Annotated in this window: 41 protein-coding genes and 1 pseudogene (1 of these 42 running past the window's edge); 25 read left to right on the top strand and 17 right to left on the bottom strand. The window is 73.0% G+C overall.

The window, feature by feature from the left end; genetic code table 11:
• On the top strand, window positions 1-228 hold the final stretch of the coding sequence (locus ABZ172_RS07865; RefSeq protein ID WP_356881291.1) for a SpoIIE family protein phosphatase. The gene continues 1,011 nt to the left of window position 1, outside the view; the window shows 228 of its 1,239 coding nt (coding positions 1,012-1,239); its start codon lies beyond the left edge, outside the window; its stop codon occupies window positions 226-228.
• A gap of 84 nt (window positions 229-312) precedes the next feature.
• On the opposite strand, the gene ABZ172_RS07860 is transcribed toward ABZ172_RS07865, so the two are convergent.
• From ABZ172_RS07860 to ABZ172_RS07845, 4 genes are all read right to left on the bottom strand, one after another.
• Window positions 313-1,035 carry a DedA family protein gene (locus ABZ172_RS07860; RefSeq protein WP_356881289.1) on the bottom strand — a complete coding sequence of 241 codons (723 nt, stop codon included), beginning with the start codon at window positions 1,033-1,035 and terminating at the stop codon, window positions 313-315.
• 177 nt (window positions 1,036-1,212) lie between these two features.
• Window positions 1,213-2,718, bottom strand: coding sequence for a glycine betaine/L-proline transporter ProP (gene proP, locus ABZ172_RS07855; RefSeq protein ID WP_356881287.1), 1,506 nt, complete (start codon window positions 2,716-2,718; stop codon window positions 1,213-1,215).
• A gap of 360 nt (window positions 2,719-3,078) precedes the next feature.
• Window positions 3,079-3,987 (bottom strand): acetylglutamate kinase, encoded by a 909-nt coding sequence (argB, locus tag ABZ172_RS07850; protein ID WP_356881285.1) that lies wholly within the window; start codon window positions 3,985-3,987, stop codon window positions 3,079-3,081.
• Between the two features lie 314 nt (window positions 3,988-4,301).
• Window positions 4,302-5,039, bottom strand: a complete 738-nt coding sequence (locus ABZ172_RS07845) for a translation initiation factor IF-2 (protein WP_356881283.1) — start codon at window positions 5,037-5,039, stop codon at window positions 4,302-4,304.
• Window positions 5,040-5,397: 358 nt separating this feature from the next.
• On the opposite strand from ABZ172_RS07845, the gene ABZ172_RS07840 reads away from it, so the two are divergent.
• Window positions 5,398-6,036, top strand: coding sequence for a class I SAM-dependent methyltransferase (locus ABZ172_RS07840; protein ID WP_356881281.1), 639 nt, complete (start codon window positions 5,398-5,400; stop codon window positions 6,034-6,036).
• A gap of 131 nt (window positions 6,037-6,167) precedes the next feature.
• On the opposite strand, the gene ABZ172_RS07835 is transcribed toward ABZ172_RS07840, so the two are convergent.
• Window positions 6,168-6,692 carry an O-acetyl-ADP-ribose deacetylase gene (locus ABZ172_RS07835; protein WP_356881279.1) on the bottom strand — a complete coding sequence of 175 codons (525 nt, stop codon included), beginning with the start codon at window positions 6,690-6,692 and terminating at the stop codon, window positions 6,168-6,170.
• Between the two features lie 349 nt (window positions 6,693-7,041).
• Here ABZ172_RS07835 and ABZ172_RS07830 point away from each other — a divergent pair, with 349 nt between their 5' ends.
• Complete coding sequence (locus tag ABZ172_RS07830; RefSeq protein WP_356881277.1) at window positions 7,042-8,175, top strand: FUSC family protein; 1,134 nt, start codon at window positions 7,042-7,044, stop codon at window positions 8,173-8,175.
• Window positions 8,176-8,365: 190 nt separating this feature from the next.
• On the opposite strand, the gene ABZ172_RS07825 is transcribed toward ABZ172_RS07830, so the two are convergent.
• Together ABZ172_RS07825 and ABZ172_RS07820 are read right to left on the bottom strand one after the other, a co-directional pair.
• On the bottom strand, window positions 8,366-10,960 hold the full coding sequence (locus tag ABZ172_RS07825; protein ID WP_356881275.1) for a glycoside hydrolase family 9 protein: 2,595 nt from the start codon (window positions 10,958-10,960) through the stop codon (window positions 8,366-8,368).
• A 317-nt stretch (window positions 10,961-11,277) separates the two neighbouring features.
• Window positions 11,278-11,649, bottom strand: coding sequence for a MerR family transcriptional regulator (locus ABZ172_RS07820; RefSeq protein ID WP_356881273.1), 372 nt, complete (start codon window positions 11,647-11,649; stop codon window positions 11,278-11,280).
• A 391-nt stretch (window positions 11,650-12,040) separates the two neighbouring features.
• On the opposite strand from ABZ172_RS07820, the gene arr reads away from it, so the two are divergent.
• From arr to ABZ172_RS07795, 5 genes are all read left to right on the top strand, one after another.
• The gene (arr, locus tag ABZ172_RS07815) at window positions 12,041-12,451 is read left to right on the top strand and encodes an NAD(+)--rifampin ADP-ribosyltransferase (RefSeq protein ID WP_356881271.1); all 411 of its coding nucleotides are present in this window, start codon (window positions 12,041-12,043) and stop codon (window positions 12,449-12,451) included.
• Between the two features lie 189 nt (window positions 12,452-12,640).
• The gene (locus ABZ172_RS07810; RefSeq protein ID WP_356881269.1) at window positions 12,641-13,228 is read left to right on the top strand and encodes a hypothetical protein; all 588 of its coding nucleotides are present in this window, start codon (window positions 12,641-12,643) and stop codon (window positions 13,226-13,228) included.
• 428 nt (window positions 13,229-13,656) lie between these two features.
• Window positions 13,657-13,977: an SMR family transporter gene (locus tag ABZ172_RS07805; protein WP_356881267.1), complete on the top strand. Its 321-nt coding sequence runs from the start codon at window positions 13,657-13,659 to the stop codon at window positions 13,975-13,977.
• Window positions 13,974-14,408: a multidrug efflux SMR transporter gene (locus tag ABZ172_RS07800; protein ID WP_356881265.1), complete on the top strand. Its 435-nt coding sequence runs from the start codon at window positions 13,974-13,976 to the stop codon at window positions 14,406-14,408. Before ABZ172_RS07805 ends, ABZ172_RS07800 begins: the two co-directional genes overlap by 4 nt.
• Window positions 14,329-14,868 carry a TetR family transcriptional regulator gene (locus ABZ172_RS07795; RefSeq protein WP_356881263.1) on the top strand — a complete coding sequence of 180 codons (540 nt, stop codon included), beginning with the start codon at window positions 14,329-14,331 and terminating at the stop codon, window positions 14,866-14,868. Before ABZ172_RS07800 ends, ABZ172_RS07795 begins: the two co-directional genes overlap by 80 nt.
• 642 nt (window positions 14,869-15,510) lie before the next feature.
• Here the strand turns inward: ABZ172_RS07795 and ABZ172_RS07790 are convergent.
• A complete protein-coding gene (locus ABZ172_RS07790) occupies window positions 15,511-16,260 on the bottom strand; it encodes a VWA domain-containing protein (protein ID WP_356881537.1) in 750 nt (249 codons plus the stop codon).
• Window positions 16,261-16,401: 141 nt separating this feature from the next.
• Window positions 16,402-16,590: pseudogene (locus ABZ172_RS07785) on the bottom strand (LLM class flavin-dependent oxidoreductase); the annotation flags it as partial.
• Window positions 16,591-16,754: 164 nt separating this feature from the next.
• Between ABZ172_RS07785 and ABZ172_RS07780 the strand changes: the two are divergent.
• The 3 genes from ABZ172_RS07780 to ABZ172_RS07770 all read left to right on the top strand — a co-directional run bounded on the left by ABZ172_RS07780 (window position 16,755) and on the right by ABZ172_RS07770 (window position 19,863).
• Window positions 16,755-18,335 carry a helix-turn-helix domain-containing protein gene (locus ABZ172_RS07780; RefSeq protein WP_356881261.1) on the top strand — a complete coding sequence of 527 codons (1,581 nt, stop codon included), beginning with the start codon at window positions 16,755-16,757 and terminating at the stop codon, window positions 18,333-18,335.
• Complete coding sequence (locus ABZ172_RS07775; protein WP_356881259.1) at window positions 18,335-18,910, top strand: transcriptional regulator; 576 nt, start codon at window positions 18,335-18,337, stop codon at window positions 18,908-18,910. Before ABZ172_RS07780 ends, ABZ172_RS07775 begins: the two co-directional genes overlap by 1 nt.
• Before the next feature lie 164 nt (window positions 18,911-19,074).
• A complete protein-coding gene (locus tag ABZ172_RS07770) occupies window positions 19,075-19,863 on the top strand; it encodes an alpha/beta fold hydrolase (protein WP_356881257.1) in 789 nt (262 codons plus the stop codon).
• A gap of 364 nt (window positions 19,864-20,227) precedes the next feature.
• Here the strand turns inward: ABZ172_RS07770 and ABZ172_RS07765 are convergent, their stop codons facing one another.
• The 3 genes from ABZ172_RS07765 to ABZ172_RS07755 form a co-directional block, all read right to left on the bottom strand.
• Entirely contained in the window at window positions 20,228-20,668 is a 441-nt protein-coding gene (locus ABZ172_RS07765) for a VOC family protein (protein WP_356881255.1), read from the bottom strand.
• A 505-nt stretch (window positions 20,669-21,173) separates the two neighbouring features.
• Window positions 21,174-22,847: a protein kinase gene (locus ABZ172_RS07760; protein ID WP_356881253.1), complete on the bottom strand. Its 1,674-nt coding sequence runs from the start codon at window positions 22,845-22,847 to the stop codon at window positions 21,174-21,176.
• A 494-nt stretch (window positions 22,848-23,341) separates the two neighbouring features.
• A complete protein-coding gene (locus ABZ172_RS07755; protein ID WP_356881535.1) occupies window positions 23,342-25,207 on the bottom strand; it encodes an ABC transporter ATP-binding protein in 1,866 nt (621 codons plus the stop codon).
• A gap of 870 nt (window positions 25,208-26,077) precedes the next feature.
• On the opposite strand from ABZ172_RS07755, the gene ABZ172_RS07750 reads away from it, so the two are divergent.
• The gene (locus ABZ172_RS07750) at window positions 26,078-26,635 is read left to right on the top strand and encodes a DUF3291 domain-containing protein (RefSeq protein WP_356881251.1); all 558 of its coding nucleotides are present in this window, start codon (window positions 26,078-26,080) and stop codon (window positions 26,633-26,635) included.
• Between the two features lie 141 nt (window positions 26,636-26,776).
• Here ABZ172_RS07750 and ABZ172_RS07745 read toward each other — a convergent pair whose 3' ends face one another.
• Entirely contained in the window at window positions 26,777-28,690 is a 1,914-nt protein-coding gene (locus tag ABZ172_RS07745; protein ID WP_356881249.1) for a potassium transporter TrkA, read from the bottom strand.
• A 1,647-nt stretch (window positions 28,691-30,337) separates the two neighbouring features.
• Between ABZ172_RS07745 and ABZ172_RS07740 the strand changes: the two genes are divergently transcribed.
• The 9 genes from ABZ172_RS07740 (at window position 30,338) to ABZ172_RS07700 (ending at window position 45,440) form a co-directional block, all read left to right on the top strand.
• Entirely contained in the window at window positions 30,338-31,891 is a 1,554-nt protein-coding gene (locus ABZ172_RS07740) for an acyltransferase domain-containing protein (protein WP_356881247.1), read from the top strand.
• The gene (locus ABZ172_RS07735; protein ID WP_356881245.1) at window positions 31,888-38,154 is read left to right on the top strand and encodes an SDR family oxidoreductase; all 6,267 of its coding nucleotides are present in this window, start codon (window positions 31,888-31,890) and stop codon (window positions 38,152-38,154) included. The genes ABZ172_RS07740 and ABZ172_RS07735 overlap by 4 nt, the downstream gene beginning before the upstream one ends.
• A gap of 17 nt (window positions 38,155-38,171) precedes the next feature.
• Window positions 38,172-39,185, top strand: a complete 1,014-nt coding sequence (locus tag ABZ172_RS07730) for a 3-oxoacyl-[acyl-carrier-protein] synthase III C-terminal domain-containing protein (RefSeq protein WP_356881243.1) — start codon at window positions 38,172-38,174, stop codon at window positions 39,183-39,185.
• Between the two features lie 8 nt (window positions 39,186-39,193).
• Window positions 39,194-40,654 carry a cytochrome P450 gene (locus ABZ172_RS07725; RefSeq protein WP_356881241.1) on the top strand — a complete coding sequence of 487 codons (1,461 nt, stop codon included), beginning with the start codon at window positions 39,194-39,196 and terminating at the stop codon, window positions 40,652-40,654.
• A gap of 4 nt (window positions 40,655-40,658) precedes the next feature.
• Window positions 40,659-41,771, top strand: coding sequence for a Rieske 2Fe-2S domain-containing protein (locus tag ABZ172_RS07720; protein WP_356881239.1), 1,113 nt, complete (start codon window positions 40,659-40,661; stop codon window positions 41,769-41,771).
• Between the two features lie 154 nt (window positions 41,772-41,925).
• Entirely contained in the window at window positions 41,926-42,819 is an 894-nt protein-coding gene (locus tag ABZ172_RS07715) for a 3-hydroxyacyl-CoA dehydrogenase family protein (protein ID WP_356881237.1), read from the top strand.
• Window positions 42,816-43,118, top strand: coding sequence for an acyl carrier protein (locus tag ABZ172_RS07710; RefSeq protein WP_356881235.1), 303 nt, complete (start codon window positions 42,816-42,818; stop codon window positions 43,116-43,118). The genes ABZ172_RS07715 and ABZ172_RS07710 overlap by 4 nt, the downstream gene beginning before the upstream one ends.
• The gene (locus ABZ172_RS07705) at window positions 43,111-44,217 is read left to right on the top strand and encodes an acyl-CoA dehydrogenase family protein (protein WP_356881233.1); all 1,107 of its coding nucleotides are present in this window, start codon (window positions 43,111-43,113) and stop codon (window positions 44,215-44,217) included. Before ABZ172_RS07710 ends, ABZ172_RS07705 begins: the two co-directional genes overlap by 8 nt.
• A gap of 86 nt (window positions 44,218-44,303) precedes the next feature.
• Window positions 44,304-45,440: an HAD-IIIC family phosphatase gene (locus ABZ172_RS07700; RefSeq protein WP_356881231.1), complete on the top strand. Its 1,137-nt coding sequence runs from the start codon at window positions 44,304-44,306 to the stop codon at window positions 45,438-45,440.
• Window positions 45,441-45,449: 9 nt separating this feature from the next.
• Here the strand turns inward: ABZ172_RS07700 and ABZ172_RS07695 are convergent, their stop codons facing one another.
• Both ABZ172_RS07695 and ABZ172_RS07690 read right to left on the bottom strand, forming a co-directional pair.
• Complete coding sequence (locus tag ABZ172_RS07695; RefSeq protein WP_356881229.1) at window positions 45,450-46,112, bottom strand: class I SAM-dependent methyltransferase; 663 nt, start codon at window positions 46,110-46,112, stop codon at window positions 45,450-45,452.
• A 311-nt stretch (window positions 46,113-46,423) separates the two neighbouring features.
• Window positions 46,424-47,560 carry a PQQ-dependent sugar dehydrogenase gene (locus tag ABZ172_RS07690; RefSeq protein ID WP_356881227.1) on the bottom strand — a complete coding sequence of 379 codons (1,137 nt, stop codon included), beginning with the start codon at window positions 47,558-47,560 and terminating at the stop codon, window positions 46,424-46,426.
• Window positions 47,561-48,093: 533 nt separating this feature from the next.
• Here ABZ172_RS07690 and ABZ172_RS07685 point away from each other — a divergent pair.
• The gene (locus ABZ172_RS07685; RefSeq protein ID WP_356881225.1) at window positions 48,094-48,660 is read left to right on the top strand and encodes a type 1 glutamine amidotransferase domain-containing protein; all 567 of its coding nucleotides are present in this window, start codon (window positions 48,094-48,096) and stop codon (window positions 48,658-48,660) included.
• A gap of 285 nt (window positions 48,661-48,945) precedes the next feature.
• Entirely contained in the window at window positions 48,946-49,728 is a 783-nt protein-coding gene (locus ABZ172_RS07680; protein WP_356881223.1) for an alpha/beta fold hydrolase, read from the top strand.
• Window positions 49,729-49,815: 87 nt separating this feature from the next.
• On the opposite strand, the gene ABZ172_RS07675 is transcribed toward ABZ172_RS07680, so the two are convergent.
• Window positions 49,816-50,019: a ferredoxin gene (locus ABZ172_RS07675; RefSeq protein ID WP_356881533.1), complete on the bottom strand. Its 204-nt coding sequence runs from the start codon at window positions 50,017-50,019 to the stop codon at window positions 49,816-49,818.
• A 2-nt stretch (window positions 50,020-50,021) separates the two neighbouring features.
• Window positions 50,022-51,227, bottom strand: coding sequence for a cytochrome P450 (locus tag ABZ172_RS07670; RefSeq protein WP_356881221.1), 1,206 nt, complete (start codon window positions 51,225-51,227; stop codon window positions 50,022-50,024).
• A gap of 302 nt (window positions 51,228-51,529) precedes the next feature.
• Here ABZ172_RS07670 and ABZ172_RS07665 point away from each other — a divergent pair, with 302 nt between their 5' ends.
• Window positions 51,530-52,681: a glycine amidinotransferase gene (locus ABZ172_RS07665; protein WP_356881219.1), complete on the top strand. Its 1,152-nt coding sequence runs from the start codon at window positions 51,530-51,532 to the stop codon at window positions 52,679-52,681.
• 330 nt (window positions 52,682-53,011) lie between these two features.
• On the top strand, window positions 53,012-57,671 hold a 4,660-nt coding region (locus ABZ172_RS07660), incomplete at its 3' end, for a beta-ketoacyl synthase N-terminal-like domain-containing protein (RefSeq protein ID WP_356881217.1).

The raw sequence follows: 57,671 nt of genomic DNA, 5'->3' as shown, positions 1-57,671 counted from the left end.
CCGCAGGCGGGTCTGTCCTACACCCCCGGCGACACGCTCGTGATGTACACCGACGGCCTCATCGAGCGCCGTGACGAGGACATCGACGTCAGCCTGGCCCGGCTGACCCGCGCCCTCGCCCAGGAGGGCGGCCGCGCCCCCGACCGACTCGCCGACGTGCTGCTGGACCGCCTCGGCGTCGAAGGAGGCGCCGACGACGACATCGCGCTCGTCGTCATCCGGCTCTGAGCAGGCGGCCCCGGAGGCGGGAGAGGGCCCGGCGACGGCCCGGAGCGCTCAGGGCCGGCCCGGGGGACCCCGGGCGCGGGCTCCTCAGCCCCGGTCCTGGCCGGCCGGTGATTCCTCCTGCGCGGGCGGATGTCCGTACGCCGGGCGTTCCTCCGCCGTCCGGGTCGCGGCCGATGCCTGTTCGTCCGTCCCCCGTGTGCCGGACCTCCGGGAGATCCGCACCCCGAGGAACACGAGGAGGGCGAGGGCCGCCGCCGTGACGACGACCGTGGAGTAGGTGGAGACGTATCCGGAGACGACCTCCCACCGGTCGCCCAGGAAGTACCCGGCCAGGACGAACGCCGTGTTCCACAGTGCGCTGCCCAGGGTGGTCAGCGCGAGGAAGACCGGAAGGGGCATGCGCTCGACGCCGGCCGGGACGGAGATCAGGCTCCGGAACACCGGGATCATCCGCCCGAAGAAGACCGCCTTGGTGCCGTGGCGTTCGAACCACGCCTCCGTCCTCTCGATGTCCGTGACCTTGACCAGCGGGACCTTGGACGCGAGCCGGACGGTGCGGTCGCGGCCCAGGGCGGCGCCGATCCCGTACAGCGCGAGTGCCCCGACGACCGATCCGGCGGTCGTCCACACCAGGGCGGCCCAGAGGCTCATCCCACCGGTCCCCGCGGTGAAGCCGGCCAGCGGGAGGATCACCTCACTGGGCAGCGGCGGGAAGATGTTCTCCAGCGCGATGGCCAGCCCCGCACCCGGCGCCCCCAGTGCGCTCATCAGGTCGGTCGCCCATCGCGTCACGCCGCTGTCGATCATGCGATCCACGCTAACGATCCCACCTGAAGCCAACCTGAAGAGAGACGGCTCCCGGTCCCCCCGGCCCTTCCGGTCCGCCCCCGGCCCTTCCGGTCCGCCCCCGGCCCTTCCGGTCCGCCCCCGGCCCTTCCGGTCCGCCCCCGGCCCTTCCGGTCCGCCCCCGGCCCTTCCGGTCCGTCAGCGCCTGTTCCCGTCACGGCTCCACGGATGCCGCATCCGGATCCACACGTCCCGCGCCTGCCGTCCCGCCCGGGTCCTGCTGCGCGCGACGAGCACCCGGGCCTGCTCCGCGGTCTCCACCATGGGCCCCGACCCGCGCAGTGGCTTGCCCGCCGTCTCGTGCAGGAAGAGGGAGGAGACGAGCCCGATCGCACCGGCGACCATCAGGTAGTAGGCCGGGATCATGTCGTCGCCCGTCGTCTCGACGAGCGCGGAGGTGACCAGCGGGGTGGTGCCGCCGAAGAGCGACACGGAGATGTTGAAGGCGATCGACAGGGCTCCGTAGCGGATGCGTGTCGGGAACAGCGCCGGGAGCGTCGAGGCCGACGTCCCGGCGAAGCAGACCAGCAGCAGCCCGAGGACGGCGCACCCGATCGCCGGCAGCAGGATGCCGCCCTCCCGGATCAGCAGGAAGGCGGGGATCGCGCACACGACGAGCGCCACGCTCCCGGCCATGAAGACCGGGCGGCGGCCCCACCGGTCCGACGACCTGCCGACCGTGGTGATGGTCAGCACCACGAGCAGCATCGTCCCGAGGACCAGGAGCTGCGACGTCGTCTCCGGTTCGCCGAGGGTGTCGGACATGTACGTCGGCAGATAGGACGTCACCATGTAGTTGGTGACGTTGTAGAGCAGCACCAGGCCCATGCAGATGAGCACGGCCTGCCAGTGCCGGGTGAAGATCTCCTTGAGCCGGCCCTTGCCGGACTGGCGCGCCTGCTCGACCGGGTCCCCTTCGGACAGGGCTTCGGCCTGGGCCTCCTCCTCGCGCTGGAAGACGGGGGTCTCCTCCAGCTTCAGCCGCATGTAGAGGCCGATCAGCCCCAGTGGCCCCGCGACGAAGAACGGGATCCGCCAGCCCCAGTCCGTCAGGCCGTCCGTACCGATCACGGCGGTCAGCACGGTGACCAGGCCGGAGCCCAGTGAATAGCCGACGAAGGTCCCGAAGTCCAGCCAGCTCCCCAGGAAGCCGCGGCGCGTGTCCGGCGCGTACTCCGCGATGTAGGTCGTGGCGCCCGCGTACTCGCCACCGGTGGAGAAGCCCTGCACCAGACGGCACACCAGCAGAAGCAGCGGGGCGGCGAAGCCGATCGTGGCGTACGAGGGGAGGAACCCGACCGCGAACGTGCTCGCCGCCATCATGATCATGGTGACGGCCAGCACCTTCTGACGCCCCACCCGGTCACCGAGCGGGCCGAAGACCAACCCGCCGAGGGGACGGACGAGGAAGGCCGCGGCGAAGGTCGCGAAGGTCGAGACCACCTGCGCGCCCGGCGAACTCGACGGGAAGAAGACCTTGCCGAGGGTGCCCGCGAGATAGGCGTAGACACCGAAGTCGAACCATTCCATGGTGTTGCCGAGCGCCGCCGCCGTCACCGCGCGGCGCACCTTCGGCGGATCGGTGACCGTCACGTCCTCGGCGGCCAGGGCCTTCTTGCGACGCCGCAGCAGCGTCCGCACCATCTGGTCCGTCGCTCCCCGGTCACCCCGGCGCCGGTTGACGCGCGACGGTCGTTTCGGTCCCGGCATGAACGCCCTGCCCTCCGCTTCGGCACTGATCGTCTGCCGCACCGCACGGCGCCGTGCTCCCGTCCTCACCGGCACGGCCCAGCCTCTCCGCCCCGCCGCCGGAACGCCGTGTGACTGTGCCGAAGGGGTGAGTCCGCCCACCCGTACGGGCGAGGGAGGGCGCGGCCGGAGTGCGCCCGCCCGGACACCCGGGCCCGCCCGCCGTAGAGCCTGCGGGATCCGATGCCTCGCGCGCCCCGCCCGCTCCCCGTCGGGAGACGCACCGGTGCCGTGCCGCGACCGTGCCGGAGGGGGTCAGGCGGGTCGGACCGCCGGGTCCCGGACCACGGTGGTTCCCACGGTGCCGTCGGAAACGATCCCGCGCAGCGCGGAGTGGGGGACACGGCCGTCCAGGATGTGCGCGCTGCGGACCCCGGCACGGACGGCCCGCAGACACCCGTCCATCTTGGGGAGCATGCCGCTCGTCAGCTCCGGCAGCAGCCTCTCGGTCTCTTCGACCGTGATCCGCCGGATCACCTCGGTGCTGTGCGGCCAGTCCGCGTACAGCCCCTCCACGTCCGTCAGCACCACCAGCTTCTCCGCGTCGAGCGCGATCGCCAGGGCCGACGCCGCCAGATCGGCGTTGATGTTGTAGACCTGCCCGTCCGTCCCGCGCGCCACCGGGGAGACGACGGGAACGCGGCCCTGCTCCAGAAGCGTGCGGACGGTGTCCGTCCGCACGTCGACGACATCGCCGACCAGTCCGATGTCCACGGGCCGGCCGTCCACCCGGGCCGTTCGCCGGACGGCCGTCATGGTGTGCGCGTCCTCACCCGAGAGGCCCACCGCGTAGGGTCCGTGCGCGTTGATCGCACCCACCAGGTCGCGCTGGACCCGCCCGGTCAGCACCATCCGCACGACATCCATCACCTCCGGGGTCGTCACCCGCAGGCCCGCCTCGAAGCGCACCTCCAGGCCGAGCCGTTCGAGCATCGTGCTGATCTGCGGACCGCCGCCGTGCACGACCACCGGGTGGAGACCGGCACGCCGCAGCGCCACGACGTCCTGTGCGAAGGACCGCTCCAGCCGCTCGTCCACCATGGCGTTTCCGCCGAACTTGATCACGACGACCGTGCCCCGGAGCCGCTCCAGCCGGTCCCCCGGAAGCGGACCCCGGACGGCTGCGCTCGGGGCCTCCGCCCGCACGGCACTGAGTGACTGCATCCCTGCCCCTGTTCCGCTCATCACGCGCTCGCCCGGTGCGAGGCTCCCCGTGAGGGCGGAACTCCGACGGCCCCGGCGTGTTGTGCGGCCGGGGCCGAAGCGGAGGGCTCCCCGTCGGATCCGCGGTGCACCGGCCGCCGTGCGGCGTGGAGAACCCCACTCATCGTTACTTAGGTCAGGCTAACCTTAACTGATGGTTCGTGGGTGACGTTCGCACGAACACCGTACGGCGGCCGCACGGACGGACCGGGAGCGGTCGCTCGGCTGCCCACCGGACGGGGCGGGCAGGCCGGCATCCCGCGGCGGAGAGCCGGTCAGTGCGGTACGGCCGCGGGGTCGAGGGCGTTGCCGACGGTGCATCCGCCCTCTCCGGGCATCCGCTGCACGGTGGGCGGCACCCACACCACCGTGTCACCGGGCCCGACCCGGGCGAGCACGCAGTCCTGCGGGTCGAAGCCGTTGCCCTGCACCGACAGGATCACTCCGATCCGCCCGTCGTCCGTCTTCACCTCGGTACGGACCGACGGAGGCAGGTCCAGGCCGGCGAGGGCGCCGCGCACCTCGGCCTCGTCGGCCTCGCCGTCTTCCGGCACCTGGGGGAGCGCGGCGCGCAGTTCCTCCGCCGGCAGCCGGGGAGGCGCGGACGGCCGGGCGAAGGTCAGGGCGGGGCCGTCCGGACAGTCCACGTCGACGGGGTCCTCGTCCCACTCCGCCGCGGGGGACACCCGCAGGGTGAAACAGCGCTGCGCGTCGACCTCCTGAGGGTCGAGCCAGCCGTTGTACGCCGTGCCGGACGTGCGGACGACCACGTCGACGCCGTCCCCCTCGTGCGTCGAGGTCCCCGTCACCCGCAGCACCTCCACCCCGTCGAGACCGGCGGCGGAACGCCCGACCTCCTCCGCCGTGCGCGGACGCTGACCGTAGAGCCGCTCGCCCGCCTTCCGCGCCACCTCCCGCGCGGAGTCCGTCGCCTCGTCCGCGGACGACCGCACGACCGTTCCGCAGCCGACGGTGAGCAGCAACAGCGGTGCGAGCAGCAGTATTCGGCGCATGGATCCACCCTCTCGGCGCCGCACGCGGCGGACAACCCCTCTGGTACTCGGACCGGCGTAGGCGATCGTACTCAGGCGGTACGACGATCCGGCATGCGCCTCCATCGAGGGCCGGTGGTCACCCATGCGCCTCCACCGAGGGCCGGTGGTCACCGGCGGTGCCCCGCGCCGTGCCCGCCGTCCACGGGAGCGGGGGCCGTGCACGGTAGAGGGCACCCGTCCACGGGAGTGGGGCCGCTGCTTGCCTTCGACGGCCCCGCACGGTTCACTGTGCCGCGCGGCGGCGGCCGGTACCGCCGAACTGCGAAGACACCTTCTCGCTCCCGTGGGGTGAGGCCGACCGGAGGGCACGCTGAACATGACGGGACACCAGGACCGCTGGGCGGAACTGACCGGCGGCCGGGCGGGGGAGGAGTACGCTCAGCGCTTCGCGCGGCTCGCCGCATCGGGGCAGGACGTCCACGGCGAGGCCACGTTCTGCGCCGCGCTGCTGCCGCCCGCGGCCCGGGTCCTCGACGCCGGCTGCGGCACCGGCCGGATCGCGATCCGGCTCGCCGAACTGGGCCACCACTGCACCGGCGTGGACATTGACTCCTCCATGCTCGACGTCGCGCGCCGGGACGCCCCCGGACAGCGGTGGCTCCACGGCGACCTGGCCCGACTGGACGCCCTCGGCCTGGAGTCGGCGTTCGACCTGGTGCTCGCCGCCGGGAACGTCGTCCCCCTGCTGGCCGCCGGCACCGAACCGACGGTCGTCCGCCACCTCGCCGCCGCCCTGCGGCCCGGCGGTCTGCTGGTCACCGGCATGGGGCTGGACGCCGCACACCTGCCACTGCCCGAACCGCCCCTGACGCTCGCCGACTTCGACCGCTGGTGCGCCGACGCCGGCCTGACCCTGCGGCAACGCCACGCCACGTGGGGCGGGGATCCCTACGAGGACGGATGCGGCTACGCCGTGAGCGTGCACTCCCGCCCGGCGGAGGCCGGCCGGCCGTGAGCGCGGCGGCCCGCCCCGTGAGCCGCGTACCGGCCCCGCGACGCCGGCGCCCGTACGGCCGTCCTGTACCACCGGCGACCTTACGGCGGGTGAAGCCCCGCCCCGCCGCGGACGGGCCCGAGGCGCCCGGCCTACGCCGCCAGCGCCTCGTCGAACCGTGCGTACGCCTCCTCGTCGAAGAGCACGAACCGGACTTCGGTGACCGGAGGACGCGCGGCCGCACGCACGCTCCGCACGGCGATCCGGGCCCCGTCGTCGAGCGGCCAGCCGTAGACGCCCGTGGAGAGCGCCGGGAAGGCGACCGTCCGGGCGCCCAGCTCCGCCGCCACCCGCAGCGACTCCTCGTAGCAGGAGGCCAGCAACGCGGAACGGTCCTGCGTGGGTGACCAGACCGGCCCCACCGTGTGCACCACGTGCCGTGCGTGCAGCCGTCCGGCCGTCGTCGCCACGGCCTGTCCGGTCGGAAGTCCCTTGCCGTAGTGCGAGGCCCGCAGGTCACGGCAGGCGGAGAGGATCTCGGGGCCGCCGCGCCGGTGGATCGCGCCGTCCACGCCTCCGCCGCCGAGGAGCGAGGAGTTGGCGGCGTTGACCAGGACATCGGCGTGCTGCTCGGTGATGTCCCCGCGTACGAGGACGATCGTCGGTCGTGTCGTCATACGGCCATCCTCCCGCCCGGCACGGGACGGAACCCGGTGGGACACCGTCGCCCGGACACGGGGGACCATCGAGGACGCGGCCTGCGCCCGTCCGACGCGTCACCTCCTGCGCCGCTGATCCGCGCCGTCCCGCCGACGCGGTCTCCGGGCGGGACACCGGACAGCGGTCCACGGACCGTTCGGAGGTGCGGGGAGTCCGATGATGTGCGACATGCCGCCTTCGGCGCAATGAGGTGTTCCGGTCGGTGCGGTCGCCACCCTGAGCGTGTCGGCACGGCTGATCGGGCACGGCTGCCGATCACGGTTCGGGGAGCGGCGTACCTCATGACGGAGACGGGCGAGGGTGGCCATGGCCGGTGAGCGCACACGGGGGCGGAGCACGCGCACAGCGAGGGCCCTCGGCCGGCTGGCGAAGGTGTTCGAGCTCGACGCCACGGGGATCAACTGGCCCCGGGCGGTCATGTTCGCGGACGCCGCGTTGGTGGTGCTGGTCGTCTTCTGGACGATCGGACACGAGCAGTACCTGATCAGCGCCCTGTTCGGCTTGCTGTTCGCGGCACTGGCCGATCCGGGAGGCGGCTACGGCCACCGCGCTTCGCACATCGCCGTGTTCGGGCTGGCCGGCGCGGGCGTGACCGCCCTGGGCTTCGGTATCGGCGGAGCCGCCTGGGGCTGGCTGGTCCTCGCCGCCTTCGCGGTCACCCTGGCCACCGGCCTGACGATCGTGTTCGGCGTACACAGGTTCGTGGCCGCCCTGCTGCTCAACATCTGGCTGATCGTCACCCTCGGAGTGGCGTCCGGCCTCCACCGCCATCCCCTGCTGACGAGCGAGACCTGGGCCCAGGTGCTCGCCTGGACCGGAGGATCGGCGCTGTGGATCGCGCTGGTCCTCGCCGGCCGCCTGATCCGTGGCCGCCAGGAACGGCCCCGGCCGGTCGCGGAGATCCCCGGTGACACCGGGCACCGGAAGCTGACCCGGCCGGTGATCGTGTTCGTGCTGATCCGCGCCCTGGTCATGGCCGGCACCACCGCAGCGGCCTTCGGGCTGGACCTCTCGCACGGCTACTGGCTGCCGGTTGCGGCCGTCGTCGCGATGAAGCCGAGTCTGGAGCAGAGCACACGCGTGGCCGCACAGCGTCTTGCCGGAGCACTGATCGGCGCCGTCGCCGCTGCGCTGCTGCTGCTCCTGCCCTCCGGCGAACACGGGCTCAGGCTGCTCTCGGTGGACCGCGCACTCGGCGTGGTCGCGCTCTTCCTGCTGATGCACGCCGTGGCGATCCGCTTCTGGAACTACGCGCTCTGCAGCGCGGCCGTGGCCGCCGGAGTGCTCGTCCTGGTGGACCTCCCGCAGCCCTCCCACCATGCAGCCGAGGGCTACCGGGTGCTGTGGACCCTGTGCGGCGTGGGGGCCGGGGTGCTCGTGATGCTGCTCGCCCAGCTGCTCGCCGAGCACACCGCCCGGGCCCCGTCGCAGTCGGCCTGACCGGTTCGCCGATCCCCTGGGCGCTGAGCGACGACCGGGCCGTCGCCCGCTTCCCTTTCCGCGGTCCCGCCCTGCCCGTCGGACGTTCCCCGTCGCGCCACGGAAGGGCCCGCCCCGGCGGACCCGCGTGGGTCCACCGAGGGGTCCGGCGGCGCCCCGGTGCCGGCCGCACCCGGGCCCGCCCCGGCGGTCACCGGCAGGCGCGGCCGTTCAGCTTGAACGCTCCCGGATCCGGCGCAGGGCCCGCGGAGGTGGTGTTGAAACCGAAGTCGACGGCCGTCCCCGGGGCCAGGGTCCGGTTCCAGGACAGCGGCTCGGCGCTGACCGTACGGCCGGACTGCAAGAACTCCGCGCTCCAGGTGTGGCTCAGCCGCTGGTCGCCGGAGAGCAGCCAGGTCAGCGACCACGGCGAGACCGGCTCCGTGCCGGTGTTCTCGACGCGGACCGTCACCGTCGAACCGCTGCTCCACGGGTGTGAGGTGTAGGTGACCCTGCACGAACGCGCCGGGCCCGCCGGTTCACCCGCGCCCGCGTCGTCCAGGTAGGAGGCGATGAAGGCCAGGGGAGCGTTCCAGTTGACGGTGATCTCGTTGGTCGCCCAGGAGCCGATGTCGTCGACGTAGCACATGGCCGGGGCGCAGCCGCTCAGCTTCTCCGCCGCGACCGGGTCGCCCGAGGCCGCCGCTGTACGGTTGGGCCCGCCCGCCAGCGAGCCGGGAGCCGGGTTCGGCAGGGCGGCGTCGTACTGACGGGCCCAGAAGCGGTGGTGCTGGTTGCGGGAGTCCCGCTCGCCGTAGCCGGTGACGTACGACTGATTGAGCGGATTGCGGCCGAGCAGGTAGTCGATGCCGCTCAGCACCGCGTCCTGGTAGGCGGCCCCGCCCGTCAGGTCGTGGGCCGTGGCCAGCACGATCATGTTGTTGAGCACCTGGCTGTTGGAACCCCAGACGTAGTCCTCGCCCCCGGGCGCGTAGGGGAGTCCGTACACCTGCGCGCGGGACTGTGCGGCATAGCGGTCGGCGCCCGCGGTGACGACGGAACGCACCTCGCCGAGCTGCGCCGGGGTCAGACCGTTCGGCACGGTGGCCAGGGTGAGCACACCCAGTCCTCCGGTGGAGCCCCACGCGATGCCACCCCCCGCCGGGAAGACCGCGTCGGTGTCACCGTGCAGCGCGGAGGAGAGCACGGCCCGGTGGTAGGTGTCCTTGCCCGTCGTGGTGAACAGCTCGGCGGCCGCCCAGTAGAACTCGTCCCTGACGTCGTCGTCGCCGTACGCGCCGCCGCCCGTGCCGTCGCCCGGATCGGCGTACACGTCCGGGTGCTGCTCCGCCGCGGCCCACGCGGTCTCGGCGGTCCGCAGGCAGCGGTCCGCGAAGTCCTTGTCGAAGGGGGCGTAGAGCCGGGCGCACTGCGCGGCCGTGGCGGCGAGGTTCAGCGTGGCGGCCGTCGACGGCGCGTGCAACTCGCGCTGCTGGGGATCGAGATGGGGCTTCATCGGCAGCCCCGTCCACTGGGCGTCGTGCATCTTGTGGTGCGCCATCCCCGCCAGGGGCTCACCGGCCGGTACCTGCATCCGGATCAGGAAATCCATCTCCCAGCGCGCCTCGTCCAGGATGTCCGGCACCCCGTTGCCGCGTTCGGGCACCCGCAGCGCGCCGTCGCCGAGCTCCGCCGACTCGGCGTCCGGGGCGGTCAGGGTGCGTTCGTACGTGGACATCAGCTGGGCCACCGAGATGCCGCCGTTGACCACGTACTTCCCGTGGTCACCCGCGTCGTACCAGCCGCCCGACACGTCCAGCCGGTAGTCGCAGACACCGGGCCGGCAGGGGACGTCCGTGTCGCCCCTGTTGGGCGCGACACCGATGTGTCCGGCCGGGCGCGCGTACTCCTCACCGACGAGGTCCGCCTCGATCGGAGTGCCGCTGCGGTTGTGGTAGAAGTACGCCAGCGCGTCGGAGCGCAGCCCGTCGTACAGGTCCCCGCGGATCGAGAACGGCTCGCTGGTCCCGCCGTCGATCTCGACTGTGTAGCCGTCGCCCGCGGTGGTCAGGCCGCCGAAGTCGAAGGTGTGGACCCGCTGCCGGGAGCTGGGGTCCTCGCCCCGCGGGACGGTGGTACCGCCGGCCGCCGTCGAGCCGTCCCCTGCCCTCACCGTCCACGTCAGCGGGGTGTCGGCGTCGGTGACCACGGTGCCGCGCTTGGGGCCGTGCGGCAGGTAACCGACCTGGTTGACGCGGACGGGCGACCCGGTGTCCGGTACGTACACGGGTGGTTCGGCGCCGCCGCGCAGCGACACGTCGTCCAGGCAGAACGTCGTCGCCCGCTCACCACCACCGATCTGCAACTGGAAGGACGCCGAGGGGAGATCGACCGGGGCGGTGAACGTGCGGGTGACCTCGGTGGCCTCGGAGCCCACCGGGTCCGCGGTCGCCAGGGCCGTCGTGTACGGCTCGACCGCCTCCTGGACGCGGGTCTGCACGGTCAGCGGCACGGACGAACTGGCCCGGTAGGAGAGCGCGTAGCTCTCGCCCGCGACGATCGGGACGTCGTTCTGGCCGACGATGACGTCCCAGGCGTTCGTCGTGCCGGCGGGAACCTCCGCGCACAGCCGGCCCTCCGACACGGCCGCCGGGGCGTTCGCCGTCCACCACCACGGGGCGGTCCCGGCGGTGAAGTCGCCATTGCTGATCTGCTCGGCTCCGGGGTCGACCGCCAGGGCGGCGGTCGTGCCGTGCACCGTCAGCGCCGCGGCGAACAGCAGCGCGGCGGCTGACGCTCTGGACACGCGTCGCCCGTACCGGGGACGGATGCGGACGGGCCGGGCGCGTAAGGGTGAGACATGCACCGGGAGGACCTCTCGTCGACGGACGCGATGGGCGTGGAGGAGTGACACCACGACGTGTGGGAGCGCTCCCAAAGGCATTGTGGGGGCGAGCGGCTTGTTTCGCCAGGGTCATGACAGGTGTGGTGTCGTTGCCGCTCCGGCCGGCCTGTTCGGGCAGCCGGGCCGTGCCTGCGACCGCCGAGTGCCGTCGTGGGCCGGGCACGGGGCGTCGTGGGCCGGGTGAGAGCCGTCGCGGGTCGACCGCCGGCCCGTCCTCGCTAGACCTCGGCCGTGCAGGCCGACGAGGAGGCGCCGTGCTCGGTGGCGGCCAGGACGGCGTCCAGCCGGACTCGTGTGGCGGCGAGGTCCTGTATGCGCTCGTCGAGGCGCTCCCGCTCCGCGCGCAGCCGGGCGATCATCTCCGGCCCCGCGACTCCCGTGTGCAGGCACGGCAGGAACTCCACGATCGTCCTGCTGTTCAGCCCGGCGGAGTAGAGGAGCTGGATCCATCGCACCCGCTCGACCGTGTCCGGGGTGTACAGCCGCTGCCCGCCCGAGCTGCGGCTCGACACGATCAGCTGCTGCTGCTCGTAGTAACGCATCGCCCGCGTGCTGACCCCCGCGGCGGACGCCACCTCACCGATGCGCATCCCGTCACTCTCCCTCTGCGCCGGGAACCGCATCCCGGCCCGCTGCCCGGCCGTCCCGATGGCTGCCGGGTCTGCCTTTCACGTCAACGTCAACTCTTACCTTCCGGACGGCCGGCGGGCAAGGCCGACGGGAACGGCCACGGCGGAGTGATCCCCTGGGCGCCGACTCCCTCGCCGGCGGCCCCGGGCCGGTCCGCGTGCCGCAGCCGTGCGTGGGGCCGAGCTTCGCCACCTTCGCGGAACGCGTCGGGGGGAGAAGCGGACGCCCACCGGCCGCACTCCCCCTCCTGACGTGGGACGCCTGGTCCGGGGACCGCGTCACCCGGGCAGGGCGGCCGGCGCGGCTCGCGCGGCTCGCTGTCACGACCGCCCGCTTTGCTAATCTGTGCCGATGAGCGAGGCAGTGGACGAGGGGCCCTTCTACCACGGTACGAAGGCCGATCTGCAGGTCGGCGATCTTCTCACCGCCGGATTCCGCTCCAACTACCGGCCCGAAGTCGTGATGAACCACATCTACTTCACCGCCTTGCGCGACGGTGCGGGTCTCGCCGCCGAACTGGCCGCGGGCGACGGCGCCCCACGGGTGTATCGCGTCGAACCGACCGCGGAGTTCGAGAACGACCCCAACGTCACCGACAAGAAGTTTCCCGGCAACCCCACCCGTTCCTACCGCAGCGGTGGAGCGCTCCGGATCGTGGGCGAAGTGACGGACTGGGTGCGACAGACCCCCGAAGCCCTCCAGATGTGGCGGGACCGGCTGGCCGCGATGCGCCTGGACAGCCGGGCCGAAATCATCAACTGACGACCCGGGTCGGCCGGTCCCCGGTGGAGCCGGGTCCGTACCCGCTGACCGCGCCTGCCGGGCACGGTCCCGCACCTCTCGAGACGCCGCACCGCCCGTTCACACGGTCCCTGTCCGTGTCCGCGGTCCAGCGTCCGTTTTCGGTCGAGGCCCAACGCCACCTGGGTGAAGGGTCGTTAGGGTGATCGGATGGATGTTGGTGCGGTACTGATCGCGGTCGCCGGTGTCGGGGGAACGCTCGGAGGCGCGCTGCTCACCCAGCGCGGCGCAGACCGGGCCAAGCGGCGCGAACTGCGGAACACCCGTGCGTTCGAGGAGGTCCGCGAGCAGCGCGTGCTGCGGCGCACCTGCTACACGGAGCTGCACAGGGACGCGCGGCACTTCTCCACCGCACTCAGTCGCCACCTGTACGTCCTGCGGGACCGCGCGGCGGAGGCCGAGGACGCTCAGGCCCTGGAAGAAGCCAAGGGCACCTACCGGGACCGCTGGTCCGAGGCGCTGATGATCGCCTCCGACAGCGTGATCCCTCCGGCCCACGCCCTGAACGAGGCACTGAACTCGGTCTACGGACAGGTCAAGCGCATGGAGCAGGGGAATCCCCGCCCGGGCGAGACCCTGCGATCGGCGGCTGAGGCGCAGCATTCGCTCTGGGCCCTGATCGACACCATGAGGGAGTCCATGCGCCGCGATCTCGGCGTGACCGACAGGATCCCCTCCCCGGCCACCCCGGAGTGCACGCAGCATGAGGCCGTGCGCCGCGATTTCGGCGAGGCCTGAGCCGTCGCCCTGACTCCCGGGATGCGGTGACGGCGCAGGCGGCCTCGGTCCGCAGCGGCTCGCGCGGCCCGGCCGGGCGGGCTTCCCCGGCGGCCACGCACGTGCCGGCCCGACGGGCATACGGCGAGGTCATGTCGACCGGCCGCGCTCGGAGAGGATGCAGCTGCCCGCGTCCTGCCGTGCGCTCTCGCCGCCGAGTGGCTGTCGTCCATCGGCCGGCCGGCGACCTCGATCGTTGTCCCGGCAGATCGGCAGCCCGGCAGATCGGCGGCTCGGCAGGTGACGGTGATCGCTGTTTCAGCGGCTCGGCGGGTCAACAGTGCCCGGGCCCGGCCCGCCGGCTCCCGGGCGGCCACGGTGCGCGGGTGACCCTGCCGTCGGGGAGACCACCGCTTGCGTGTATGTACGCATGTTCATATTCTGTGGTGATGACCATGCTGATCCTGGGCGCTGCGGTGCTCTCCGGGCTGGGAGGCACCCTGTGCACCCGCGCTTCCCGAGGATTCACACGGTGGGGGTACGCCGTCGCCGCGTTGCTCTCCTACGCGGCCGCCACCGCGGCGATGGCCTGGCTGGTCCAGCACGAGCCGGTCGGCCTGGTCTACGCGGTGTGGACCGGCGCCGCCGCGGTCGCCCTGGTGGTCATCGACCGGATCTTCCACGAGGTGCGTCTGAGCTTCCTGCAACTGGCCGGAGTGGCGGCCACGGTCGTCGGGGTCAGCCTCCTCGGGGCGGGGACGGGACAGTGAGCGCCTACCCGCCGCGCGCCTGGCTCCTGCTCGCACTGACCGTGGTGCTGGAGATCACCGCGACACTGGCGCTGAAGGCCTCGCACGGCTTCCGTGACCTGTGGCCGTCGCTGCTCTCGATCAGCGCCTACGCGGCGACGGTGGTGGTGCTCGCGCTGGTCCTGAAGACCATTCCGATGAGCATCGCGTACGTGATCTGGACCGGCGCCGGGACCCTCGGGATCGCCCTGCTCGGTGCGGCCCTCTTCGCCGACCGGCTCTCTCCTGCGTCGTGGGCCGGGATCGGCCTGGTGGTCGTCGGCGTCATGATGGTCAACGCCGGTAAGAAGGACCCGCCAGGAGGTACAGAGAGTGGCTCGTCCCAAGAGCACACCGAACGATCCGGGGCGCCGCGAGCGGATCGCGCTGGCCGCGGTCGAGCTCATCCATGAACGAGGTGTCGGGTCGGTCACCGCACGCGCCGTGGCCGACCGCTGCGCGGTGCCCGTGGCGTCGGTCAGCTACTACTTCGACTCGGTTCCGGCGCTCCTGAGCGAAGCCTGCCGCCAGGTCCTGAAGGAGCGTTCGCGCCGGCTCGACACGTGGCTGGCGGCCTCCACACCGGACACCGTCGTCGACGACCTCGCCGCACTGATCGTGCATCAGCTCACCGAACAACGGGCGACGAGCATGGTCGCGTACGAGTTGTACGTCCTCGGCATGCGCGACGACGGGCTGCGGCAGATCGGCGCGGACTCGGTGGAACACCTGCGCCGTCGGCTCACCGGCCTGGTACCGCCCGCCGATCTCGATCGCCTCGTAGCCACGGCCGACGGGCTCCAGATGCACTGCTTGTTCCAGGAACACGTCCCCACCTCCAGGGAAGTCGCCGCGATCCTGCACCACGCGTGACCCCCCGGGGCTGTCTGCGGGAAGCGCGTGGCGCACCGGCGGACGGCTCCTTCCGACGCACCGGCGGGTGCGTCGTTCCGGCAGGACCTGAGCACGGCGACGTACGGGGTGCTGCGGCGGTCCGCAGCGCCCCGCACGTACAGGTCTCCGAACCGCGGGCACGGCACGCACCGCAGGCGTAGGGCCCCGTCCCTCGAACGGACCGGGTCGCCGGGCCCCGGGGATGAACCGTCCCTGCACCTCCAGGCGGTCACCACCCGGCCCTCGCGTCGGAGGGGCCGTCCGGCCGCGCCCCGGCACCCGAGGCCCGCCACCGGAGCTGTGCCGGGGCGGGCCTCGTGCGGGACGGGGAGGTCAGTAGATGTTGGCCTCGACCTGCGGGCCCTCCTCGCGGCCGGCGTCGATCTGGGCGCGCAGGGGAGACGGATGTGCTCGACCTCGCCGGGGCCCGGCGGGTGCGTGCCCGGGAGCGGCCGGCCTCACCCGGATCCGGGACCCCTTCGAAGCGAGGAGGACCTCGCCCCGGGGCAGCGGGACGGATGCGTCCGTCAGGTTGCCGACGACCTGCCGGCCACCGGGCTCTCGGGCGGGTGCCGCGTCAACTCCCCTCGGTGGCACGCACCGGCCGCGGGTGACACCGCGTCACCTGTCGAGGACGCGGGCGGTCCGTGCCTCGGCGAGCCATGCGGGGAACTCCTGGAGGAGCCGGTCGTAGAGCGCGTGGTCGTCGGTGGTCCGCGGCCTGCGGCCGGCGTGGAAGAAGCCGGCGTTGTCGACGACACGGCGGCCGGGGACGGCGAGGGTGTCCAGCCTGTGCAGGAACGCGAACTCGTTGTCGTCCGGGTCCCCGAAGCCGATGAACTGCCAGAACAGGGGTAGTCGGGCCGCCTTGCAGAGGTAGCGCTCGGCGGCGAGCCTGCTGGTGGGCCCGCCGTCGGTCTGGAAGACGACCAGGGCGGGAGCGTCGCTGCCCGAGGCCATGTAGTGGTCGATGACCTCGTCCATGGCCCAGTGGTAGTTGGTACGGCCCATGTGGCCGAGGTTCGCGTGGAGCTTGTCGATGCGGCCGTGGTGCCGGCCGAGCGTCAGGTCGGTCGACCCGTCGACATCGGTGGAGAAGAACACGACCGGGACGACCCCGTCGTCGTCGAGGTGCGCGGACAGGGACAGCACCTGTTCGGCGAGGTGCTGCATGGTGCCGTCGCGGTAGTAGGGCCGCATGGATCCCGAGCGGTCCAGCACCAGGTAGACCGCGGCCCGCACGCCCTCCAGGCCGTGTGCGCGGACGCTGCTGCCGGCCGCCTCGTACAGATCCACCAGGTCGGGCGCCCGTTCCATGACCTTTGTCAGGCTGATGGCGGAGGAGCGTTCACCGCTGTTCGACACGATCACCTCTCCATGGTGGGCCATGCCCCCGTCGGGTGGGGTGTGCACCCCGGACGTGCGAGGAATCCGCTGTCTGCGGTCCCGGCGGGCCCCCTCCCGGCCCGCCCGTCGGGACCGCGGACAGCGGCCACGGGCCGGGCACCCGCCTCAGGTGCCCGGCCGCCAGCCCAGTGCCGGTGCCGGCTTCGTCGCGATGTCGGTGAGGATCTGCTCGTAGTCCTCGCGTCCGAAGGTGAAGGGCAGGGCGAACGCCACCTCGTCCACCTCGCGGAACGCCGCGTGCGCCTCCAGCTGTTCGGCGATCATCTCGGAGGTCCCGGCCGGATCGGGCACGAACGCAGCACATCCGACGAGCCTGTACCGCCGAGTGCCTCCGCACACGGCCCGCGAAGACCTCGAAGCCCTTCCACCCGGCGGACGCGGTGGCCGGTTCACCCGGACCCGTTCAACACACGTCCAGCCGTCGCCCGGTTTCCGACCAAAACTTGTAGGGTCGGGGTATGGGTGAACACAACGGTGTGGAAGCGCTTCTCGAGGAAGCCAGGCTGAACGCCTCGATCCCCCCGCCGGCGGAGCGCCAGCGTCTGCGGGAGTCCGCGGGACTGTCCCGCGCCCAGGTCGCCGCCGCGGTCGGCGTCGGACGGACCACGGTGGCGAACTGGGAAACCGGTGTCTCCGAGCCGGCCCCGCCCGGACGCTTCCCCTATCTGCGGCTCCTCAAGGGACTCGCCGAGATCCACCCGGCCCTCCCCGAGCCCGCGGCCCCGCCCGCCTCGGCACCGGACCGGGAAGCGGCCCCCGGGGGAGCCCCGGAGACCGTCCCCGCCGCACCCGCACCCGCCTTGGAGACGTTGCGCGGCCTGGACGGGCGTGCCATCGAGGGCGATCCCGGCCCGTGCGTCCGGTGCGGTGTCACCACCACCTACCAGTCGACCGACGGCCGCCCCCTGCACTCCGGCGCCCTGTGCCGACCCGCCGCACCCGCCGACCCGCAGACCGCACCGGCCGCCCCGGCTCCGGCGGTCGCCGCGCCCGCGCCCGCCCCGCCCGTCCCGGCACGCGCGGACAACCGCCCGGAGCGCCGCGCGCGTTCGGCCGCCCGCGCCCAGGCCGACACCACCCTCCTCATCGCGCGCGCCGTCCAGGAGGAGGCCGAGCGCGCGGGCGGTGACGAGGACGCGGCGCTCACGGCGCTGGTCAAGAGGGCGATCCCCGACGTGATGCACCTCTTCGACGAGACGCGTGCGACCGCCCGCTACGACTACACCGCCTACCCGGCCCTCCCGGACATCCTGAAGAAGCCGTCGAAGCGGGACCCGGACCAGATCTGGGAGGCCCGTCCCCGCTTCCATCACCCCGGCTACTCGCTCCGGGCCCCGGGCGACATCCGGGTGACCGCGCTGGACGTCAACGCCGCCTATCTGTCGGCCCTCAAGTGCTGGCTGCCGATCGGCAAGCTGGAGCACAGCACCGGCGCGGACGGTGTCGAGCCGAAGCGCTCCGGGGTCCACCTGGTCACCCCGGGCGCATGGCGGCACCCGCATCTCCCGGACCCGATCGGCGACCGGGACGAGCCTGGCGCCCTGTGGGTCACCAATGCCACTCTGCGCCTCCTGCAACGCCTGTCCGGTCCGAAGCACGCCCTGACGGACGCTCCGGTCATCCACGAGTCGTGGACCTCCGGTGCCACGGAGAACTTCCTCGACGCGCTGCGCAAGCTGCTGTCCGCCGCCCGCGAGGAAGCCCTGGGGAGCGGCGACTTCCTGACGCTGGAGTACGTCAAGGCGATGTACAGCAAGTTCATCAGCACCATGGGGGAGTCGGTCCACAACCGGGAGATCGTCCGCCCCGACTGGATGCACATCATCCATTCCCAGGCGTACGCCAACCTCTGGGGCAAGGCCTACAAGGCCCACCAGGCGGGCCTCGACGTCGTCAGCATGACGGGCACCGACGAACTCCACGTCACGGGCGACTGGCGCCGGGTGTTCCCCGAAGGGCGGGGCGTCTCCCAGATGAAGATCAAGTACGGCGACGCCAAGGCGTCCGGTGAGTACACGGTCGGGAAGGTGACCGGCTGATGGCGGGCCGCTGGATGGACCTGGGCGTGTTCAACGCCCGCGGGCTGCCCGGAGCCGACGCCCTCGGCGCGGCCATCGAGAACATGGTCACCGGCATCGCCTCCCCGGCGGACAGCGACCGCGGACTCGCCGCCCGTCTGCGCTACCTCACCAGGACCGACGCAGGCTACGAGGCCATGGACCGCGCCGGGATCCACGTCTCGCCCCGCACCCTCATCGCCTGGCTCGCCGAGGACCGCACCCCGAACAAGGCCAACCGGACCCGCCTGGACGCCGCGTACTGGGATCTGCGGCGCCGCAACGTGACCACCGACCTCAAGCACCGCCTCAACAACGACGGCCGGGGGACCCGGGTCGAGATCAACCCCGTCGACCAGTCCGCCGTCGACAGCCGGCACCGGCGCGACCTGGCCGCCCGCAGTATCAACGTGCGCGGTGTCTGGGACCGCGCCGTCGACGCCTGGCTCGACGAGAACGTGGCTGAACTCGACGCGATCTGGGACGAGATCATCCAGGATCTCGGCTCGCAGTACGACGCCTACAGCAATGTCTCCTCCATCGGCTGGGCCGCCTGAGAGGTGCACAGCCGTCGCGTCCCGGCACCGGTCCGGGGGCGCGCTCCTGGACCCGGTACGCCGGGACGGCTGCGGAGACACCGACCGGACCGGAGGGAGCGGAGACCATGGTGCCACCGCCCGATGCAGGCCCGGCCCCGTCCCCTCCAGAAACGAGCAGACCGATGACATACGCCCCGGCAGCGGACGGAACCCGCATCGCCTACCAGCTCCAGGGCTCGGGACCACCACTGGTCCTGCTGGCGGGCCAGGCCAACAACCACCACTGGTGGGACGCGGTCCGCGACGACTTCCACTCCGCGCGCAGCACACTCACGCTCGACTACCGGGGCACCGGCCGGAGCGACAAGCCCGACACCCCGTACAGCACCGGCCTGTTCGCCCAGGACGTCATCGCCGTCCTCGACGCACTCGGCATCGACCGGGCCGACGTCTACGGCACGTCCATGGGCGGACGGGTGGCCCAGCTGCTCGCGGCCCGTCACCCCCACCGGGTGGGCGCCCTGGTGCTCGGCTGCACCTCGCCCGGTGGTCCGCACAGCGTCGAACGGAGCGACGAGGTGCGCAGAGCCCTGGCGCAACCTCAGCCCGGCGCCGCGCGGCAGGCCCTGCTGGAGCTGATGTACACCCCCCGGTGGATCGCCTCCCGTCCCGGCCCGCACCACACCCTCGGCGACCCCGGCATGCCCGCCCACGCCCGGCGCCACCACCTCGTGGCCAGCAACCGGCACGACGCCTGGGACGTCCTGCCGGACATCGGCGCGCCCACGCTGGTCGTCCACGGAAGCGACGACCGGCTCAACCCCACCGCCAACGCGCACCTGCTCGCCGACCGCATCCCCGGCGCCCGGCTCCATCTGATCCCCGGGGCCCGGCACGCCTACTTCGAGGAGTTCCGCGCACAGGCCGGTCCTCCGGTCCTGGACTTCCTCACCACCGTGCACACGCCGTAGCAGGTCCGGGAGCAGCCGGGCGGCCGCTCCGGCGGTCTCCCCGGGAGTGCCCGCGCGGCCCGCCGGGATGACCGCCGTCAGCCCGGCCGGCCGCTGTGGGCCGGCGTGCACATCGGCCGAGTTCGTGCCGGGGTGACGCGGTCGGCCGCCGCCACCTCGGACAGCCGGCTGTCCCGGTGTCCACGGCGGCCTTCGCCGTCGCGTGGTGGACGTAGCGGCCGGGGATGGCGAGGGGCGCGGTGGCGCAGGAGACGTTCACGACCGCCCCGCCCGCCGTCGTCCCGGCGATGGCGCGACGGGCACACGAACGGCCGGTGCACGACCGTGGCGACCTGCCCCGGTCCGCGCGGTGCGGGCCTGCTGCTCAGTTCAGCTGCTCGGCCAGTCCGACGATGACGCCCTCCGGTCCGCGGACGTAGCAGAGCAGATAGCTGTCCTCGAACCGGGCGATCCCGCCGAGGAGTTCGGCCCCGTGCGGCCGAAGGCGGGCGACGGTGTCCTCGATGTCGTCGACCGCGAACATGATCCGGTGCGTGCCGAGAACGTGGTGCGGGCGGTGGTGCGGCCCGGCGCCGATCGCCGTCGGGTTGCGGTACTTCGCCAGTTCGACCCGGCTGTGACCGTCCGGGGTCCGGACCATCGCGATGTCGCACCGCACACCGTCGACCCCGGTGCACCGGTCGGCGAAGGGACCCTCGACCTCCGCCCTGCCCTCCAGCTCCATACCGAGTTCCACGAAGAACGCGACGGCGGCGTCCAGGTCCTCGACCACGATGCCGACGTTGTCCATCCGCTGGATCGCCATGCCGGTCTCTCCTTCTCCTCGGGCTGCCGGTGGTGGCCGCCGATGCACCCGGGACGGAGCGGGCGGCACGTTCTCGACACGGCGGGACCGCCGGACTCCGAAATTCTGGATCACGCGTCGGCACCGGCACAGCAGACCCGCCGGGCGGGGCACGGGCGACCGCCCCCGTGCACGGGCGCGTGCCGTTCCGGGAGGACCGCGGGATGCACCGGGGAGCGCGTCACGGGCGGCAGACAGCCCGAACGCCCCCCTGCGCGCGGGGCGCTGACCTGCTCGTCGCGCACGGGCGCGGGGTCCCCGGACGCCTCGGCGGGCGGCGCGACCGGTGACCGCCTGCTGGTTCAGCCCGCGGGGGTCCACGGGCTGAACCAGCAGGAGTGCCCACCCGCGGCGGGTGGCGGCCGCCCCGGGCCGGAAGCGGTCCCCGAGGAGGCGTGGGCCGACCGGACGACGCCCCGCGCCCCGATCGAAGGGGTACGGCGGCCCGGCGGCCGGCCCTGCCGCGTCAGTGGTTCGTTCCGGCGGCCCAGAGGATGGTGTCACCGTCGACGACCGTGATGTTGCCGTCGCTCTGGAGCTTCAGAACGGCGTTCTCGTGCCCGTCCGTCTGACTGGCCCACACCGCCTGGTCCTCCGCGTTGTAGACGACGAAGTTCCCGTCGGGCTGGAAGTCGGCGCGCGTGCCCGCTCCGTTGCCCCACGCATCCCAGCGGGCCTGGTTCAGCTCGTCATAGGCGACCAGGCCGCCGTCACGCTGGAGGACCAGCCGGATCTTGGCCGCGGAGATCTCGTCACCGGGCCGCAGGCTCATCGGCGAGTTGATCACCCTCTCCTCGGGCAGTTCCTCCTCCTGTCCCTGCTGCTCTCCCTGCTCCTGGTCCTGCCCCTGCTCCTGCCCTTCCTCCTGCTCGGACACGGGGTCCGCCGCACCGCCCGCACCGCCGTCCGGCTCGGTCGCCTTCTCCGAGGGCGAGGAACCGGCTTTCGGCCCGGAGCCGGAGCCGCCGGACCCCTCCATGCCGAACGTCACCAGGACCGCGCCCACCGTGCAGACGACCGCGACGGCGGCCACGGCCACCACCGCCTTCCGCCTCCACGGACGAGTCCCGGAGGACTTCAGGGGCGGCACGGCGACGGGCGCCGGAGCGGTTGCGGGGTGGGTGCCGGCCGGCTGGACCGCCGTCGGGGCCGGGGAGTCCGGAGGCGTCGTCGGAGCTGCCGGCAGGGCGGGAACCACCTGGGTCGGCGCCGCGGCGAGCGGGACGCCCCGGGAATCCGCGGAGGCGTCCAGGACCGTGGGCGCCGGAGGAAGGGCCGGCAGACCGTCCGTCGAACCGGAGGCCGCGATCCGCTGGTAGGACGGATCGTTCGCCAGGGAGGTGTCCGACTGGCACCGCTCCACGATCTCCTCGGGAGCCGGCCGGCGGGCCGGGTCGCGGTCGGTGCAGGCCGCGATGATCTCGGCCAGCGCGGGATCGATCCCGTCCAGATCGATCTCGCCGTGCACGGTGCGGTAGGCCACCGCGGGGAAGGAACCGCCACCGTACGGGGGGCGGCCGGTGGCGGCGAAGGCGAGAGTGGCCCCCAGCGCGAAGACATCCGCGGGGACCCCGACTTCCTCCCCCTGAAGTGCCTCGGGAGAGGTGAAGCCGGGGCTGCCGGCGGTGTGACCGACCTGGGTCAGCGCGGTCTGCCCGGTCTCCCTGGCGATACCGAAGTCGATGAGCTGGGGGCCGACCGGAGAGAGGATGATGTTCTGCGGCTTGACGTCGCGGTGCAGGATCCCGTGGACGTGGATGTCCGACAGCCCCTCGGCCAGCGCTGCCATCAGCCCGAGGCCCAGCCGTACGGGCAGCGGACCGGACGTGCGCACGGCGGAGTCCAGGGTCCGGCCGGGCACGTACTCGGTGGCGAACCAGTACGGCGGGGCGTCCAGGCCGGAGTCGATGAGCGAGGCGGAGTAGGCGCTGCGCATGCTGCGCAGCGTGCCCACCTCGCGGCGGAATCGCTCCAGAGCCTGTTCCTCGTACTGGAACTGGTCGCTGATGACCTTGATCGCGACCGGCCGGCCTCCGGGGGTGCTGCCGAGGTAGACGGAGCCCATACCTCCCGCCCCGAGACGGCCGGCGAGACGGTATCGACTGATCCGGACCGGATCTGAGTCGGCGAGGGGTTGCACTGCGCGGATTCCTCCTGGATACCCTGCCCGAACGCCCAGTTTCCGCCCGGTTCGCCTCGGGTGGGCCGTTGCCTCGACAGGAGACCAGGCCGCCCGTGCAGCAAGGTACGTGGCTGCGGGACCGCACCACAGCGGAGCGGCCATTTCAACGGATCATACGACAAAGCATGACGGTCTGATCTTCACCGGTGAGTGGAGCCGACCCGGCGGACCGATCCGATCCGGACATCTCGGCGATCCGTGGCGGGGGAGCACAGATGCAGAGCCTATACGGCGCGGGCGGAGCCGAAGTCCCCTGGTCGGACGCCCACTTGCGGCTGAGGTCCGACCAGGGGAGCGATGGCGGGGTCCGGACCGTCCTCAGGCGGTTCCGTGTCGCCGGGGGCCGAGGTGCGCGCGGTCGCCGCTGTAAGCGGTCACGGCCGCGCGCGGCCGCCGGTGTGTGCGGCCGGGGCCGCGGACGTGGGCGGAGCGCCTGGAGCCGGTCCGGCGGTTCACCCCGGTGTCCCCTGCCGGTCGTCTTCGCGGCCGGAGGTCACCTGGTAGGACAGCAACTGCCGGAACAGACCGCCCTCCTCAGCGGCGAGATCCCGGTAGGTGCCTTCCTGCACGACCCTGCCCCCGTCGAGGACCACGATCCGGTCGGCGACGGCGACGTTGGTGATGCGATGAGTGACCAGGAGGACCACGCGGTCGCGGGCCAGGTCGCGCAGCCGCTGGAAGATCCGGAACTCGGCGCGGGGATCGAGGTTCGCGGTCGGTTCGTCGAGGACCAGCAGACCGGCCTCGCGGAAGAACGCCCGGGCGAGCGCGATGCGCTGCCACTGCCCGCCGCTCAACTCCTCCCCGTTGAGCCACTCGCGGGCGAGGAGCGTGTCCAGGCCCGCGCCGAGCCCCGCGACGACCTCGTCGGCGCCGGCGGCCTCGCACGCCTCGTGCACGGCCGCGTCGCCCCCGGCCGTGGGCTGCCCCTGGGTCACGTTCTCACGGACCGTCAGTGGCCAGTGGGCGTAGTCCTGCGGCACCAGGGCGACCTGCTTCCACAGCGCCTGCGGGTCGGCGTCGCGGGTGGGCACCCCGTCCCACAGGACCTGACCGCCGGTGGGCAGGTACAGCCCGCTGACCAGTTTCGACAGCGTGGACTTCCCCGAACCGTTGAAGCCCACCAGCGCGGTGACCTCGCCCCGGCGCAGCGTGAGCGAGACGTCGGACAGCGCGTTCCGGTCCTTGCCGGCGTAGCGGTGGGAGACCTGGCTGATCTCGATCCTGTCCGGTGGTGCCGGCCGGTGCTCGCCGCGGTTCACGGTGTACCCGCCGGCCAGTTCGAGGAACCGCGTCCAGTCGTCCATGTAGAGGCCGGTACGGACGGCACGGGCCCCGACGGCGACCAGCCCGCGCACGGACTGGCCCACCGTCTGCAGGGCGAAGACGGCCGTCCCGGCGTGCCCGACGCTGATGCGGCCGGTGGCCAGCAGCCACACCACCGCCGCCCACACGACGGCCGATCCGAGGCCGCCGCAGAGCGCACCGACCAGCGACATGCGGGCGCCCCGGTCGGCCGCGGTCCGGTCCTCCCGGTTGATCCGGGACACCGTCTGCCGGTACCGGCCGGACAGGAAGCCGGCCATGGTGCCGGCGCGGATCTGGTCGGCGGCGTCGCGGGTGAAGATGTGCCAGCGCAGCACCGACAGCATGCGGTTGTCGCCGTTGCTGCGGAGGTTCGCCAGGTATCGGACACGGGCGGCGCTGACCTGGGCCAGGGCCTGCGGCAGGCTGGCCGCGACCAGGAGGGGGAGGAGCACCCAGCTCACCCCGGCCAGCACGACGGCCCCGGCGAGGAAGGAGGCCGCCGAGGCGATCAGGTCCTGGCCCTCGTCGATGAGGTCGCCGGTCACCTGCGCCCCGCGGTCCGCGGCCTCACGGTCGCGGTTGAAGCCGGGGTCGTCGTAGGCCGAGAGTTCCACCTCGGCGCAGCCGGTGAGCAGCATCTGCTCGGCCTCGCGCGACATGAGGGGGCCCAGCCGGGAGGAGAGCCAGTTGACGGTGATGCCCAGGAGCGCCCGCACCCCGGTCGCGAGGGCGAGCAGCGCCACGGAGGGCCACGCCTGCAGGAGCCGGTGGTAGACGTCACCGCTGGTCAGCAGAGCGGTGAGGGTGCCGCTGATCGCGATCAGGCCGACGGCCTGCATCACGCCCGCCACCGTCTGGCACAGCAGGAGCCCCGTGGTGGCCCGTCGGTCGACACGCCACGCGAGGGCCAGCGACCGCCGTACCAGCCGGGGCAGGCGGCGGGCCATGTCGCGCATCCGGATCGAGCGGCCGGCCGCCTCACGACTGCCGGTCAGGTCCACATAGCGCATCTCCGGGGCGGCGGAGTCCTGCTCCGCCCCGCTTTCCGGAGAGCGGGGCGGGGCAAGGGGCACCGGGCGCGGGCCCGGGACACTCTCGGCCGGCTCACTCATGCCGCCCACCCCGCATCCGGACGGGCTGCGCGGCGGGGGGCCGTCCACCAGGCGCACGCCGATGAGGGCAGGCCGTTGTTCGAATCCGGAGGGCTGCTGCACGGGGAGGGGCGGGGCTCATGACGTTCCTCCATCGGGGCGGTCGAATGGCACTGGTGCTCCAAGAACGCGCAGGATCGGCCCGCGTCACGGCTCAGTTCGTGAACGCATGTTCTGATCGGGCCGCAGGGGCGGGCGGGGCGCGGCCGTGACCGGCCAAAGCTGTTCGAGTCGCTCGGGTCACCCCTCCGGGGTATTGCCGAGCCGGCCGGTGGAGCGGTGCCGGGCACGGACGGCCGTGCGCGGCGGGGCCGGAGGCGTGACGCCGACGGCGAGCGGTCGGATCCGGCAGCGGAACCGGTCACCGAGCACGCCGCGACGACCACGAACGGAACGGCCGGGAGTGACGGCCGTCGACCCGGACCGCGGCGGTGCACGGTCCGCCGGACGGGGAGCCGTGGCGGGCGCGGCGGGCGGACCGACCGGCCGGAGCGGAACAGCGGGCCCCCGCGGCCCGTCCCTTCCGCCAGCCTTTCCCGTACCCGTCATGGCCCGTGCACGAAGCCATACGACGAGGGGAAACGCAACGTCGACACCGCCCGCAGCGACCGCTACCTTCACCTGCGGGCGGGTCACGTCCCACCCCCGCTCGTGCGCCCCCGCGGGCACCGCCGCACCGGATCCGCCCGTAGGCACGCCCCACGGACAGCCCTCACCAAGGAGAGACGCATGCCCGCTCTTGCGCTGTACACCTTCGGCGTCCTGGCGTCGCCGCTCGCCGATCCCGCGCCTCTCACGCGCGAGTTCCACGAGCTCGGCGAGGCCGTCTACCGGAAGATCGGCCAGCACCCCGGATACCTCGCTCGCGCGGAAGCGGCGGACGCCGGCCCGGGTGTGTTCTTCGAGGCGGACTGGGGCGCATGGGGAGAGTTCGCCGTACCGGCCTGGTACGACCGGGGACGTACGGCGGACACCACCGCTCTGGCCGCGACCCTCTCCCTCTGGACCGACCCGCAGCGCGCCTTCGACGCCCTCTACACCGGTCTGCACCGCCAGGCGCTGAACAGGCGTCACGACTGGTTCACGAGGACAGGACACCCGAATCACGTGCTCTGGTGGGTACCCGACGGTGCGGTGCCCACCTGGTTGGACGGGGTCTCCCGGCTGGAACGCCTCCGCGACCGCGGTGCCGTGCCGGACGCCTTCACCTTCCGCCGCACCTTCGACCCGGAGGGGACTCAGGCCGGGGCCCGCGCTGCCGGGCCGGGGAACGACCCGGCCCGCTGACGAGGAGGCCCGACGGCCGGGTCCGGTCCCGGCGGTCCGGTGAACCGGCCACGAGGCCGGGGCCCCCAGTCCGACGGGCCCCGGGCGACCGCGGGTCCGGATCCTGCGGTCGTGTCCCGGGGAACCGCCGCCACCGCGAGGTCACATCCGGCCGCTGTGCCCCTGGTCGCTGTCGGCGGCGGCCTCTCCCTCGGCGAAGACGACGACCGTGTCCTCCGGGCCGAACACGATCGGGGCCGCCCTGGGCGGATTCAGGAAGATGCCGTAGCCGGGCGGCTCCTCGTCGTGTTCGTCGAGCCGATAGCCGATGGCGGTCTCCCCGCGTCGCCGTGCGGCCTCGATGACCGTCGCGAAGTTCGCCTCGGCACCGGGGACCACGTAGTTGGACGCCGGCTTGAGGTAGATCTCGGAGCCTTCCGGGTTGAACAGATCCGTGAACACGGCGTGCAGATGGCGGTTCTCGGTCAGCTGGGTGAGCAGCAGGCTGATCACCTTGGTGCTCACGATGAAGTCGTCGGCCTTGGTGACCTGGGCGACCTCGCGATTGCCGTCGTCGTTCATCTCCGTGACGATCGAGTACGGGTCACCGAGCGCCTCCTCGATGTCCCGCAGGTGGAGCAGGGTCACCAGCGTCCGGTCGTCCGACGGGCCCGGGGCGACGGTGTCGTCCGAGAGCACGACGATGTGCTGGTAGCCGCCCAGGTCCAGCGCTTCCAGCGAGGACCTCCGGGTCGGCTCGCACTCCTTGAACCCCACGGTGAGATTGACGAGCGTGTCGGCCAGGACCGTCTCCGGCCTGCGGGGCGCGGCGATGTCCAGGGTCGAACCGGGTTGGACGAAGCTGTCCAGCAGGGTGACCAGCTTCGCCGTGCGGGTGTTCTCGCCGATCAGGACGGTCCGGTCGAGCGTGGGCGACTGGGCCGGAGCCGTGGTGATCGCCGACTCGGTGATCGCCGGCCGGGACTCGCCGAGGCGGATCAGCAGATCGTCCTCGGCGACGACGAGTATCTGGTCCCCCGGGCCGATGAGGGTGTCCATCGGCGGGTTGACCTTGATGTCTCCCCTCCGGGTGCGGAGCCCGACCGGTACACCGAGCTCGAAGGCGTTCAGGGCGAGCCCGTACGTCGAACCCACCAGGGTGGGCTCCTCGTAGAAGTAGAACTCGTTGCCGACGAAACTCAGCAGTTCGTTGAAGACGGCCGAAAGACCCGTCTGCCGGTGCGCCTGCGCGATGAGGCGGACCGCGATGTCCTCGGCGTCGATCACCAGGGCGCCCCCGCCGGCGGCCAGCCGGGCCGCTGCCAGATTCTCCGAGTCGTGGACGGCCGCGACGATCTGTGGGCGGTTCCCGGTCCACCGCCGGCTGTGCAGCAGGAGCAGGGCCTTGATGACCTCGATGTCACGGCCCACGCCCTCCGGCGGAAGCACCATGACCGACTTGGCGGTGTCGGGGCTCACCAGCTCCAGATCGGCCCGCACCAGAGGGTTCCCGGAGCGGCAGATGACGCGTGTGCTGCCGGTGTCGGGGATGCGGGCCCGGATCGCGTCCTCCATGGAGATCTTGTCCCGGTCGGCGAGGATCACCACGCAGGAACGGCGTTCGCTCTGGTTCGCCTCGACGAGCTCGGCCACCACCGTGAAGACCTGCTCCGACCAGCCGAGAACGATGGTGTGCCCGCGTTCGATGAGCCGCGAGCGGCCCTTGCGCAGTTCCTGGAGATTCTGGTTCAGACCGGTGGTCAGGACACCGATGAGCGCGCTGACGATGAAGATGCCGCCGAGCGTCACCGCCAGCATCAGACCCAGGAACACCGGGCCACCGGTGTCCCCGCCCATGGTGCCGGGATCGAGGGTCCGCAGCAGGCTCATCCACGCGACGCCCAGCCAGCCGCCGTTGCTCTCCGCGTCGGTGTCCGTGAACAGGACCACCAGGGTCGAGGCCAGCACGATGAGCACCGCCGACGACAGCCCCAACCACCCGATCAGGGCCGGCGTCCCCCGGTCCATGGTGCCGTCGAACCAGTACCTGAACCGGGTCCGTAATCTCTTTCCCATCTCTGCCCTCCCCATCGCGCACGGACTGCGGACAGACCGTGAAATCCCTCGTCACGGCCATGGCCGACACAGTTGATCATTCTCCCAGCCCCCTCAGGGCTCCCGGCCGAGCGACCTCGTGCACGGGCCGGTTCAGGCCACCCGGCCCGTGGGCGGGAGACGCGCCCAGGTCGGTGCGTCCGCCCCGCCCTCGGTGCGCGGTTCCTGGTGCTGAGCCTGCCCGTCCGCCGCAGGAGCCATCGACCGGCGGCTGCGGCCGCCCGTCCCGTCGCTCGCGGGCGGGGCCGGCGCGCGAGGGAGACGGGAAGCGCCCGGCCTCCCTGCCGGGGCGTCAGGGGCGCGGCGTACGACATCTCCGGCCCGAGAGGTACCTGACGGAACAATCATGCGGGTGACCGGCCTGGCGGTGGCGGCCCCCTGCGCGCCGTCGCCATCGAAGTCCGGCGGTCGTGGACGCGACCTGGGCCACGCGACGCCGCTCGGCGTATTCATCCGTTATTCAGGTGGAGGACGCCGGCCGTGTGGGGATGCGGGCGGAGGCTGCGCCGATTGTATGCGAACGGCGTGAACGGTTCGATGGTGCGGACCCCTGAATGCCGACGGCATGTGAGTGTGACTGCCCGCAGGCTGACGGAATTTCCCTGACGGGAAGGTGGGTGCGTATGTGCCGGCCCGATGCGTGAGTCGCCTTTCCTTTCGAATTCCGGGAGAGGGTGCCATGTTTCCGTTCCGTCGCGCCTTTCCCGTGGATCACCTCAGGCCGCGCCCGTGACGCCCCGGCTGCCGAGCGGGTCCGCCACCGGACGGGCAGGAGGGCGGCTGACCCGCCCGGGCGGCGCCCTTCGTGCGAGCCGCGCCGGACCGGGCAGGGGGAGGGGATACGCGGGTGACACGCGGCGGAGGGCGGTGCGGGGGACCGTCCTCGGGGCCCGGCGAGTGCGTCCGTCTGTGTGCTCCGACTCCGGACGCGCATGGGGATGCTGTCGCTCGACCACACCGGTGTACAGGCTGCCGTGCTGCGTGAGCTGCGCAAATGCCCGTGTGGCTCGGGTGGTAGGTGTCGTCGCGAGGGACCCGCGTGCCCGATGTGTACGACGGGACGCGGGTGGCCACCCGTGAGCGCCGCCGCACGAGACCGGGGCCGGGGCGACCGAGTGCCTGAGCCGCATCTCGGCCAATACAGCTCATCGGACCATGTTCAGAATCCCGGACGCTCGCTGCTTCGACGCCACCTCGGCACGGGGACGCAGCATGTCCTATAGGCGGTGATGTCATGACAGGCGTGGTGTCGCTAACACGGGGCCTCACGGAGCGGCAAGAGGGCCATTGTCGTCGCCCGTACATGCTGGATGAATTGATGAAGTCACTTCCGTTAGGCTGAAATTGGGGCCTGGGGATCATTGACCCTTCAGAAAGGGCCCGGTTAGCTTGTAACGGCGCCCCGTTCGGCAGAGAACTCCCTGTGCGGGTTCGCGCCTCGGGAAATGGCAATCAACGACGGGACATATTTCGCCGTCCCCGTCCCTCCGGTACAGCGAAGCAAGCGCACGCAAGTCGTCGATTTCGTCGCGCCGTCGTGGCGTATCAGAGCCCGGCCGGCCGACGCTTCGCCGTCACCGGTCCGGGACGGAGATGAGGGTGATGCACGTGGTGGATTCCGTCTTTGTCATTCCGGGTACGGTGGCCGCCCCGCGCGCGGGCATCCTGTCCGAGCTGCACAACCGCTACGAGACCGTACGGGAGACACTGTCCCGCATCGACAAGGCGGCCCGGGAGATGGGACTGCCTCCCGTCAGCGCCCGGTTGATCGACAGCGAGGGGACGAGCGAGCGGCGCGGCCCCGAGACGCAGTACCTGGAGATCTTCGCGGTCAGCATCGCGACGCACCACATGCTGGTCGCCGAGGGCGTGAAGCCGTTCGCGATCGTGGGCCAGAGCATCGGGGAGCTCTGGGCTCTGGCCGCCGCCGGGCACCTGTCCGTGGAGGACGCCGCCCGGCTGGCCGTGGCCCGCTCCCAGGTGCTGAGCCGGCAGAACTGGGACGGAAAGATGCTCGCCGTCGGTGTGGACGGCCGCCGGGCGGAATCGCTGGCCGGGCTGATGGACCATCCCGACCTGGTGCTCGCCTGCGAGAACGCGCCCCGGCAGAGCGTCATCAGCGGTCCCGAGCGACTGATCGAGCAGGTGGAGCGGGTGGCCGACGCCTTCGGCTGGCCGAGTCTCCCCCTGGACGTACCGCACCCGACGCACACACCGGCGATGGCGCAGGCCGCACGCGACCTGCGGGCCACCGCGCCGAAGGTCTCCTACGGGTCCGGCCGCTGGCGGGTGCGTTCCCCCTGGCTGGGGCGGGACGTCGGCGACGACGATCCGGTCGACCTGGTCGCCGGAGCCCTCACCGCCCGGGTCCGGATGCTGCACACCATCCGTGAGCTGCACGCGGCCGGCGCCGACGCCTTCGTGGAGTGCGGGGAGTGGCCGGTCGTCACCAAGTTCGTCGAGGCGTCGGTCCCGGGCGTGCAGTGCGTCGTCCCGCTGAGCGAGAGCGATCCGGTCGAGGCCGTGCGGACGCTGCTCGCCGAGTCCGCCGACGTCGGCCGGTTCCGATCGCGCCCGCCGACGCCGACGGGCACCCCACCCGCGGCGCGGGCGAGCATCATCCCCGCGCCGGCAGCAGCGAGGCCGCTGCCGGAGGTCTTCGTACCCGCTGCGCCGTCCGACGACGGCGTACCCGACATCGCCGCACCGGCGGTGCCGGCCCCCACCCCCTCCCGGGTGTCCACCACCCACGAGGCCCCCGCGGATCCGGTCGCCGAGTCCTCGGTGCCCGCCGCCCCGGTCGTCGAGGATCCGGCCACCGCCGCCCCGGTGGGAGAAGTGCCGCACACGCGCGCTCCGACCTCCGCCGCCCCTGTCGGCCCGCCCGCCTCCGCAGACCTGGACTACGACGCGGTGCTGGCCGAACTGCGTTCTCTCTACGGCGACTTCCTGGGCTATCCGGCGGATCTGCTCGGTGAGGACGACGGCCTGGAGTCCGAACTGGGCGTGGAATCGCTCAAGCAGGTCGTTCTGCTCGGCCGGGTGTCCGAACGGTTCGACCTGCCCGAGCTGCGGGCCAACTCCTCCCTGCTGACCGTCGGCACGCTGCGCCGGATCGCGGAGACCGTCGTGCAGGGCCGGGCGGAGGCTGCCGCGCGATGACCTCCACGGACGGCCTGCACGGCCGGGTCGCACTCGTGACGGGTGCCGCGAAGAGCCTCGGCGCGGACATCGTCCGCCACCTGGCACGGGGCGGCGCGCATGTGATCGTCAACTACTTCCACTCCGCCGAGCAGGCCGAACTGCTCCGGGCGGAGCTGGAACAGGCCGGTCACAGCTGCGAGTTCATCCGCGCCTCGGTGGCCAGGACCAGCGAGATCGACCGGATGTTCGACCTGATCCAGAAGCGGCACGGTGGCCTGGACATCCTGATCAACAACGCGGCGGGCGGGGCGTTCCTGCCCCTGTTCGACGTCGACGACGTGTACTGGCAGCGGGCGTGGTCCACCAACGTGATGGCGGCCTACCACTGTGCGCGCCGTGCGGCCCCGCTCATGGCGGGACGGAAGGGCGCGAGCGTCCTCTGCCTGTCCAGCGTCGGAGCGCACCAGCCGGTCCCGGGCTACGGACCGGGCGGGGTCACCAAGGCGGCGCTGGAGTCGATGGTCCGCTATCTGGCGCTGGAACTGGCCGGTCAAGACATCCGGGTCAACACGGTGCTGCTGGGTTCGGTCGCCAGTGAGATCGTGGTCAATCTCGACGCCCCGGATGCGGCCCTCGGCGGCCCGGCGGACAACGGCGAGCTGATGCGCCGCACCCTCTCGACGCCGGAGGCGGCCAGGCTGATCGTGCACCTCCTGCACGAGGACCTCGGCTTCATCACGGGGCAGACCCTCGTCGCCGACGGTGGCATCAGCATCGGCGGGATGCAGGGCATGCGCCTGCACAGCCGACTGGCGGACCAGGTGACCGCATCCACGCGGAACCGGCCGCACCCGCTCGCCGCAGCACCGCAGCCCGAAGCCGGCCCGTCCGCCTCCGGCCGACCGACGACCGCCCGTCCGGCACCTGCACCCGTCCCGCCCGCGACGCCCGCCGCTGCCGGGCCGGCGCCCACCCCGCCCCCCGCTGCCGGACCGACACCCGCACCGCCCCCGGCGCCCGTATCCACCTCCGGACCGACACCCTCACCGCCCACGACGCCCGTATCCACCTCCGGGCCGGCACCGGTCCTCGCACCGCCCCCGGCCGGGCCCGCTCCCGAGCCGGCCCGGGTGCAGGCGCCCCCGCCCGCCCCCGCTCCGACCGCGCCCCCCGTGCAGGGGCCGTCCGCGGAGACGGACCCCGGGGCCGTCGCCGTGGTGGGGTTCGGACTGGCGCTGCCCGGCGCGAACAACGCGGCGGAGTTCTGGGACCGGCTGCGGGACGGTGTGCTGCTCTCCAGCGAACCGTCCGCCTTCGACCTGAAGCACTTCTGGGCGCCCACGCGGGAGGACACCGACGCCTTCTACGTGCGCGAGGCCGGGTACATCCACAGCTTCGTCCCCGAACCCGCCTCGGTGGCCGAGCCGGACGGCAACGCCGGCCACCCCGGGTGGCCACGGACCACACGCTGGCTGCGGCACTGCACGGTCCAGGCCCTCGAAGGCGTACGCCGGCGGCCGACGGACAGGTGGCTCGCCGCGACCACGGGCATCCACGACCAGACGGGACTCGGCACCCAGGGCGTCGTCCTGGGCGACGAGTACCGGCGCATGGTGCGCGACGCCCTCCCCGCCGACGCGGACGGCGACTGGCTGGCCGAGCTCGCGGACCACGCGATCACCGCGTACTACGGGGGCGACGGCGGCGACCCGCAGGCCTACCTGCCCGCGTCCGTCAGCCGCAACGCGCTGCGCGGACTGATCCCCGAGGACGCCCAGCACCTGACCCTGGACGCGGCCTGCGCCAGCGGGCTGTTCGCCGTGGACGCGGCGGTCAAGGCGCTGCGCGAGGGTTCCGCCGACATCGCCCTGGTCGGCGGTACCTCGATCATCGAACCGATCGGATTCACCCTCTTCTGCCGCGCCCAGGGCATCTCGATGAGCGGCCGGATCCGCCCCTTCGACCAGGCGGCCGACGGAACGCTGATCGGTGAGGGCGCCGTCACCCTGGCCCTCAAGTCCTACGACCGGGCGGTGGCCGACGGCGACCGGGTGCTCGGGGTCATCCGGGGCACCGGACTCGCGGCGGACGGCCGGGGCAAGGGCATCCACGCTCCCGCCACCCGCGGCCAGGAGCTCGCGATCTCCCGGGCCTGGGCCGACGCGGGGATCGCGGCGGACGAGGTGGACTGGGTCGTGGCGCACGGCACCGGCACACCGGTGGGCGACGAGATCGAACTCCGCTCGCTGCTGTCCCGGCTCGGGCCGCGTGAGCGGGCGTGCCTCCTCACGTCGAACAAGCAGGTCTTCGGGCACACCGGCGTCCTGGCCGGCCTCGTCTCGGTCGCGCACGCCCTGGTCTCCCTCGAACGCGGGGCGGTCCCCGGCCAGCCCGTGGTCACCGATCCGCATCCGCTGCTGGGCGACGGCGAGCGGCTGACCGTCCCGGTGAAGGACGCGCCCTGGCCGGCCCAGGACGTACGGCCGCGGGTGGTCGGGGTGTCGTCGTTCGGTCTCGGAGGCGCGGACGCGCACGTGGTCCTGTCCGACCGGGTGCCGCGGACCGTCCCCGCGGAGCGGCGGGGCGGCGACGTGGCCGCCGACACGGAGGACCTGGTCGTCGTGGGCTGGAACACCCACCTGCCCGGACTGGAATCCAGTCAGGTGCCCGCCTGGCTGGGCGGTGAGGGACCGCACCCCGAGGCCGGTTTCGGGATTCCGTACCCCCTGCCGTCCCCACGGGAGGTGCGCATCCCGCCCCTGACGATGCGCCACATGGACCCCGCCCACCTGATGGTGCTCCAGACCCTCGGCCCGCTCCTGCAGCGGCTCGGCGAGCCGGGCACCGCCCTGCGGCCCACCACGGCGATCATGATCGGATCGACCCTGCCGACCACGCACAACACCCGGGCCGCGCTGCGGGTGCACGCCGCCGAGTGCGCCACCGCGTTCGACATCCTGCCCGACCCGGCGCAGGCACGGACGCTGAAGGAACACCTCGCGAAGGGCATGGCGGAGGCCGAGGGAGTGATCCCCGGCGACCTGAACGAGGACGACTTCACCGGTGCGGTCTCCTGCATCCTGTCGGGCCGGGCCGCCAACTACTACGACCTCCGGGGCATGGGGACCAGCGTCTACGCGCAGCGGGACTCCGCGCACAGCGCCGTCGACCTCGCGCTGCGCCAGCTCCGGCACCGCGCCTGCGATCTGGCCCTGGTCGGCGCCGTGTGCCAGCGGCCGATCAGCGGCTGGGACCGCCACCTCTCCGGCCTGGTGCCGGAGGGCCGGTCCATCGCGGAGGGGGCCGCGATCCTGGCCGTCACCCGGCGCTCGACGGCACTGGAGCACGGCCTGCCCGTCCTGGGAGCCCTCACCACCTCGCCCGGCGCCACCGGTCCGCGCCCGGCGGCACCCGCCCACACCCTTCCCGCGCTGGCCGGCGCAGGACACACCTATCTGTCGCTGGACGCGCTGCTGGCCGTCGTCGACGCCGTCGCCACCGGCCGGGACACCGTGGTGGAGCCGGCCGCTCCCGGGTCCCCGCTGATCCGCTTCACCGGGCCGGCCACCGCGCCTCCCCACACCCCCGGCCCCGAGGAGGCCCCACCCACACCGCGGCCCGCCCCGGCCGTACCGCAGGGCACCGATGCGGTGCCTGGGCCGTCAACGCCCCGGGCACAGAACGCCGGTGCCCGGGCGGAGAGCTCAGCCCCCGCCCCACCACATGCCGATGCGGCGGCGGCTCCCGAGCCGGAAGGCGACACCGGCCGCCGTCAGACGTTCCGGTTCGTGCCGGCGCCCCCGCCGCCCGGGTCCCCGGACGCGCGGCCGGTCCCGCCGGGCACCATCGTCCTCACCGACGCCCCGGATCTCGCCGAGGCCGTCACCGGCCCCGACACCGCCGTGTGGTCACCGCGGCCGGGACCCGGCGCCGCCGTCCATGTGGCACCCGAGGCCGCGTCAGCAGCCCTCGCCGGCCTGCCGTTCGTCCCACGCCACATCAGGGTCCTGTCCCGGCTGCCCGTCGACGACGACGGGAGCGACGAGGCCGGGGCCGCCCGGATGGAGGACCTCCAGGACCTCACCTTCACCACGCTCCAGGCGGCGCTGCCCGCCCTGCGGGCCGGTGGCTCGCTCGCGGCGGTCCTGCTCGGAGCGGTACCGGACGATCTGCCCGCCCCGCTGAGCGGCCTGTTCACCGGCCTGATCCGCTCCGTCCGGGCCGAGGTCCCGCAGTGCGGCGGGGTGACCCTGCTCAGCGACGCATCCGACGCCGCGACCGCACTGGACCAGCTGGCCCGGGCGGTCACCGCCCGGGTGCCGACCCACACGCTCGCCTGCCGTGGCGGCGCCTGGTTCACCCCGGCCGTCGTCGACGACCCGGTACCGCCCCCCACCGAGGAGGCCTCCCTGCCACCCGGCGCGGTCGTGGTCGCCTTCGGCGGAGCCCGCGGGATCACCCCGGAACTCCTCCACGCCGTCGCCCGCACCGCCGACCGTCCCCACGTGTACCTCATCGGCCGCACCCCGCAGGCGGAGAGCGACGAGGAACTGCCGCCCCAGGCCGAGTTCATCACCGCCGAGCGCCGCAGGCGCCCCGCGGCATCGGTGGGTGAGCTGCGCACCGCCTACGAGAAGGCCCGGGCACGCCTGGAGGTACGCCGTACGGTGCGACGCCTCGCCGAAGTCTGCGGCCCGGGCCGTGTCCACCACCGGGTGTGCGACGTCCTCGACGCCGAGCGCACCACCGCCGTCCTCGACGAGGTGCTCGACCGGCACGGACGCATCGACCTGCTCGTCAACACCGTCCTCGACCTGCGTTCGCGCGCGCTGCACGCCAAGACCCTCACCGATTTCCGAGCGGTCCGGGCCACGAAGGCCACCGGCTACCGCAACCTCAAACGCGCCCTGGCGGGACGGCCGCCCCGGATCTGGTGCAACTTCAGCACCCTGGCGACGCTCGCCCCCGCACCCGGTGACATCGACTACTGCGCCGTCAACGAATACCTCGCCTACGCGAGCGCCCGGGCCCAACGGCACGCGACGGACGGCCACCACGAGGTCGCGGTCCTCTGGAGCGGCTGGCGTGAGGTCGGTGTGGCCAGCAGCCCCACCATGCGCGAGACCCTCAGACGCAACGGGATGGACGCCTACATCAGCACCGCCCAGGGGCAGACGCAGTTCCTCTCCGCGGTGACCCGGCCGCCGGCCGGCGGCGTGGCGTTCTTCATCCGGGAGGAGGAACGCGTCCTGCTGGGCCGGCGCGGGATCAGCACCCACGGTTCCTCCGGCACCCCGCCCGTCCCGGCCCCGGACGCGCCGCCGCCCGCCGGGCCCGACCCGGCGCTGACCACGCCGCTGCTCGACGGCGTCCTGTACCGGGGCGCGGACTGGGCGGTCTTCACCAAGACCTGGGACCCGGCCACCCTCGCCGAGCGGGACGGGCGGTGGATGCGCCACCACCGCGTCAACGGCGAGTACACACTGCCCGGCACCTTCACCCTGGAGGCCGCCGCGGGCGCAGCGGCCGAGCTCTGCCCCGGACTCGTCGTCACCGGGTTCCGCGGGCTCGTCTGCCGGGCGTCGATCAAGATCAGACTCGCCGGGCCGCCCCGCACCGTCGCGGTGGAGGCCCGTGTCACGAGCCGGACGGACGGCCGCGCCGAGGTCGACGTCAGGATGACGGCGCACCGGATCGGCACGAACGGCACGGTGCTGCGCTTCAACGACCTGCTGTGCGAGACGAAGGTCGTCCTGGCGGACCGCTACCCCGGTCTCCCCGGGCCTCCCGACAGCTCCGCCCACGAACCCCAGCCCGACTTCGCGATGCCGGTCTACTCCCCGGACCCGCCCATCTCGCTCACCGGCCCCTTCGCCGGCACCGGCGACTACGCGCGCGGGCCGGACGGCAACAGTGGCAGGTTCCGCCTGGACCACGAGGCATGGGCCCCGGTCCTGGCCGGGACCACCGTACCGACGATCCTCCTCGACGCGATGGTCCACCTGCTGCTGCTGCCACCGCCCGGTGACAGCCCGCCCGCGGTCGGCCCGATGGCCGGCCTCGACGAGGTCGACCTCGGCGGACCGGGCAACGACTGCCGGCTCAGCGCCGACCACCCGGAGATCCGGCTCCACTGCGACTTCGCCACCGGTGCCCTGACCGCCGTGGCCGGCGGCGGCCGCGTGCTGGCCCGGATCACCGGGGTCAGCGCACACGCCCTGGACCACAGCGGAGCACTGGTCCGGCCCCACCCCCGCGCACCCCAGCCGCCCCGTTCGTGACAGCCGAGGAGACACCAGTGTTGTGGCAGGACATCACGATCGCCGGGACCGGTGCGTGGGTACCGCCCATCAGGCGCGAGCAGCAGCCGCGCGGCGGGCCGGACGCCGGACGCCCCTCCATGGCGGCCCTCAACGGATTCACCTCGGCCGCCGTCTCCACGGACCACACCGCGACGCAGATGGCGGCCCGTGCCGGCCTCAAGGCCCTGCGCCACGCGGACGTCACCGGCGCCGACCTCAGCCTCGTCGTGCACGCCCACTTCCAGGACGAGGACCACTACACCCCCGCGCCCTATCTGCTGCGGGTGCTCGGCGGACCGGACACCACCGGGATCGAGGTCGGCGCCGCCAGCGACGGCGGGGCCGCCGCACTGGTCACCGCCGCCGAGCACCTCACCGCCCGGCCGCAGGCGCACGCCGCCCTCGTCACGGCCGGCGCCCGGTTCCCCGCCGGACGCTGGGGGCACGTCCGGGAGACCGGCTATGTGGCGGGCGACGCCGGAGCCGCCGCAGTCCTCACCCGCCGCACGGGCTTCGCACGCCTGGCCGCGACCGCCCAGGCGGCGGAGCCGCGACTGGAGGTGCTGACCCGCGCCCGGGAAGGCCACACGGGCACCGGCCGCCCCTTCCTTGCGGAGGAGACCGGCCTCATGCCCCACATCGACGCACTGCAACGCTCCACCCGCCGCTGCGTCGAGACCGTCCTCGACGAGACCGGTGCGAAGCCCGAGGACATCGCGCACGTGGTCGCCATCGCGATCGGGTCGGTCGTGCTCGACATGGTGCTCGCGGCCACCCCCCTCGGCGTCCGTTCCGACGGGACCAGCTGGACCTTCGGCCGGCACCTCGGCCACGCCGGACCGAGCGACGTGCTGCTGGCCCTCGACCGGCTGTCCCGGTCCGGCACGCTCCGGGCCGGGCAGCGCGTCCTCGTCGTGAGCTTCGGACTGGGATTCCGCTGGACCACCGCGCTGCTCGAAGTCACCCGCGACCCCGCCGCCGTGCCGGCCGGTCGACCCCCGACGGAATGAGGCTGACCATGACAGACACGAGTACGGCGACCGCCGCGTCGGTCCCGCTCGCCCCAGGGTCCCTGCCTCTGCTGGGCCACGCCCTGCCGCTGCTCCGCGATCCGCTGGCGTTCATCATGTCCCTGTCCGGATACCGCACCATGGTCCGCGTCCGGCTGGGCCCCAGCTCCGCGGTCATGATCTGCGATCCGGCGCTGACCCGTCAGGTGTTCCTGAACGACCGGGTCTTCGACAAGGGCGGGCCGATCTACGACCGGATCCGCGAGGTCATCGGCGACGGCCTGTCCACCTGCTCCTACACCCTGCACCGGCGGCAGCGGCGGCTGTGCCAGCCCTCCTTCCACCCCACCCGGATGCCCGGCTACGGGGCGGTGTTCGCCGACGCGGCCGTGCGGAAGGCGGAGTCCTGGCGGGACGGGGACGTCCTCGACATCACCCAGGAGATGATGACGCTGACGACGCGCGCCACCATGCAGACGATGTTCAGCGGCGCGCTGCCCGAGGAGACCATGCGACGGGCCCTGGACGACACCGCCGTCATCGTCAGCGCGTTCTTCCGCCGGATGATGACACCCGCTCCGCTGCGCCGGGTGCCGACCCCGCAGAAGCGGCGCTACGACCGGGCCCGCGCCCGGCTCGCCGACACCATCGCGCAGATCATCGCCGAGCGGCGGGCCGATCCCACCGACCACGCCGACCTCCTGTCGGCACTGGTCGGGGCGGTGGACGAGGAGAGCGAGGCCGGGCGGGAGCAGCTGAGCGACGCCGAACTGGCCGACGAGGCACTGACGTTCTTCCTCGGCGGGATGGAGACCACGGCCATCACCCTGGCCTGGGCGCTGCACCTGCTCGCCACGAACCCCGACGTCCAGGAACGCCTCCGGGCCGAGACCGACGCCATCCTGGACGGCGGGAGGCCCGACCCCGCGCACCTGCCCTCACTCGGCCTGGCCGCCCGGGTGGTGACCGAGACACTGCGGCTGTATCCGCCCGCCTGGATGATGACCCGCACCCTCCGGGAGGACGCCGAACTCGGCGGCGTACGGCTCGAGAACGGCAGCACGCTCGTGCTCAGCCCGTACCTCCTGCACCGCCGGCCCGACCTGTACGCGGAGCCCGACCGGTTCGATCCGGACCGCTGGCTCGACGCCCAGCCCGACCGGGCCGCGTACATCCCGTTCGGCGCAGGACCCCGCAAGTGCATCGGGGACCAGTTCGCCCTCACCGAGGCCGTCCTCGCCCTCACCGCCGTCGTCGCCCGCTGGGAGCTGACCCCCGTCGGCGACCAGCCGTTCCGGCCGAAGGTCGAGACCAGCCTGAGCTCACGCGGGCTGAGCCTGCGGCTCCGCGAGCGACGGACGGACGACGCCGGGAAACCCGGCACCCACACGGCCGCCCTGCGGGCCGTACCCGACCAGCCGTCCACCCGAACGGGCATCGCGACCTGCCCCGTGAAGCACCAGGAGTGACGCAGTGAAGCCTCACCTGAAGCCCTTGGTGAAACAGCTCCTCGACTCCCGCGGAGCCGGTCCGGGCGCGGCGGCCCCCGCCGACACGCTGCACACCCCCTCGCGCCCCTGTCCGGACGGCTGGTTCTGCCTGGCCTTCGCCGACGAGGTGCGACCCGGATCCGTCCTCACCCGCCCGCTCGCCGGTGCGGAGGTCGTCGTCTACCGGACCGCCGGGGGCGTGCTGCGGGCGGTCCGGCCCCGGTGCCCCCATCTGGGAGCCCATCTCGGGGTCGGCGGATCGGTCGAGGGGGAGGACCTCGTCTGCCCCTTCCACCGGTTCGCGTTCGACCCGACCGGAGCCTGCGTGCGCACCGGCTACGACAAGCCGCCGCCGAGGGCCTCCCTGACGCAGTACCCGGTCCGCGAGGTGAACGGCTCCGTCTACGTGTGGCGGCACGCCCTCGGCCTGCCCCCGCAGTGGGACGTCCCGGCCTTCCCCATGAACGGCCGGCAGCCGTTCAGCCACGACACCTACGACATCGCCGGCCACCCGCAGGACGTCATCGAGAACGCCTTCGACTGGGGACACCTGCCCGCGCTGCACGGCCTGAAGGACCTCGACATCGAGGGCGCCCCCGTGCCCGGGGAACCGGTCAGCACCGTCACCGCGACGGCCCGCGGCACCGTCATGCGCGGGTTCCGCCAGTCCTACACCCTCACGGTGATCGGCCTCGGCACCATCGCGGCCCGGTCCGTGCTGCCCCGGGACGCCGGCAGCCTCTACGTGATGCTGCACGCGACCCCGACCGGCACGGGCCGCATCCAGCTCCGTTTCGGCACGAAGCTGGAGCTGAACGGGATCCCCGGTGTGCCGGGGACGATCGGGCGCGCGGCGGCGACCCCGCTGGCCCGGCTGCTCAGCGCCGTCCTGCAGCGGGTGGCCAGCGTCGACACCGGAGCGGACCTGCTGATGTGGCACCACCAGGAGCACGTCGAACAGCCCAGGCTCGCCCAGGGCGACGGCCCGATCGGCCGGTACCGGCAGTGGGCACAGCAGTTCTACACGCAGCCCGCGGGCGAACTCGCACCACCACGGCCTCCCCGGCGGACCGAAGTGAGCCACGCCGAGGAGTGACCGCCGGCCACGCACCGGTCGGCACGCACCGGGCCTGCACGCACGGGCCTGCGCCGCACCGGAGGGCCGCCGTACCGCTCCCGGGGCGCCGGCGCCCGCCGTGTGCGGACAGCCCTCCCGCAAGCCCGTCGACCCGGACCGAAAGAGAGGCGACATGCCAGCGGAGAACAGCTCACCCGGCGCCGTGCACCGGCTGACCGTGCTCGGAGCGGGAGTCATGGGATCGGGCATCGCCGCCCTCGCCGCCGGACACGGGATCGCGGTGTCGCTGATCGATCCGGACCGGCGCCGCCTGGACGAGGCACCGGCCAGGATCGCCCACCAGATACGGACGGCACGGCTGATGGGCGCCCTTCCGGACGGGACCGGCCCCGTCGCGGTCCTCACCGGCCCGTCGCTCGCCGGCCTGATGACGGCCGATCAGGCGGCCCCCACCGCGGTGATCGAGGCGGTCACCGAGGACGCCGACGCCAAGGCCGAGGTCCTCGCGGACGTCTCCGCGCTGGTGGTGCCCGGCACCCCGATCATCTCGAACACCTCGGCCATCCCGATCGACGAACTGGCCCGGGCGGCGGCCCGCCCGGCGGACCTGATCGGCACCCACTTCATGAATCCGCCCTGCCTGATCCGGACGGTCGAGGTCATCCGGGGCACGCACACCTCGCCGAGCACCCTGGACGCGCTGCGGAGCCTGCTCACCGCACTGCGCCGGGAGGCGATCGTGGTCGACGACGCACCGGGGTTCGTCACGAGCCGGATCCTGCACCCCATGATCAACGACGCGGTACGGGTGGTGGCGGCCGGCACCGCGAGCGCCGACTCCGTCGACCGCCTCATGCAGGGATGCCTGGGCCACCCGACCGGCCCGCTGCGCACCGCCGACCTCATCGGGCTCGACAACCTGGTCGATTCGCTGCGGGTGCTGCACAGCCGGACCGGCGACGAACGCAGCCGCCCCTGCGACCTCCTGCTGGAGATGGTGCGGAACGGCCACCTCGGCCGCAAGAGCGGGCGCGGCTTCTACGACTACGAGGGAGAACACGCATGACCACGTCATCCGACCGGCCGGTGCCGGAATCCACGGACGGCCCCGACACCGTCCAGTCGGACCTGCTCCGGCTCCTGGAGCGGCGCACGGGACGGACCTGGGCGACCGACGGGGACGTCTTCGGTGCCGGGGGGCTGTCCTCGCTCTTCGCCATGGAACTCGTGGTGCACCTGGAGCGGACGTACGGCGTCTCCATCCGCGGCGCCGACCTGCGGATGGAGAACTTCCGCACCGTGCTGCAGATGGCCGCGCTGGTCGAACGGCTCCGCGCCCCGGCCCCCGGCGGCTCCGGTGCGTGAACCCGTCGCCGCGGCGGCCGCGGCCGTCACGGAGCTGGTCGGCGACCGGGCGGGCGCCTGGGACCGGGAGGGCCGGCTGCCCGAGGACCTGATGCGGAAGCTCGGTGCGACCGGCCTGCTCACCGCGCAGATCCCGGCGCACCACGGCGGACCGGGCTGGAGCAGCGCCGACAACGGCGCGCTCACCGCCCACGTCGGCAGCCTGTGCAGCTCGCTCCGGAGCGTCATGACCTCGCAGGGAATGGCCGCGTGGGCCGTCGAACGGCTCGGTGACCCGGCACAGGCGGCGGACCTGCTGCCGCGACTGGCCTCCGGCGACCTGGCGGCCGTGGCCTTCAGCGAGCCGCAGGCGGGCAGCGACCTGTCGGCCGTCGGGACCACCGTCACCACCGACGGGGACTCCCTGCTGCTCACCGGCCGCAAGACCTGGGTGACCGCCGCCGACTACGCCGACCTCCTCCTCGTCGTCGCCCGGACGGGAGAGGGGGCCGCCGTGGCGGTGGTGCCCCGGACGGCCCCCGGCGTCCGGGTCCGGCGGGTGGCCGATCCGCTGGGCTGCCGGGCCGCCGGCCACGCGGACGTCACGTTCGACGAGGTACGGCTGCCCGCCGCCGCCCTGCTGGGCGGAGGGCGCCAGCCGCTGTCCCTGCTGGTGACGACCGCCCTCGCCTACGGCCGGATCTCCGTCGCCTGGGGCTGTGTGGGAATCCTGCGGGCCTGTGTGGCGGCCGCCGCCGGGCACGCGGGAACACGGCACCAGTTCGGCCGGCCGCTGGGGCGGCACCAGCTCGTCGCCCGGCACCTGGCCGACCTGTGGGCCGCCGAGCAGACCGCCACCCGGGCCTGCGAGTACGCCAGTCGCTGCTGGGACGACAACGCCGCCGATCTGGCCACCGCCGTCGTGCTGGCGAAGTACGTCGGGGCGGAGCACGCGGCCAGAGGCGCGGCGGCCGCGGTCCAGATCCTCGCGTCGGCCGGGGCCCAGGACGGGCACGTCGTCGCACGGGCGTACCGCGACGCCAAGCTCATGGAGATCATCGAGGGCAGCAACGAGATGTGTCAGCTGATCCTGGCCGACCACCTGCTCAACGGGCGGTGACCCCGCCCGGAGCGGCCGAAGCACGGCACGCCACGGCACAGCCCGGCAGAGGACAGGACGCGCGACGACACGACAGGGAGCCCGACATGAGCGACCCCGCCCCGCCGGACCCGCCCCCCACCGTGAAGTGTCTGGTCTGGGACCTGGACGACACGCTCTGGCGCGGCACGCTCCTGGAGGACGAGGACGTCGTCCTGCCCGAAGCGGTCCGCCGGGTGATCACCGGTCTGGACGCCCGCGGGATCCTCCAGTCGGTGTGCAGCCGCAACAGCCACGACCACGCCTGGGCCCGGCTCCGCGCACTCGGTGTCGCCGACTACTTCGTCGTGCCGGAGATCGGCTGGGGACGCAAGTCGGACGCCGTACGCCGGATCGCCGAGCGGCTGGACTTCGCCCCCGCCGCCCTCGCCTTCATCGACGACCAGCCCGCCGAACGCGCCGAGGTCGCCCATCACCTCCCGGACGTGCGCTGCTACCCGGCGCAGGACGCGCCGAAGCTGCTCGGCATGCCCGAATTCAGCCCGCGGTCGGTGACCGTCGACGCACGACGGCGCCGGACGATGTACCAGGCCGGTTTCCGGCGTACGGACGAGCAGGCACGGCACACCGGCTCCCACGAGGACTTCCTGCGCTCGCTCGGCATGGTGATGCGGATCGGCAGGGCCACCGCCGCCGAGCTGACGCGGGTCGAGGAACTGACGCTGCGCACCAGCCAGATGAACGCGACCGGGGTGCACTACCCCGACGAGGTGCTGCGCGCGCTGCTCACCCACCCCCGGCACGAGGTGCTGGTCGTGACGCTCACCGACCGCTTCGGCCCGCACGGAGCGGTGGGCGTGGTGCTGCTGGAGAGGCACGCGCGGGCCTGGCACCTCAAACTGCTCGCCACGTCGTGCCGCGTGGTGGCGTTCGGTGCCGGCACGGTCGTCCTGAACTGGCTGGCCGACCAGGCCGCCCGGGCCGGTGTCCACCTGCTGGCGGACTTCCGGGCCACCGACCGCAACCGGATGATGGAGATCGCCTACCGGTTCGCCGGCTTCGACGACGGGCCCTGCGCCTGCCGGGGGACGGTCACCGCGAGCGGCGGTGGGGAGGTCCGCCTGCTGCACCTGCTCGCCGCGCGGAGGGACGCTCCCGCGACGGTGCGGCTGGTCGCGCCGGATCTCGGCGACCCGCCGCCGTCCTCCCCGGCTCCGCACGGTCCGGCCCGTCCGGGCCGGTGAGGTGACGCGTCACCGGCGGCGGACCAGCGTGATGCCGTCGGCCATCGGGAGCATGGAGACGTCGACCCGCCGGTCCTCCCGGATCCTGGCGTTGACCTCGCGGACACCGGCGGTGTCCGCGTCGTCGGCGAGCGGATCGACGACCCGGCCGAAGAAGAGCGTGTTGTCCACCACCACCAGGCCACCGGGACGCACCAGCCGGAGCGCCAGCTCGTAGTACCGCGGATAGTTCGCCTTGTCGGCGTCGACGAAGACGAGGCCGAAACGGCCCGCACCGTCAGCCGCGAGCATGTCCTCGAGGAGGTCGGCCGCCTCCCCGATCCGCACCTCGATCCGGTCGAGAACGCCCGCCCGCCGCCAGTACTCGGCGCCGATCTCCGGCCACCGCACACTGATGTCGCAGGTGACCACCCGCCCCTGCGGCGGCAGGGCACGGGCCATGCACAGGGTGCTGTAGCCGGTGAAGGTGCCGATCTCCAGGACGTCCACGACGCCGGTCGCCGCGATCAGGAACGCGAGGAACTGGCCCTCCTCGGGCATCACCTGCATCGCTTTCCCGCCGGGCAGCTCCGCCGTCGTGCGGCGGAGCTCGCGCAGGATCCCGTCCTCCCTGAGCGAGTGTTCCCTGACATATTCCAGAAGCTCCGGGCCGGCCGCAGTCTGATCCGCCATACCGGAAAGCCTAGATCTCCCCGCACCCCGGTTCAACGGTGCATGTCCGGCCCGGCGGGGGCGCGTTCGTCCGCGGGGGAGCAGAGGTGCGGCGGCCCGCCCGCCTCCGTGCGCCGTGCGGGTCCGTCGCCTGCGGCACCGACGCCGATCCGCTGCTCCGATCCCGGCGCAGGTCCGTCTTCCGGACCCGACGCCGCTCCGTCCCTCGAACCGGTGCCGACGCGGACCCGTACCGCGGATCCGGCCCGGCGCCCGCGTCGGTCGTCTCGCCGCGGGGGCCGGGCCGGGACAGGCCGGCAGTACGTCGTTCGCTAGGCCGGGTCGATCCGGGAGACGGCGCCCGCTATTCCGAGGACGTACAGCTCGCCGTCGCCGTCCTGCACGAACGAGACCGTCTCACCGCCGTCGACACCGAGGTCGCTCACGCCGGTCACCTCGCCGTCCTCCATCTCCAGGGTGCGGACCGTGCCGTCGCAGTAGTCGCTGAACACGTACTGGCCCCGGAGGTCCGGGATCGCCTCCCCGCGGTACACGTATCCGCCGATCACCGAGCAGCCCAGTCCGGTGCGGTCGTACTCGTGGACCGGCGGCACGTGGTTCGCGGGCTCCGTGCCGCCCCGGAACGGATGGGTGCCCTCCATCTGGGACCAGCCGTAGTTCTCACCGCCCGTGCTGTCGGCCGGGGCCCAGTCGATCTCCTCCCATTCGCTCTGGCCGACGTCACCGATCAGCAGGTCACCCGTGCCGGAGTCGAAGGAGAACCGCCACGGGTTGCGCAGCCCGTAGGCCCAGATCTCGTCCCGGGCGTCGGGGTCGCCGACGAACGGGTTGTCCTGCGGGACCGCGTACGGGTCGCCGCCGCTCGGATCGATCCGCAGCATCTTGCCGAGCAGTGTGTCCAGGTTCTGCCCGTTGCCGTCGGGGTCGCCCCCCGAGCCGCCGTCGCCGAGCCCGATGTAGAGGTAGCCGTCGGGACCGAACGCGATGTCGCCGCCGTTGTGGTTCGAGTAGGGCTGGGTCTGGGTGAGGACGGTGCGTCGGGAATCCGGCTGGATCGTGCCGTCCTGCACGGCGAGCTCGTCCACGGTGCTGGTGCCTTCGAGATCCGTGAACGAGATGTAGAAGTGCGCGAACTCCTTGTCGAACGCCACGCCCAGCAGGCCGCGTTCGCCGTCGGTGGTGGTCTCGTCCGAGATGTCGAGTACGGGGTCACCCAGTCCGTCGTCGGTCAGGACCCGTACGGTGCCCGCGCGTTCGGCGATCCAGACGGTGCCGCCGGGGCCGGCGGTGCCGACGGACGGACTCTGGGCCGTCGCCACCTTGTTGAGCACGACCTGCGCCGCCGTACGCGGTGCGGTGCGCTCGTCGGCGGACGCCGTGGTCAGTGCGAGGGAAGCGACGAGGCAGACGGCGCCGACGAGCGCCGAACCTCTGGTGCGGATGTTCACCGTGACCTCCTGGAGGCGGCGCGGGGGGACGGCACCCGTCCGGTGAGGGCGGAGTCAGGGGGTGTCGCCCGTGCCGGTACGCAACCTGAGTGGGGGAGAAGTGCTACTGGCCACGGACGAGAGTACGGGGACGACGGAGTTTGGTATAGACCAGGTTTCAAGCCGTCCGTCCGTGGCGGTGCCCACGGCGCGGCGGTCACGGGCCCACCCCCGTGTCCGGTCGCGGGATGCGGCCGTACGGCGTGCACTGGAACAGCGGAGGCATGACCGGCGCCGCAGCGAGCACCCGTAGGTGACGCCGTCGGGTGATCCGCCGGCCCGGCCGGCCCCACCGTGGGCCGGCTCCAGGAGGAGGCGATACAGCGGTTCACCGACGGCCGTCCCCCGGCGCACGAGGAACGGCCGGGCAGAGCCCCCGGCCGCTGGGCTCCGGCCCACCGGCACGTCCGACAGCACCGACCGCAGGAAGGCGGGCGGGACCGTGCGCCCGCCCCGTACGCACCCCACCTCGTACCGACGAAAGGCGCTTCATCATGGCTGACCGGCCCCTGAACGGACATCGCGTCCTGGTTCTCGTCACCCCCTACGGAGTCGAGCAGGACGAACTGCTCGTACCGCTCGAACGGCTGCGTGCGGACGGCGCGGACGTGACCGTCGCCGCCACGAGCGCCGAGCCCGTCCGGACCCTGGTGGGAGACAAGGACCCGGGCCGGACGATCGAGCCCGACACCACCGTCGACGCGGTGGACCCGGCGGACCACCAGCTCCTCCTGCTGCCCGGCGGCACCCTCAACGCCGATCAGCTGCGCCTCGACGCCACCGCCCTGGCCCTGGTCAAGGCGTTCGCGTCGTCGGGCCGCCCGATCGCCGCCATCTGCCACGGGCCGTGGGCCCTGGTGGAGGCGGACGTGGTGCGGGGCAGGACCCTGACCTCGTACCCCTCCCTGCGCACCGACATCCGCAACGCGGGAGCCGCCTCCTGGGTCGACGAATCCGTGGTCAGCGACACCACGGGCGACTACCCCCTGGTCACCTCACGCACCCCTGGTGACCTCGACGACTTCCTCGATGCCGTCAACAAGGCGCTCGTCGGCTCCTGAGCGCTCCGCACCACGGCGGTGGCCCCCGGCCCGGCGCGAGCGGCCCGTGTACGCACCTCTCCTCGCGGGGGTCGCGCCGCCGGGCCGCTTGCGTCGGACCCGCGGGGACCTGCGGTCACGGCGGGCGCGCCGCGGACCGGCGGCCGTGGATTGCCGTGGAGGGAGCGGGGAAGGAAAGAGCCGACCGGCCGCGTAACGGTGGCATGCACGGATGCCGTGGCGTACCCGGCCCGACAAGGGTCGGCGGGTACGGCGACCCGCCGAGCCGAAAGGAGCAGCCTCACCATGGCACCCCCCGTTCCGCACCGGAGCCAGTGGTTCCGCACGTTCCACCCGCGCCCGGAGGCCCGGGCGACCCTGGTGTGCCTGCCGTACGCCGGAGGAGCCGCGCAGGCCTTCTTCTCGCTGTCGGCCCGCCTGCCCGACGAGATCGAGGTCATCGCCGCGCAGTACCCGGGGCGTCAGGACCGGCTGCGCGAGCCCTGCCTCGAAAGCGTCCAGGAGATGGCCCGGGGGGCCTTCGAGGAGCTCGGAGCACGCGTCGAGGGCCGCCCCTTCGCCCTCTTCGGGCACAGCATGGGCGGCGCCGTCGCGTTCGAACTGGCCCGGCTCCTCGAACGCGAGGGTCCCGCCGCGCCCAGCGCCCTGTTCGCCTCGGGCCGCCGCGCCCCGTCGGTCTCCGGCGACCGCGGCGTGCGCTTCCTCGACGACGACGGCATCGTCGAGGTGCTCCGGGAGCTCGACGGCACCGACAGCCGGGTCCTCGACGAGCCCGAGCTGATGCGGCTCGTGCTGCCCGCGATCCGCGCCGACTACGGCGCGGCGGAGACCTACCACACCGGCACCGACGCCCTGGTGGGCACGCCGATCGTGGCCCTCGCGGGGGACCGGGACTCCCATGTCCGGCTCGACGAGGTGTCCGCCTGGGGTGCGCACACCACCGGCGCCTTCGACATGAGGGTCTTCTCCGGCGGCCACTTCTTCCTGACCGACCACGAGCCGGAGATCGCCGCCCTCGTCACCGACACCTTGCGCGCCACCGCCGGCTCCGGGCCCCTGGCGGGCTGAGCAGGAGCCCGGGCACGGACGGAGCGGGGGGCCGGGCGGCAGGATGCAGCCGCCCGGCCCCCCGCTCCGTCTGCACGCACGCGGGCGTCAGGCCCCCGGGCCCCGCAGCCTGATCGCCGCGGTCGGGCAGTGCCCGGCGGCCTCCCGGACCGCCTCCCGCAGGCCGGCGGGAGGCTCGGGAAGCAGGACGACGGCCCGGCCGTCGTCCGCGTCCTGGTCGAACACCTCACCCGCCGTCAGGGTGCACATCCCGGACCCGATGCAGCGTTCGCCGTCGACCTCGATCCGCACGGTCACCCGTCCCAGGTGACCGGGAGACGCTTCACCCCGTGGATGTCGGACAGCTCCGTCCGCAGCGCGATGTCCTCGGCCGGCACGGCCAGCCGCAGGGAGGGGAAGCGGTTCACCAGCGCGGGGAAGGCGACGCGCATCTCGACACGCGCCAGCTGCTGGCCCAGGCACTGGTGGATCCCGTGCCCGAACGCCACGTGCCCGCCGTCCTGGCGCCCGAAGTCGAGCACGTGCGGGTCGGTGAAGCGCTCGGGGTCACGGTTCGCCGTGTTGTAGGACAGGATGAGGGACGAACCGGCCTCGACGGTGTGGTCCCCGAGCCGCACGTCCTCCAGCGCCGTCCGCATGAAGGTCTTGCCCACGCTGAGGTAGCGCAGCAGTTCCTCCACCGCCCGGTCGGTGAGCCCGGGGTCGGCGCGCAGCGCGGCGAGCTGCTCCGGGTGGCGCAGCAGCGCGAAGGTCCCGAGCGCCAGCATGTTCGCCGTGGTGTCCAGACCGGCGGCGAGCAGGACCAGGGCCATGCCCCGCAGCTCCTCGTCGGAGAGGTCGCTGTCGGTGAGCTCGCTGAGCACGTCGTCGGTGGGATGCGCACGCTTCGCGGCCACCAGCTCGCCGAGCCGGTGCCGGGTCTCCGCGTAGGCGGCGACCGCGTCCTCCTCCTGCGCCTCGGCGTCCATGAAGGACGCGAACTGCGCCTGGAAGGAAGCACGGTCGGAGTGCGGCACGCCCAGCAGTTCACAGATCATCATGGCCGGGACGGGCTGGGCGAACGCGCTCACCAGATCCGTGGGCGGACCCGACTCCGCCATGGTGTCCAGGTGTTCGGCGGTGATCTGCTCGACGCGCTCGGTGAGCAGCCGCATCCGCCGCACGGTGAACTTCCCCATCAGCGGCTTGCGGTAGCGGCTGTGCTCCGGGTCGTCCATGAGGAGGAACTCACCCGGCGGCACCGGCGGCAGCGTCAGGCCGCCGTAGTCGACGGTCGGATGCCGCATGAGCTCCCGCCGCGAACTGAACCGGGGGTCCGCCAGCACCGACCGGATCAGGTCGTACCCCGTGACCAGCCAGCCGAGGTGACCGCCGGGGAAGGTGTAGCGGCTGAGCGGACCGTCCCGCCGGGCTTCGAGCAGCTCCGCCGGAGGGTCGAAGGGGCAGCCGGCCCGCCGTGCCGCGGGCAGTGTGGAGACGGTGTGCAACGGGTCGCCCATGACCCTTCCTCATCTCGCGAGAGTACGAATTCGACCATTCCCGGAATTCCGGAGCGCTGCGGGTCCCCAAAGGGCCTCATTCGGATGATGTCCCCTTCCGCCGCCCGCTTCCGGGAATCCCTCCGCAACTCCGGTACCTCAATGTCGCACGATCGCTCATCGCGTAGTCATGTGAAAAGAAGATCCGTGCCGTAACGGCGGAAGTCGCTGATACCGGCGCAGGCCGGGCCGCGGTGACGATGGCGAGAGCTCTGTGGAGTTCACGGCCGGCCGGCCACCCCGACGAGTAGGCGGTTCCCTGCATGCTTCTGAACAGTTTCGACGAGTGGTCGCGCCTGCGCGAGGTCGTGGTCGGCTCCGCGGAGAACTACGTCTCGCACGAGCGGGAGCTCTCGTTCGACCTCTTCTTCCACGACAACCTCGCGCAGGACAACCCCGGCCGGTCCGAGTGGTACTACCCCCGGCTCTCCGCACGGAGCGAAGGGGACGACCGGCAACGGCTGCCGGTGGCCCGGCGCTACGTGGACGAACTGAACGAGGACCTCGAAGGCCTCGCCGGTACGCTGCGCGACCTCGGCGTCACCGTCCACCGCCCCCGCACGCTGCCCGCCGGGACCGCGGAGGTCACCACCCCGGCCTGGTCCGCTTCGGTCGTACCGCCGCTCAACATCCGCGACAACACGCTCGTCCTCGGTGACGAGATCATCGAGACACCCCCGATGATCCGCTCCCGCTACTTCGAGACCCAGATGCTGAAACCGCTGTTCCAGGAGTACTTCCGGCGCGGCTGCCGCTGGACCACGATGCCCCGCCCGCTGATGACGGACGCCTCGTTCGACCTCTCCTACGTGCGGACCGCGACCGTCGGCGGACCGACCGAGCCGATCGCCGAACCCACCCCCTCGCCCTGGGACGTCGGCCCGGAGATGATGTTCGACGCGGCGCAGTGCCTCCGGCTCGGCCGGGACATCGTCGCGAACGTCTCGACGGAGAACCACGCACTCGCCGTCACCTGGCTGGAACGCCACCTCGAAGGCCGCTTCCGCGTCCACCGCGTCCACCGGCTGAGCGACAGCCACATCGACAGCATGGTGCTGGCCCTGCGCCCCGGCCTGCTGCTCGTCCGCTCCGATGCGGTCGCCGACGCCCTGCCGCCCGCCCTGCGCCGCTGGGACCGCATCGTCGCCCCGACCCCCACGCAGAACGGCTTCCCGCAGTACGACGACGACGCGCTCATCCTGACCAGCCCCTTCATCGACCTGAACGTACTGTCCGTCGATCCGGAGACGGTGCTGGTCAACGAGGCCAGCCCCGAGCTCGTCCGGACCCTGGAGCGGGCGAAGTTCACCGTCGTGCCGGTACGCCACCGGCACCGTCGCCTCTTCGGCGGAGGCTTCCACTGCTTCACCCTCGACACCGTGCGCGACGGCGGGGCCGAGGACTACCTCGACTGACCGCCCGCCGCACCCCGCGGCCTTTCCGCCTTTTCCGGCACGGGGAGAACCGGTTCGCCGCGACACGGTGACGCGGAACGCCCCGAGGACGTAACGGCGGCCTTCCCCGATGGTGCCGCACCCGTCGAATGGAAGCGTGGGAGGCTCGCGATGCGTACTGCTCGCACCTGTCCCTTTTGCTTTTACGGGGGGACGGTGTGCGGATATTCCGCTCACTCGCGTACGCTCTCCGGCTTTTGCTTGTCGGTTTTTCGCTCTTCGTACAGAGAGTTCGGAGTTCCCGGGCCACCGGGGATTCCGGAGAATCCAGCACACTAGGGAGTCGCACTCATGAGGGCAGCGGACGGCCTGGACTCGGCTCTCGCCATCGTCGGCGTCTCCTGCCGCTTCGCCGGCGCGGAGAACCCGGACGCGTTGTGGCGGCTGCTCGCCTCGGGCGGGAGTGCCGTCGGCGAGGTGCCGCCCGGCCGCTGGACGGGCCCGGACGCCGAACGGACCCCTCGTACCGGTGCCTACCTGGAGCACGTCGACCGGTTCGACGCCGCGTTCTTCGGGATCTCGCCGCGCGAGGCGCCCTTCGTCGACCCGCAGCAGCGCCTCGCCCTCGAACTCGGCTGGGAGGCGCTGGAGGACGCCCGGATCACACCGGACCGGGTCCGCGACACCCGGCTCGGCACCTTCGTCGGAGTCACCGGCGACGACTACGCCCAACTGCTCTCCCCGCACGTCGGGACGCTCGCCACCCAGCACGCGCTCACCGGGGTGCAGCGCGGCGTCCTCGCCAACCGGCTGGCCGGCTTCCTCGGCGCCCGGGGCCCGAGCGTCACGGTCGACTCCGCGCAGTCCTCCTCCCTGGTCGCCCTCCACCTCGCGTCCGCGAGCCTGCGCGCAGGAGAGTCCGACGCCGCCCTGGTCTGCGGCGTCAACCTCCACCTGCTCCCGCAGAGCGTGCTGCTCGCCGCCCGCCTCGGCGCCCTGTCCTCGCTCGGCCGCTGCCACACCTTCGACGAGCGGGCCGACGGCTACGTACCCGGCGAGGGCGGCGGCGCCGTCGTCCTGAAGCGCCTCGACACCGCACTCGCCGACGGCGACCGCATCCTGTGCCTGGTCCGCGGCAGCGCGACCAACAACGACCACGCCGGCGCGACCCTGACCGCACCGACCGCCGAGGCCCAGTCCGACGTCCTCACCTCCGCCTACCGGAACGCCGGAATCGCCCCCGAGGCCGTCGACTACGTCGAACTGCACGGCACCGGCACTCCCACCGGGGACCCCGTCGAGGCCGCCGCGCTGGGCCGCGCACTCGGCCGTCACCGCCCGGCGGACCGCCCCCTCGCCGTCGGTTCGGTGAAGACCAACATCGGCCACCTCAGCGCCGCCTCCGGAATCGCCGGCCTCCTCAAGGTCGTCCTCTCCCTCCGGCACCGCCGGCTGCCCGCCAGCCTCAACTTCGAGAACCCCAACCCGCGCATCCCGCTCGACGCACTGCGTCTGCGGGTGCAGCGGGAGCTCGGGCCGTGGCCGGACGCTCCCGGGGGATCCGGTGAGGACGGTGAACGGATCGCCGGCGTCAGCTCCTTCGGCATGGGGGGCACCAACTGCCATGTCGTCCTCTCCGGATGGGAGGAGCGCTCGGCCGCGCCCGCCGGTCCCTCGGTGCCGTCCGCCGCATGGCCGTGGCTGCTGTCCGGACGAGGGGACGCCGCGCTGCGCGAGGCCGCGTCCCGCCTGCTCTCCAGCCCTGTCGTCGACGCCGGCGAGGCGTCGGACGCCGAGGTGGCGTGGTCCCTCGCCACCTCGCGCACGGGGTTCGAGCGGCGGGCGGCCGTCGTGGCACCCTCGCACGGCGAACTGCTGACCGGCGTACGCGCGCTCGCCGACGGAACCCCCGCGCCCGGCGTCGTGCTGTCCGGCCCGGAGACGGGCGGGACGGGAGTGGTGTTCTCGGGTGGGACACCGGAGCCCGGAGCCGCCGCCCTTGCCGTCTTTCCGGAGTTCGCCCGGGGGCTCGCCGAGGTCTGCGAGGCCTTCGACGAGGTGGCCGCCGAGGTCGCCGGCGCACTCGCCCTGACGGCGGAGACCACGGCGCGGCTCGGGCTCGACGACGGGACGTTCGGCGCGGCTCTGCGCCGGACCATGACCGGGGAGACCGACGGCCCGGAGTGCGCGGGCCGCGCCGAGGCCGGTGCCTTCGCGTTCGCCGTGGCCTCGTGGCGGCTGCTGACCTCCTGGGGCATCCGGCCGTCGGCGGTGGTGGGCCACGGGCCGGGCGAGCCCGCCGCCGCCCATGCGTCGGGTCTCTGGTCGTTGAGGGACGCGGCCCGCGCGGTGCTGGCGCGAGGCTGGCTGAGTGAAGTCCCGGCGCCCGACCGGGCGGACGCCCATCACCGGGTGCTGTCCTCCATCGAGCCCGGTGACCCGCGACTGACCATGACGTCCACGGCCGCGGAGGGGACGGCGGAATCCGCCCGCCTCCGTGACCCGGCGCACTGGGTGCGGCTGGCACAGGAGACGGCCCCGCTCGACACCGCCCTGGCGGTGCTGCGGAACAGCGACCTGCCGACCTTCGTGGAGATCGGCCCGGAGGCCGCTCTGGCCGCCCTGGCCGTGGACCGGGACGCGGAGGGCCTTCCCGCCGTCGTGCCACTGGCCGGAGACGCTGGGGGCGGCGTGTCGCTCAGGTCGCTGGCGCGGCTGTGGGTGGCGGGCGCCGATGTCGACTGGACTCCCGTGCTGGGCGGTGCCCGGTGTGTCGACCTGCCGACCTACCCCTTCCAGCGGCGGCGCTACTGGCTCGACGTCGAACCGGCGCCGAAGGCCGCGCGGGAGCCTGCCGCCGTGCCGGACACGGCCCCTGAGACAGCCTCCGCGCCGCGGGCATCGGACGCCCCGCGGGCCACGGACGCAGCCCGGTCCGCGGGCGCCGTTCAGGCAGCCGACACCGGTGGCACGGACCCGGAGGAGGGCTCCGGACGTGCGGAGTTCGCCCTGCTGGCCGCGCTCACCGGCGCCAAGCGTGCGTCGGCGCTCCGTGCCTTCGTCTGCGAGCGGGCGGCCGTCGTCATGCGGGAGACGAGTCCGGTCGACCCGGCGCGCACGTTCAAGGACCTCGGGTTCGACTCCGTCATGATCGAGGAACTCGGCAAGGACCTCGCGGCCCGCACCGGACTCCCCGTCAGGGGAAGCACCGTCTTCGACCACCCCACGCCCAGGGCCCTGGCCGCGCACCTCGACGCCTCGCTCGGCAGCGCCGGCCCGCACAACGCACCCCACGAACCTGCCGACTCCCGGACACCCGCGACCGGTCTGGCCGCACGCGCCCAGGCGCCCGGTGCGGCCGACGCCGCACCGGACCCGTCGGCATCCCCGACACCCGCCGGCCGGGCCGACGACGCGGCGACCGCTCCGGCGACCGGCCCGGCACCCGACGAGGACCGGAGCCCGCGGTACACCGGCGGCGACGACCCGATCGCCATCGTCGGCACGGCCTGCCGCTACCCGGGCGCAGTCGCCTCGGCGGACGACCTCTGGCGCCTCGTCGCCGAAGGGACGCACGCCGGCACGACCTGGCCCACGGACCGCGGCTGGGCACCACGCGGTACGGGCACGGACGCGTCCGCCCCCGGCGGCGGGTTCCTCGACGGAGCCGCCGACTTCGACGCGGAGTTCTTCGGCATCGCGCCCCGCGAGGCGCTGACGATGGACCCGCAGCAGCGGCTGCTCCTGGAGACCTCCTGGGAAGCCCTGGAACAGGCCGGAATGGACCCGTACAGCCTGTCCTCCTCGAACACCGGCGTCTATGTGGGCGCCACCACGCACGACTACGGACCCCGCGCCCATCAGGCACCCGACCACCTGGCCGGCCAGATCCTCACCGGCAGCACCCCGAGCGTCCTGTCGGGGCGGGTGGCCTACACGTTCGGTTTCGAGGGTCCTGCGGTGACGGTGGACACGGCGTGTTCGTCGTCGTTGGTGGCGGTGCATCTCGCGGGGCGGGCGTTGCGGTCCGGTGAGTGCGATCTGGCCCTGGCGGGAGGCGTGACCGTCATGGCGACGGACGGCATGTTCCGCGAGTTCGGCCGGCAGGGCGGCCTCGCGGCGGACGGCCGGTGCAAGCCCTTCTCCGCGGACGCCGACGGCACGGCGTGGTCCGAGGGGGTCGGTGTCCTCGTGCTGGAACGGCTGTCGGACGCCCGCCGGAACGGTCACCGGGTCCTCGCGGTGGTGCGGGGGAGCGCGGTGAACCAGGACGGCGCGTCCAACGGCCTGTCCGCTCCCAGCGGCGCGGCCCAGCAGCGGGTGATCCGGGCGGCGCTGGCCGATGCGGGGCTCGGTGCACCGGACGTGGACGTGGTGGAGGCGCACGGTACGGGTACGCGGCTGGGCGATCCGATCGAGGCGGAGGCGTTGCTGGCGACGTACGGGCAGGGGCGTGGTCCGGAGCGGCCGTTGTGGCTGGGGTCGGTGAAGTCGAACATCGGGCACACGCAGGCCGCTGCGGGTGTGGCGGGTGTGATCAAGATGGTCGAGGCGTTGCGGCGGGGTGTGTTGCCGGCGTCGTTGCACGCGGCGGAGCCGTCGTCGCGGGTGGACTGGTCCTCGGGTGGTGTGCGGCTGCTGGCGGAGGCCCGTGAGTGGTCCGGGCCGGCAGACGGGGTGCGTCGGGCGGGTGTGTCCTCGTTCGGGATCAGCGGCACCAACGCCCACCTGATCGTGGAGCAGGCCCCGGCCGTGAGCGAGCCGGCCGGCCGTCGTGACGTGCCCCCCGTGGTGCCGTGGGTGCTCTCGGCCCGGAGCACCGACGCCCTCCGGGACCAGGCCGGGCGCCTCGCCGCGTTCGTGGACGGCCGCCCCGACGTGTCCGCAGCGGACGTGGGGCTCTCCCTCGCGTCGGGGCGTGCGGTGCATGGGTGTCGTGGGGTGGTGGCGGGGGGTTCGCGGGAGGAGTTGTTGGACGGGGTGCGGGCTCTGGCTCGTGGTGCGGGTGTGG

The organism is Streptomyces sp. NPDC006296 (genome assembly GCF_040613235.1).
Taxonomy (GTDB): domain Bacteria; phylum Actinomycetota; class Actinomycetes; order Streptomycetales; family Streptomycetaceae; genus Streptomyces.
Note: the sequence above shows the minus strand (reverse complement) of the source record. Positions and strands in the feature narration are given on the sequence as shown.

Coding starts and splice junctions, on each gene's coding strand:
- ABZ172_RS07860 (WP_356881289.1), bottom strand. CDS start 1,035: ATGATCGACAGCGGCGTGACGCGATGGGCGACCGACCTGATGAGCGCA.
- proP (WP_356881287.1), bottom strand. CDS start 2,718: ATGGTGCGGACGCTGCTGCGGCGTCGCAAGAAGGCCCTGGCCGCCGAG.
- argB (WP_356881285.1), bottom strand. CDS start 3,987: ATGCAGTCACTCAGTGCCGTGCGGGCGGAGGCCCCGAGCGCAGCCGTC.
- ABZ172_RS07845 (WP_356881283.1), bottom strand. CDS start 5,039: ATGCGCCGAATACTGCTGCTCGCACCGCTGTTGCTGCTCACCGTCGGC.
- ABZ172_RS07840 (WP_356881281.1), top strand. CDS start 5,398: ATGACGGGACACCAGGACCGCTGGGCGGAACTGACCGGCGGCCGGGCG.
- ABZ172_RS07835 (WP_356881279.1), bottom strand. CDS start 6,692: ATGACGACACGACCGACGATCGTCCTCGTACGCGGGGACATCACCGAG.
- ABZ172_RS07830 (WP_356881277.1), top strand. CDS start 7,042: ATGGCCGGTGAGCGCACACGGGGGCGGAGCACGCGCACAGCGAGGGCC.
- ABZ172_RS07820 (WP_356881273.1), bottom strand. CDS start 11,649: ATGCGCATCGGTGAGGTGGCGTCCGCCGCGGGGGTCAGCACGCGGGCG.
- arr (WP_356881271.1), top strand. CDS start 12,041: ATGAGCGAGGCAGTGGACGAGGGGCCCTTCTACCACGGTACGAAGGCC.
- ABZ172_RS07810 (WP_356881269.1), top strand. CDS start 12,641: ATGGATGTTGGTGCGGTACTGATCGCGGTCGCCGGTGTCGGGGGAACG.
- ABZ172_RS07805 (WP_356881267.1), top strand. CDS start 13,657: ATGACCATGCTGATCCTGGGCGCTGCGGTGCTCTCCGGGCTGGGAGGC.
- ABZ172_RS07780 (WP_356881261.1), top strand. CDS start 16,755: ATGGGTGAACACAACGGTGTGGAAGCGCTTCTCGAGGAAGCCAGGCTG.
- ABZ172_RS07775 (WP_356881259.1), top strand. CDS start 18,335: ATGGCGGGCCGCTGGATGGACCTGGGCGTGTTCAACGCCCGCGGGCTG.
- ABZ172_RS07770 (WP_356881257.1), top strand. CDS start 19,075: ATGACATACGCCCCGGCAGCGGACGGAACCCGCATCGCCTACCAGCTC.
- ABZ172_RS07765 (WP_356881255.1), bottom strand. CDS start 20,668: ATGGCGATCCAGCGGATGGACAACGTCGGCATCGTGGTCGAGGACCTG.
- ABZ172_RS07755 (WP_356881535.1), bottom strand. CDS start 25,207: ATGCGCTATGTGGACCTGACCGGCAGTCGTGAGGCGGCCGGCCGCTCG.
- ABZ172_RS07750 (WP_356881251.1), top strand. CDS start 26,078: ATGCCCGCTCTTGCGCTGTACACCTTCGGCGTCCTGGCGTCGCCGCTC.
- ABZ172_RS07745 (WP_356881249.1), bottom strand. CDS start 28,690: ATGGGAAAGAGATTACGGACCCGGTTCAGGTACTGGTTCGACGGCACC.
- ABZ172_RS07735 (WP_356881245.1), top strand. CDS start 31,888: ATGACCTCCACGGACGGCCTGCACGGCCGGGTCGCACTCGTGACGGGT.
- ABZ172_RS07725 (WP_356881241.1), top strand. CDS start 39,194: ATGACAGACACGAGTACGGCGACCGCCGCGTCGGTCCCGCTCGCCCCA.
- ABZ172_RS07715 (WP_356881237.1), top strand. CDS start 41,926: ATGCCAGCGGAGAACAGCTCACCCGGCGCCGTGCACCGGCTGACCGTG.
- ABZ172_RS07710 (WP_356881235.1), top strand. CDS start 42,816: ATGACCACGTCATCCGACCGGCCGGTGCCGGAATCCACGGACGGCCCC.
- ABZ172_RS07700 (WP_356881231.1), top strand. CDS start 44,304: ATGAGCGACCCCGCCCCGCCGGACCCGCCCCCCACCGTGAAGTGTCTG.
- ABZ172_RS07695 (WP_356881229.1), bottom strand. CDS start 46,112: ATGGCGGATCAGACTGCGGCCGGCCCGGAGCTTCTGGAATATGTCAGG.
- ABZ172_RS07685 (WP_356881225.1), top strand. CDS start 48,094: ATGGCTGACCGGCCCCTGAACGGACATCGCGTCCTGGTTCTCGTCACC.
- ABZ172_RS07680 (WP_356881223.1), top strand. CDS start 48,946: ATGGCACCCCCCGTTCCGCACCGGAGCCAGTGGTTCCGCACGTTCCAC.
- ABZ172_RS07670 (WP_356881221.1), bottom strand. CDS start 51,227: ATGGGCGACCCGTTGCACACCGTCTCCACACTGCCCGCGGCACGGCGG.
- ABZ172_RS07665 (WP_356881219.1), top strand. CDS start 51,530: ATGCTTCTGAACAGTTTCGACGAGTGGTCGCGCCTGCGCGAGGTCGTG.